The following is a 56442-nucleotide window of genomic DNA, read 5'->3' as shown; positions in this document are numbered from 1 at the left end:
TCAGCTTAACGGTGTTAACGCAGGCGTATCGTCGCATTGCCTGATCGCTGGGCAGTCTGTGGATATCTATTCCCCAACTCATCTCGACCGCAGCATCTGCAAGCCGCATTATGACAACGAGGGTCACGAGCTCGGTCGGGATACTCAGAAAAGGCGACGCGGCGATGTAGGCGAGTGACACCAAGCCGGCCGAAAAGGCGCGCGTAATCAGAAAGTCGCGAGTATCAAACCGCTGGAGCTTCTCCACCACAACAAAAGCAGCAAGCCCAAGCGAAGCGGCAGTAAAGATGACCGCTGCGATGCCCGCGGCGACCACAAACTTGCCCGCTGGTTCCAGACCGACCTGATGCGAGATGATCATCGTCACCAGCACCACCGGCGCTGCCGCCGCAAGCTGACCGGCAACGCCGAACACATGATGCTCAGCCCAACGGATCAGGGAGGTGATCGAGCGTCCGCTCATCTTGGCTTCTCCGCCCTTCTCGCGCGCGTTGCACTTGCCTCCTGCAATTGCCTAACACATTGCACCAACAGACATTGCTCCCTTCGTATCGGCGTACAATGCAACACCTCACCGACACACATGGATTTGACAATATCGATATCGATCAAAGGCAGTTCCGTACCAATGCGTGTTTAGGCGCTTCGACGTTCTCGACTATCGATGGCCTCGATTTTGTCGGCATCAACAACGACCGGAGTTCGCAGATCCACGGCTTCCTTGACACCAAGGAACAATTTTGCCGTGGCACGGCTGTAGTCCAGCGATGTTGCCTTGGACCGGTCACCATCGCGCACAGCGTCATAGCTGTTTATTACGTTTGCTCGGTGGCCATGATCGCGAAAAAAGCTGGAGTATGTCGCTTTCTTTTCAACCCGATCCAGCCGTAATGTCTTGAAATCACTGAGCGTGAGCAAAACATCCCCCCGGTGAGCGTTGAGCGTTTCCCTAACACCTTCGAACGTATGCCCCTTGGCGGAAAAAGTGATGCCGGCGACCGACCCGTCGTCGAACAGAATCGAAATTGCGAAATCCGATTTGGCGTTTGGGGCGGCAATAGCGGTTATTGTGCACGGAAACGCCTTTTCGTGCCCGACCATTTCGAGGGTCAGGTCGGTCCAATGGCATAAATTGCCCAGAATGCGGCCGCCTTCTTCCTCAGAGAAATACCAATGATCGTCGGGAATGCTGTGGCCGGCCAAGAACCAATTCACCATCAGCGGACCGTCCTCTTTGGTCAGCGCGTCGCGAGCACGCTCGAACAATTTGCTGCGCGGCCGGTTGAAGCCCAGAAAGATCATGCATTGCGGATTTCGGCGTTGTGCCTCCGAAAGCCGTTTCAGTTGGTCCTCCGAAATAACCTGCGGTTTTTCGATGTGGACATGCTTGCCCGCGTCGAGACACGCAATAGCATACTCGGCGTGAGAGGCATGGTTCGACGCGATATACACGAGCCGGATCGCCTCGTCCTCAATGAGCCTGCGCGGGTCTTCGGCCGCGTAAGCTCCGCCGAAGAACGCGCAAAGCGACCGTGCCTGGGGCTTTGCGATATCGTGGGTCGCACGCAGGAACCGGCTGTTTTCCTTGCCCAGATAGTAGGCGATATTGGAAAAAGAGAAATTCCCGCAGCCGATGATCCCCACCCAACGATCTGGATGGTCGGGATCCTTGCAGGCCGGATTAACCCATTCCGTACCATCGAAATCGACCTTGCTGGCCATGTGGTATTGGCCGCGTACCTTGATCAAGGTACGGCGCGGACCGTAAAGTCTATTGTAACGCAAGACTTTCTTGATCTTGAAGAAGATCGACTGATTGAGATCGCTGTGCATGGGTTTAAGCTTCCTTGGCAGCGTTTATTCGCTTGATCCGATTTCACCAAATCCGAGGCGAAAACGGCTAACAAGCCGGCAATCTTGCGAAGCCGGGACTAAGAAACGGACGCCGCGACATTTCTCTGTCCGGCCATAGTTCGGATGGAACTCAAACTCAAACATTTCCGTCTCGAATTCAGCGCTGTCGACCATCAAACTTTGGAGCGCGGTGTCCCCGCAAAAACGGATCACACCGCGATCTTCCGATTTTGGAATTATTCCCGGTCCGAAGTGCCAGTTCAGCTCGGTCTCTATGTCACTCGACCAAGTATCACAGACTTCGATTTCTACGCCCTGACCGAGCGTGACAGCACGCACTTGCCGGCGAATTTCGCGGATTTCACCCACCTCACGGATTGCGCCGTTAAAGGAAGGACACTTACCATCCTCTTCGAGGCCAGTGTCATAACAATATGGCGCGCCACGCATCGACAGATAGATCGAACCAGGTCGACCATCATAACGCCTACCGCCGCGCGGCTGAACGAGATTGTGCGCACCGGAAAAAATGAACGATTCCCTCAGCGCGGGGTCAAGTGTGTATGAATGACAACCGCGGTCGACAACAATATCTCGTTCGCGGTACCGGAGCCAAATCGAAAGCGCATCATCGTGGTCGTGCGAGGCACGTCCCTTTAGCCCTTGAGCACCTACCCGCATAACCGCAGTCGCCCCGCCGAGGCCCAAGCGGAGGAAGCCGCTCTTCTCACCGACCAACGGGACATCGTCTGCTTCATCGAGAAATGTTTCACGCCCGGCGATCGCCTGCAACCAGATCAGAAGATCATCCTGACTAGGGACGCCGTCCTGTCCTCCCAGGCTAGCAAGTGCAGAAAAATCACGCGGGGAAGTCCCGAACTCCAACACTTTACCACCATCGCAATCACCGAAAATCGGCAGGATCCAGTCCATTCCGCTCACGAACTCGGCGAAGCGAACCGCGCGCGCGAACACGTCCCGCAATCGGGGCGACAATGTTCCCACGGTTGCAATTTGAACGGCGGCCACTATCGCCACCATATCCAGACATAGTCGGTGATAGACCGGTGCACGTTCCAGATGACTGCCGTCGACCTCGAATTGCCTGTCGGCTTCAAGTGCGAAGTCCTCCACACGCTGCAGAAATTCCGCGCCGGGAGCTAACACAGAAGACAAGACAGCAGTGCCCATCAGATTGGCAAGATAGTGATTGCCATTCACGTCGCTGGTTTCGGGAAAACGCAGAATGAACCGATAATGATCGTCTAGAAGCCGGATAAACCGTCCGCGAAACGCTTCGTCAAGTCGATCATATATAACAGCACCCGCCACCAGAAGATTGACCGCACGGATTGCTACTTCCATTGCCACGGTCCAGTTGACACCCCAGCCAGGCGGATTGGCTTCCGTCCAGTCGTCAACAAGCGTCTCGAACAGACGTACATAAGGATCGGAGTCTTCCGGATCGAGGAGTGCGCCTTCAGCCAACCACAACGTGTACTGGAAACGCGACAGCTCCCAAGGAACCTTGACATCGCTGCGAATTTCGGACGCGACGAAATCCACCTGCGGAAAATAGGATAGCGGCCATTGATGGCCATGGAACCCATCGCGCCACCAGCCCTCACCCGTTGGAATGTCGAGCTCGCCGAAGCCGAGCACACCCCATTTGCGGTTGAGCGCGCTCGTAGCACGCTTTCGCATCCGTTCCTTTAAGGCGGCGTCAGGATCGATACGGCGGCTGAGTTCAGCCCGAAGCGCGGCGCCCATGGATGCCAAAGCGCCATCGTTCAGCCTCCCTGGTCGCGCCCCCGAGCGGGCCAAGACATAGGCCGGAAAGTAAGCGTAGGGCTTGAGCTTGTGCAATATCCGCCGCCCTACGACCGTGGGGCCGGCTTCAAGCGCGCGTCTGAGTATATATCCGGCCCTACTCATTCCAAACTACGCGCGCATCTAAAGCGCGATCTGCTTTTCGACTTCAAAGCTGATGCGCGTGGCAAAAATCTGGTCTTCCAGCGAAATCGGCCAGGCCGCGCCCTTGCGCAGCGTTTCGGCCAGCGCGGCCAGCTCTTCCTGCTGGCCCTTCTGCATGGTGGTGCCCTTCCAGCCGCCGCTGCCGCCGACGACCGTAAGCTGCTTGTAGTCGTCGAGCGTCAGCACCTTGCCGTCGACAAAGATGTCGGCGCGCTCCTTGGCGTAGCTCTTGGAGCCCATCGCGGTATAGGTGAGCGTGCACACCGAGCCGTCGGCATAGCGTACGGTGGCGTTGAAATTGTCGTTGCGCAGCCAGTATTTGGATTCCGGCACGATCGACATGGCGTTGACCTCGACCGGGGTCGAGCCGGTCAGGGCGTTGAACAGATCGTAGATGTGGCAGCCCTCGCCGATATTGCGGCCGCCGCCCTGGGGACCGTGCACCCAATGGTCGGCGGGAATGTAACCGGCGTTCATGCGGTAATTGACGATCATCGGCGAGGTGCGGTTGGCCAGCACCTTCTGCGCCGCCACGACCGCGGGGGAAAAGCGCCGGTTGAAGCCGGTCATCAGCACCGGCCCGTTCGGGTTGTCGCGGTAAAACGCCTCGATCTCGGCCAGTTCGGCCTCGTTCATGGCCAGCGGTTTTTCCACGAACACGTGCTTGCCGGCCCTGAGCGCGTCGAGCGTCATGCCGGCATGCAAATCATGGCGCGTGGCGATCAGCACGAGATCGATGTCGGGATCGTCGAGCACGGTCTTGAAATCGGTGGCGGCGTTGGGCGCGCCGAAGCGCTCGGCGGCCGAACGCGCCGACAGGCCGGTGCGGCTGACGATGGTGCGCAGATCGTAGCTGTCCTTCAGCTTCTGCAGATTGGGCAGGTGCATGCCCTGCGCGAAGCCGCCGGCGCCGACCAGGGCGAGCTTGATGCGCCCGTCGGCGGGCGCGGGCGGCGCGATCTGCAGCGCCGGCCTGGTCGCTTCCGCGCGCTCGGGATAGGTCAGCATGACCAGGAGCGGTTTTTGCCCGGTGCCGCGCAGCGCGGCATAGGCGTCCTCGGCCCGGTCGATCGGAAACGGCTCCTTAAGCATGTTGGCCAGGCTGATGCGGCCGCGCGCCAGGAGGCGCAAAAACTCCTCCATGTTGCGGTTTTCGGTCCAGCGCACATAGGCGATCGGATAGTCCGCGCCCTCCTCTTCGTAGACCGGGTCGTAGCGGCCGGGTCCGTAGGAGGTGGAGATGAAGAAATCGAGTTCCTTGGCGTAGATGTCGGACCGGGCGATGTTGAGCCCGACATCGCCGACCACGACGACACGCGCCTTGCGCCGGCAGGCCTGGAAGGACTGGGCCAGAATCTCGCTGCTGGGCGAGGCGGCGGTGATGATCACGGCATCGGCGCCGTGGCCGTCGGTGAGCTTGACGATGCGCTCGACGATGTCGCCGTCCTTGGGATTGAGACCGACATCCATGCCGTTGGCACGCGCGATCTCGATGCGGTTTTCGTCGATGTCGGTGCCGATCACCCGGCAGCCGCTGGCCGTCAGGAGCTGGGCGGTGAGCTGGCCGAGAATGCCGAGGCCGATCACGACGACGGTCTCGCCCAGCGTCGGGTTGGTGCGGCGCACGCCCTGCATGGCGATGGCGCCGAGCGTCACGGTGGCGGCGGCCTCGTAATCGAGCCCGTCGGGCACGGGCACGGTCAGGTTGACCGGCACGTCGACGACTTCGGCGTGATTGGCGATGCCCGCGCCGGCGCAGGCGACACGATCGCCGACCTTGATGCCGGTGACCTCGCTGCCGACCTCGATCACCTCGCCGGCGGCTGAGTAGCCGGTCGGCAGGCCGGCATCGAGCTTGCCCTTGATCTGCTTGTAGACCCGGGCAAAACCCTGGTCCTTCATCAATTGCAGCGCCTTCTTGACGTGATGCGGCTGTTTCAGCGCACGGCGATAAAGCGGCAGGCCCGACATCTTGATGCCGGCCATCTCGGTGCCGACGGAAATGCAGGACGACTTGACCTGGATCAGGACGTTCTTAGGCCCGACTGTCGGTGCAGGAACCTCCTGCAGAAAAACATTGCCCGAACGCACCAATAATTGCTTCACGACCAGATACCTCGCGTGTCGATCACGGTCCTGCCGGCGAGCTCGTCCCGCGCGATCGTTTGATAAAGACGGTGGTTGACCAGCATCACCACCACGTCGGCTTCGCGCACCGCCTCGTGCATGTCGGCGGTCAGCCGCACGCCGGCGCCGTTGGCCAGCGAGGCCGGCAAGTGCTCGATATGCGGCTCGGAGACGACGACGTCGCAATCGCCACGCGCGGCCACCGCCTCGGCGATCTGCAGGGCCGGGCTTTCGCGCAGATCGTCGACATCCGGCTTGAAGGCCAGGCCCAGAAGACCGACCACCGGCCGCCTTTTGCCGGAAGCCTTGTCGGCGACGGCGGCGGCGATCTTGTCGAGCACGTATTTCGGCTTGCCGTCATTGACTTCGCGCGCGGTGCGGATCAGGCGCGTTTCGTCGGGCGCGGCCTCGACGATGAACCAGGGGTCGACGGCGATACAGTGCCCGCCGACGCCGGGGCCGGGCTGAAGAATGTTGACGCGCGGATGATGGTTGGCGAGCTTGACGAGTTCCCACACATTGATGTCGAGCTTTTCGCAGACGATCGACAATTCGTTGGCAAAGGCGATGTTGACGTCGCGAAAGGCGTTTTCCGTCAGCTTGCACATTTCTGCGGTGCGGGCGTTGGTGCGCAACAATTCTCCGCTGCAGAAAATGCGGTAGAGATCCTCGGCAAGGGCCGCGCAGGCTTGCGTCATGCCGCCCACGACCCGGCTGTTTTCGACCAGCTCGGTCAGAACCCGGCCGGGCAGCACCCGCTCGGGACAATAGGCAACGTGCACGTCGCAGCCCTCGACACCGGGTTGGGCGATCTTGAGGTCGGGCCGCAATTCGGCAAGAAGGGCGGCCATTTTGTCGGTGGTGCCGGGCGGCGAGGTCGATTCCAGGACCACCAGATTGCCCGCGACGAGGCATGGCGCGATCGAGCGCGCGGCCTTCCAGACATAGTCGAGATCGGCCTTGCCGTCGTGAAACGGGGTCGGCACCGCGATCATGTAGGCGTCGGCCGGCTCGGGCGCGGTGCTGGCGCGCAGGTGGCCCTGCTGCACGGCGTGGGCGGTCACCGCGTCCAGGTCGGGCTCAACGATGTGAATTTCGCCCTTGTTGATGCGCGCCACGACCTCCGGCTTGACGTCGACGCCGACCACCTCGACGCCGCGCGAGGCGATCACCGAGGCCGTTGGCAGGCCAATATAACCCAGACCAAGAACACAGACTTTCTTCAGGCGGGATTCGGTCATGCCTGTTCCTCGATGATTTTTCGGATACGTGCCGCGGCCATGCCGTCACCATAGGGGTTCATGGCCTGCGCCATGCGCTTATAGTGGTTGCGATCGCCAAGCAAGCGCCCCGCCTCGCCGGCGATCCTGTCGCGCGCGGTGCCGACCAGGACGACGGTGCCGGCATCCACCGCCTCGGGCCGCTCGGTGGTTTCGCGCATCACCAGGATCGGTTTGCCCAGCGACGGCGCCTCCTCCTGCACCCCGCCGGAATCGGTGATGATGATGTGCGAACGCTCCATCAGATAGACGAACGGCTCGTAGTCGAGCGGGTCGATCAGATGAACCGACGGCGTGTCCTTGAGCCAGCGCTCCACCGGTTCGCGCACGCTCGGATTGGGGTGGACCGGGTAGACGATCTGCACGTCATGCGCGGCGACGATATCGAGGAACGCCTGGCAGATATTGTCGAAGCCGGCGCCGAAATTCTCGCGCCGGTGCCCGGTCACGAGCACGATCGGCCGCTCGGGATCGAGGAAGTCGAACCGTTCGGCCAGCCGGGCCTGCCGCTCGGGCGAGCCCTTGATGCGCTCCACCGTTTCGAAAAGCGCGTCGATCACCGTGTTGCCGGTGACGTGGACATGGGCGTCCGGAACGCCCTCGGCAAGCAGGTTGCGCTTGGATTGCGGCGTGGGGGCGAAATGGAACCGGGTGGCAAGGGTCGCCACGCGCCGGTTCATCTCTTCCGGCCACGGCGCCCACAGCGAGCCCGAGCGCAGGCCGGCCTCGACATGGCCGACAGGCAATTTGCGATAGAAGGCGGCCAGCGACGCGGCCATGGTGGTGGTGGTGTCGCCATGCACGAGCACGATGTCGGGCCGCTCCTCGTCGAAAACCTCGCCGAGGCCGGTCAAGACCCGGGCGGTCACCTGATCGAGGGTCTGGTTGGGCCGCATGACGTCGAGGTCGCGGTGCGGCGCGATCTCGAACAGGTCGAGCACCTGGTCGAGCATCTGCCGGTGCTGGGCGGTGACGCATATGCGCACGTCGAGCAGGCTGCTGCGCGCCAGCTCCTTGGCCACCGGTGCCATCTTGATCGCTTCCGGCCGCGTCCCGAAGACGGCGAGAACTTTTTTCATGCGCTCGGTTTCCCGGTGTCGTCCGATCGCAGCACCCGACGATCAGCTGTTCGCCTCGGAAGGTGCTGCTCGCTTCCGTCCTCTAAGCCTGCAAGCGGTATGAGGTGCTCGATCGCGTGGCGGCGCGCCACGCGCGGCTGTTTAGACAATGGTGCTGTCCTTGTCCACCGTAAACCAGGTCTTACACCTGCGCGTTTCGCGCTGCTTGTCCCCCGACACACAACCAAACGCCCGGCTATACTTGCCGTTTCTGCGTACCGACAGATTTCGCTCCCGGCCTTTGCCACGGCCTAGCCCTTTTCCAGACTCCCCATCAGCAAAATACGGAATCGCTTCAGTGCATCGGCACTGTTGACGAGCCTTTCGTAAGCGATTCCGAAAACATAAGTCGCGGCCATCATCCGCAAATATTCCGGCCGGCCTTCGACCAGCCGGATATCCGGCTTGCCCAGCCCCACCCGCTTGCCGATCGCAGTGACGTCGGCGGGGGTGTTGGCCCGGTAGTGGGTGTGAAACGTGTCTTCCGACGCGCGCCCGCGCATACGATTGTAGAAGCGATGGAACGACAGCGGCGTCAGGCGCGCGATCAACGGCATATAATGGCTGCGATTGGGCGTCTTGAACAGAAAGCGGCCGCCGGGCTTGAGCACTCTGGCCACCTCGGCGAAGACACGGTCGGGGTCGGCGAGATGCTCGAGAACATTGTCGGCAAAAACGAGATCGAAGGAGCCGTCCGGCCAGGGTATCTCCTCCCCCAATCCGACCTTCGCCTCGTCGAGATAGGGATTGGTTTCCACGCGCGGATCGGGATCGAGGCCGCATATTCGGGCCGCCCGGCCGGAGAAATCCATCTCAGGCACGATACCCGCGCCCGCCCCCAGATCCAAGACCGAGAATTCCGGCCTTATGTTCTCCAGAATGAATTCCCGAAAAAGCTTATCGTCCCACGACTTCTCAAATTCCGGATAGTACTTTTTGTCAAAATAGTCCTTCATGGACATATTTTATCCCCTTATTCTATTTTGATCCATGTCCAGACAAAATAACCTTAATCGTCATAAAAAATATCATCACATCGAGCCAGAACGAAAAGTTCTTAATATAATAAAAGTCGTAATGAAGCTTCTTGTGAACATCGTTGACATCGGCGACATGGCCCTGATTGACCTGTGCCCAACCGGTAATTCCAGGCCGAACGATGTGGCGATAGCTGTAAAAAGGCAGCTCGGCATCGTACCAGGCCGACAGCACCGCTGCTTCGGGCCTGGGGCCGATCCAGCTCATTTCGCCTCTGAGGATATTGAGTATCTGCGGCAGTTCGTCGAGCCGGGTGCGGCGCAGGAACCGGCCGACCCGGGTAATGCGGTTGTCTCCGGCCCGGGTGATCGCACGATCGATCTCGGCCTTCTGGACCTGAGAGCCGGTTTCATCCTCTTCGGCGGCTGGGGCCGACGGCGCGGCCATCATCGTGCGGAACTTGAAAATCCGGAACGGCCTTTGCCGATACCCCTGGCGGCTTTGGCGAAACATCACCTCTCCGGGCGAATCCAACTTGATGGCGAGGGCGACCAGCAGGAAAACCGGCAGGAGCAGGATCAGGGAAATCGCCGCCAGCAGCCAGTCGACGATGATCTTGAATTCGAGATAGGCCTCGTTCGGGTTCAAGGAGCCAAGATTGTTTTCCGAAAGATGCTCGATCTCGACCTGGCCGGTCAGCGATTCCTCGATTTCCTTGACGTGAAAAACCGACGTGCCGGCCAGTGTCGCGTCGGCAATGAAGCGGGCCCATCGGTCGGAGAGGTCAATCCTGAGGTCGACGACCACACCATCGCAGCTCAACAGCGGCTGGTCGGGACTTTTCAGATAGGTCCAACTTGCATTGGGAATATCCTTCAACCGCTCGACGCGTCCGCCGGGAACGACCAAGAACTGCAGCATCTTCTTCGGCCGCAGCACGAACACCGAGAACATCATCCACGAAACCAGCAGGAAATAGCTCAGCGCCAGGATCGTGCGCGAATAGTCGAGACGGAAGAAAAACAGCACCAGGATGACGACGAGATAGGACGTCGTGTAGGTGGGCAAGATGAGATAGCCCGGACTGGCGCCCGGGACCGCCAACACACGCCGGTAAAGCAGCAACCCGCCAAACGCGGCGAGCGCGGTCCAGGCCAGCATGTTGAGATAAAACGGGGTCTGCGCCGAGGCGAACCGGAAATCAAGCCGCACAAGGATAGGGAACAGAACGCCGAGCAGGAGCGTGACGAGGATCTGTACGCGAAACGCGTGTACGAGACTTCTGCTGTTCGATCTGGCCATATATGTCTGTCACTCGCGCTAAGCGGCTCGCGGCTTACCCTTGCCGCCGAACCTCTTTGTCGAGATGCGATGTCATGACGAAACGCGACCAACACGCATCACCATGCTGGTCGCCTGTCCCCAGTGCCATCCCCCGACCGGCCACATGCCCCATCAGCCGGCGAGAAAACACCCTCACCCCGTATCGGGCTTTTTCCTAGTCGGTATTCAGCTCCAGTCAAGGTAATTCCGAAGAAGAGTTAAGATAACTTTCGGACGTTTTACCGCCGGCTAAATGACCGAAACGGCACTGTTCAATGTCAGCACCCGCCACTCTCACGGATTGCCACTGAGGCGGGCAACCGGAACCGTCGAGCGCCCCGGTGCCCCGTCGCTGGAAGAATGCGCCTAGCCGCGCCCGCCGCGCAGCCAGTCGGCGGCCATCCACAGCGCCGGCATGGCGCAGGCGGCCAGCGTGAGCTTGATCAGGTCCGGCACGATGAACGGCGCAACGCCGAACATCCAGGATTTTTCGGCGCCGATCAGGCCGGCGAGCCAGGCAAAGCCCATCGCCATCATCACCGTTTCGGCGACCAGCATGGCGCCGAACAGCTTGACCGGCGAGCGGTCCCAGCCGCGATCCGCCGCCCAGCCGACGATCGCGGCCATGGCCACGAAACCGGCGAGATAGCCGCCCGTGCTGCCGAGCATATAGGCGATGCCGATACCCTTTTCGGGCGTGCTTTGGAAAACCGGGAACCCCATCGCCCCTTCGGCCAGATAGACAAGCAGCGTGGCCACGCCGAGGCGCAGGCCGAACGTGGTGCCGATCAGAAGAATGGCCAGGGTCTGCAGCGACATGTCGACCGGTCCCAGAACGACCTTGGTCTTGGCCGACAGGGCCAAAAGCAGCGTTCCGGCAAAAACGATGGCGGCCTGAACGGCCAGCCGGCCGGCTCCCCGGTCGGGGATGGCAAATTCAATCAAGGGGCGCGACGCGATGGCAGCGGACATGAACTTCTCCAGTTTCCCTCGGCCCCGCGGGGCGTTCCGAACGGTTCCCCTATAAATTCATCCGTGATAAGCGGCAACAGTCAAACCGGTCGCCACGGCCCTTGCCCGCGAATTTCCAATGGCCATTGCATTCGATATGGACTTCGACCCGCTCTATGGCCAATCGGTGGCGGTCGCGCCCCTGGTGCGGCGGATCACGGTCAACAATCCCGGCCCGTACACGTTTCACGGCACCAACAGCTATCTGGTCGGCACCGACACGCTCGCCGTGATCGATCCCGGCCCCGACGACGAACGCCATTTCGAGGCGCTGCGTCGCGCGATCGCCGGCCGGCCCGTCAGCCACATCCTGGTCAGCCACACCCATCGCGACCACTCGCCGCTCGCCGCCCGGCTGCAGGCCGAGACCGGCGCGCTCGTGTGCGCGGAAGGCCCGCACAGGCCGGCCCGGGCGATGCGACTGGGCGAGGTCAACCCGCTGGAAGCCAGCGCCGACACCGATTTCAATCCGGACCTGGCGCTCGGCGACGGCGATATCGTCGCCGGGGACGGCTGGAGCCTGCGCACGGTGCTGACGCCCGGCCATGCCGCCAACCATGCCGCATTCGCGCTGGAGGGAACCGGCATCCTGTTTTCGGCCGACCATGTCATGGCCTGGGCAACGTCGGTGGTGGCACCGCCCGACGGCGCCATGGCCGATTATATGCGCTCCCTCGACACGCTGCTTGCGCGCGACGACCGGCTCTACCTGCCGGGCCACGGCGGCCCGGTGGTGGAGCCGGCCGCCTTCGTGCGGGCGCTGAAGGCGCACAGGAAAATGCGCGAGCGCGCGGTGCTCGAACGGCTCAGATCCGGCGACCGGACAATTGCCGAGATGGTGCGCGCCATCTATCGCGACACCGATCCCAGGCTGCACGGCGCGGCGGCGCTCTCGGTTCTGGCGCATCTGGAGGATATCGTCGCGCGCGGCGATGCCGCCGCCGACGGCGAGATCGGCCTGGACGCACGATACGCGCCCGCCTGAGCCTGCGCCCGTCAGCCCGGCGCGGCGGCGGCGACCATGGCGTCGAGATCGGCAAGAAAGCGGATGATGCGCAGGCCGTTGTCGCCCAGATCGTGGGCGCCGAAATGCGAGGCCGAGCGCATGTCGACGAAGGTCGTTTCGCCTTCGTCGGTGACGCGCACGGCGACATCGGCGGGAAGACGCAGCAGATAGGACCCGGCCAGCGCCTCGACCGTGACCTCGCGATCCTGCGGCCAGCGCCCCCGGCGCTCGATGACGGCCCAGCCACGGCGCGCCATCAGCTGCTGGACTATCTCCAGCACGCGGTCCGGCCCAAGCGGGTAGCGCCGCCCGTCGGCCTGGGGATAATGGTCCTCGATCAGCCGTGCCTGGATGGCGTTGATCGGGCCGATCGCGTTGGCGCGCGGATCGCGCAGGATCGCGGCCGCGCGGAAGCGGGGCGGATCGGCCAGATCGGTGGCCACGTCGGCCAGGCGCGGATAGTCGATCATGCGCCACAGCCCGGCCGCGAAGGGGGCAAGCGTGAGCGCGGCCAGGACGATCGCGGAAAAAAGCCGCCCGGCGCCGCTGCCGCCCTGTTCCCACAGGGCAACGAACCCGGCCACGGCAAGGCCGAGGCCGACCAGTGCCAGCAGACCGGCAAGGCCGAGCACCCATAAGAACGCGACCGTTTCCAGCGCCAGGTAACGATGGGCCAGTGCTGCCGTCAGGAACAGGACGAGCGCGAAAGACGCCAGCCTGGCCGACCAGCGCTTGGCCGGTGAATTTTGCTTCTCAAACACGCTGCACCAGAACCCGCGCCTTACGATTGCGCGTGGTCCTTAGAGGGTTTTCGGCGCCAAGGGAATGAGACAGCGCCGCCGTCCGCCAAAGATCGATGGCGTTTGGCGGCGAACGGCGCGCCCATCGGGTCCCCCGGCCGCGCGCTACGCGGTCGGCAGCCGGTAGTCGCGAAACTGCTCGCGCAGCGCCGTCTTCTGGATCTTGCCCGTCGCCGTATGCGGTATCTCGTCGACGAACGCCACATCGTCGGGCAGCCACCATTTGGCGCAGCGACCTTTCATGTAATCGAGGATCGCCTCGCGCGAGGCCTGCTTGCCGGGTTTTTTCACCACCACAAGCAGCGGGCGCTCGTCCCATTTGGGATGCGCGATCCCGATCACCGCCGCCTCGGCCACGTCGGGATGGCCGACAGCGAGGTTCTCCAGATCGATGGTGGAGATCCACTCGCCCCCCGACTTGATGACGTCCTTGGCCCGGTCGGTGATCTGCATGTAACCCTGCGGATCGATATGGGCGACGTCGCCGGTGTCGAACCAGCCGTCCTCGTCGAATTGCTCGGCCCCGTCGCCGCCGTAATAGGAGGCCGCGACCGCGGGACCGCGGACCTTGAGGCGGCCGAATTTCTTGCCGTCCCAGGGCAATTCGCGATTGTCGTCGTCGGTCACCTTCATTTCCACGCCGAAGGGCGCATGGCCCTGCTTTTCCTGCAGGTCGAGCAGCGCATCGCCCTCGAGACCGGCATAGGCCGGCTTGAGCGTGCCGAGCGAGCCCAGCGGCGACATTTCCGTCATGCCCCAGGCATGGATGACCTGGACGCCGTAATTGTCCTGGAATTTCTCGGTCATGGCACGCGGGCAGGCCGAGCCGCCGATGACGACCTTGTCGAGATGCGGCAGCGTCTTGCCGGTCTCTTCCAGATATTGCAGCAGCATCAGCCAGACCGTCGGCACGGCCGCGGTGAAGGTGACCTTTTCGGTATCCAGCAACTCGTAGATCGAGGCCCCGTCCATCTTGCCGCCCGGCATGACCAGCTTGGCGCCGATCATCGGTCCCGACTGGGCCAGTCCCCAGGCATTGGCATGGAACATCGGCACCACGGGCAGGATCGTATCGCGCGAGGAAATGCCCATCGCGTCCGGCAGACAGGCGATCATGGCATGCAAAACGTTGGAACGGTGGCTGTAGACCACGCCCTTGGGGTCGCCGGTCGTGCCCGACGTGTAGCACATACCGGCGGCCGTGTTCTCGTGGAAGTCGCGCCATTGGAAATCGCCGTCGGCCTCGGCCAGCCAGTCCTCGTAGGCAACCACGTCGCCAAGACCGGTTTCGGGCATATGGGCGCCGTCGGTCAGCACGATCACGCGCTTGAGCGAGGCGATCGACGGCGCGATCTTCTCCACCAGCGGCATGAAGGTCAGGTCGGTGAACAGGACCTTGTCCTCGGCATGGTTCATGATCCAGGCGATCTGCTCGGGAAAGAGCCGCGGGTTGAGCGTGTGATAGACCCCGCCCATGCCCATCGCGCCGTACCAGGCCTCCAGATGCCGGGCCGTGTTCCAGCCCAGCGTGGCGATCCGGTCGCCGGGCTTGCAGCCGTCGCGTTCCAGACGCTGCGCCACCTTGAGCGCACGCGCCCTGATCTCGGCATAGCTGGTGCGAACGATCGGCCCCTCGACGGAACGCGACACCACTTCGCGCGCGCCGTGCTGGCGTGCGGCATAGTCGAGAATCTTATGGCACAGCAGCGGCCATTGCTGCATCAATCCGAGCATCGCAGTCCTCCCAAACAACCGCCGTATTGTGACGCGGGCACCTTGCTTGTCCAGAGGGGTTGGGACCGGTGCGCAAAAAATGCGTGCCGGCGCGGCGACCGCGCCCGCCTTATTGCGGCCATCGTGGCCGCGAATGGTGCGGCAGGCGGGCCGGTGCGAGAAGTTGGAGTCTTCGCATGGATGCGCGCGACCTCGCCAGCCGATCCCCAGAGATGCCGCTCGAAGCGGTGGAATTCGAACTGGCGCTGAATTCACAGGATATCGCCGAAAGCGGCTTCGAGACCGCGCTGCGGCGCGCCGCCGAACGCGCGGACGGGTCGGTCCTGTTCCACATGCCGGCACTCGCCCAGCGCGACTGCCAGCGCGTCGCCGCCGTTTCGCTCGGCGCCGGCCACGACACCCACACCGTACTCGTGCTGCTCGGCCGTGACGGCGGGTCGGTGCGGATCGAAAACGCGCGCGACAGCGACAACCCGTTCGCCGGCATCGCGCTGTCCTATCGCGGTCTGCTGGACCTGTTCGGACCGGCCGGGGCGATCAACGGGTGAGCCGGCGCGCATGGCCGCCAACGCGGCTCAATGCTCGCCCTCGCACAGATCATGCTCGCCGAGCGCGCGCAGCACGTAGCACTCGCCGACCGTGTGCGCCTTGCAGGAGGCGATGCGCTCGAGTTCGGCTTCCAGCCGTTTCAGCCGGGCGATTTTTTCGCGGATCGTCGCCAGATGGGCCGAGGCGATGCGGTCGGCCTGGGCGCAGGGGCGCTGCGGATCGCCGGAAAGCGCGATCAGTTCGCGGATCGCCGGCACCGACACGCCCAGGTCGCGGGCGTGCCTGATGAACACCAGCCGGTCGAGCTCGTCGCGGCCGTAGCGGCGCTGATTGCCGTGCGAGCGCCCGGCCTGCTCGAGCAGGCCGATCTGTTCGTAATAACGAATGGTGGCGGCCTTCACGCCGGAGCGCCGCGCCATCTCCCCGATCGAAAACATCGAAAAAACCTCTTGAAGCTCTAGTCGCTCGAGATTGTAGGGTCGCCTTCGACACGCTTCAAGGAGACGATCATGAGCGCGGGCTGCGGCCATTCCCATACTTTCGACGGCATGTCCGACGACTTCAAGCGCCGCCTCTGGGCGGTGATCGCCATCAACGGCGCGATGTTCGCGGTGGAGATGACGGCCGGGCAGATGGCTGGCAGCCAGGCGCTAAAGGCCGACGCGCTCGACTTTTTCGCCGACGCGCTGACCTATGCGATTTCGCTCGCCGTGATCGGCGCCTCGCTGAAGGTGCGGGCCACGGCCGCGCTCGCCAAGGGCCTCAGCCTGTTCGTGATGGGGCTGTGGGTGTTCGCATCGACGGTGTGGCGCGTGCTTTATCTCGGCGTGCCGCAGGCCGAGATCATGGGCGCGATCGGCTTCCTGGCGCTGGCGGCCAATATCGTCAGCGTGGTTTTGCTGGTGCGCTACAAGGATGGCGATGCCAATGTCCGCTCGGTCTGGCTGTGCTCGCGCAACGACGCGATCGGCAATGTCGCGGTGATGGCGGCCGCGCTCGGCGTGTGGGGCACGACCAGCGGCTGGCCGGACGTGATCGTGGCCGGGCTGATGGCGGGCCTGTTCCTGTCGTCGTCCTTCCAGATCCTGCGCCAGGGATGGCGGGAATTCTCGGCCGGCGACACAATGCCGGTCGCTCACGACCACGCATCTCCGTGCGGGCACGGTCCCGGCTGCGACGCCCAAAAGCCCCAGGCCGGGCGCTGACCCCGGGCCGCCCACCGAATACGTGCGATGGGCGCGAGACATCAACCGCGTCACGGTTGAACCCGAAGCCTCGCGCCGCGCAGGCCGCTCAGGCCTTGCCTATCGCGGCCTGCGCGGCCGCGAGGCGGGCGATCGGCACGCGGAAGGGCGAACAGGACACGTAATCCAGCCCGACCTCCTCGCAGAAGCGGATCGAGGCCGGATCGCCGCCGTGCTCGCCGCAAATGCCGAGCTTGATGCCCTCACGTGCCGTGCGGCCCTTGTCGGCGGCCATGCGCACCAGTTCGCCGACGCCTTCGATGTCGAGCGACACGAACGGATCGGTCTCGATCACGCCCTTTTGGCGATAGGTCTCCAGGAACGTTGCGGCGTCGTCGCGCGAAATGCCGAACGTGGTCTGGGTCAGATCGTTGGTGCCGAAGGAAAAGAACTCCGCCACCTGCGCGATGGCGTGCGCGCGGATGGCGGCGCGCGGCAATTCGATCATCGTGCCGGTCAGATAGGCGATGCTGGTGCCGGTCTCGGCCATCACCTCGGCGGCGACCTGGTCGATGCGCGCCTTGACGAACTCGAGCTCCTGCACGATGCCGACCAGCGGCACCATGATTTCCGGCTCGACCGGGCGCCCGGTCTTGGCCGCGGCCTCGGCGGCCGCCTCGAAGATCGCCCGCGCCTGCATTTCGGCGATTTCGGGATAGGAGACCGCCAGCCGGCAGCCGCGATGGCCGAGCATCGGGTTGAACTCGTGCAGGGCCTCGGTGCGCTGGCGCAGCAATTCCGCCTCGACATCCAGGACGGCCGCGACCTCGGCGATCTCCTCCTCGGTCTTGGGCAGGAATTCGTGCAGCGGCGGATCGAGCAGCCGGATGGTGACCGGCAGCCCGGCCATGATCTCGAACAGCTCGGCGAAATCCGAGCGCTGCATCGGCAGAAGCTTGGCCAGCGCGGCGCGGCGCCCGGTCTCGCTGTCGGCGAGAATCATCTCGCGCATGGCCACGATGCGTTCGCCGTCGAAAAACATGTGCTCGGTCCGGCACAGGCCGATGCCCTCGGCGCCGAAGGAGCGCGCCGTACGCGCATCGGCCGGGGTCTCGGCATTGGCGCGCACCCGCATGCGGCGGATCGCGTCGGCCCATTCCATGATCGCGGCGAAATCGCCCGACAGTTCGGGCTGCTGCATCGCGGTCGCACCGGCCAGAACCTGGCCGGAGGCGCCGTCGATGGTGACCACGTCGCCGCGCCCGAAGCTGCGGCCGAGCGCGGTCATGGTCTGGGTCTTGTAGTCGACGCGCAGCGTGCCCGCGCCCGACACGCACGGCTTGCCCATGCCGCGCGCCACGACCGCGGCATGGCTGGTCATGCCGCCGCGCGTCGTCAGAATGCCTTCGGCGGCATGCATGCCGTGAATGTCCTCGGGGCTGGTTTCCACGCGCACCAGGATAACCTTGCGGCCGGCCGCCTTGGCTTCCTCGGCCTCGTCGGAGGAGAACACGATTTCGCCGGTGGCCGCCCCCGGCGAGGCCGGCAGGCCGAGGCCGATCACGTCGCGCTTGGCGGCCGGATCGATGGTGGGATGCAGAAGCTGGTCGAGCGAGGCCGGATCGATGCGCCCCACCGCCTCCTCGCGCGTGATCAGGCCTTCGGCGGCCATCTCGACGGCGATACGCAAGGCGGCCTTGGCCGTGCGCTTGCCGGAACGGGTCTGCAACATCCACAGCTTGCCGCGCTCGATAGTGAATTCGAGATCCTGCATGTCGCGATAATGGCGCTCGAGGGTCTCGGCGGTGCGCGCGAATTCGCCGAACGCCTCCGGCATCAGCTTTTGCAGCGACGGCTTGTCGGAGCCGGCCGCGATGCGGGCCTCCTCGGTGATGTTTTGCGGGGTGCGGATGCCGGCGACCACGTCCTCGCCCTGGGCGTTGACCAGAAACTCGCCGTAAAGCGTGCGCTCGCCGGTGGACGGATCGCGGGTGAAGGCCACGCCGGTGGCGGAACTGTCGCCCATATTGCCGAACACCATCGCCTGGACGTTGACCGCCGTGCCCCAGCCTTCGGGAATATTGTGCAGGCGGCGATAGGTGATCGCGCGATGGTTCATCCAGGACGAGAACACCGCGCCGATCGCGCCCCACAACTGCTCGTGCGGGTCCTGGGGAAAGGGTTGCCCCAGTTCCTCCACCACCTTGGCCTTGTAGCGCTCGACCAGCCCGACCCAGTGGCCGGCGTCGAGCTCGGTGTCGAATTCGACGCCGAGCCCGGCTTTTTCGTCCTCGAGGATCTCCTCGAAAACCTCGTGGTCGAGCCCCATGACGACGTCGGAATACATCTGGATGAAACGGCGATAGCTGTCATAGGCGAAGCGGCGGTCCTGCGCCTCTTCGGCCAACGCCTCGACGGTGGCGTCGTTGAGGCCGAGATTGAGCACGGTGTCCATCATGCCGGGCATCGAGGCGCGCGCGCCGGAGCGCACGGAAACCAAAAGCGGATTGCGCGGATCGCCGAAACGGCGGCCGGTATCGGCGCCGATCCGGGCAAGCGCGTCTTCGACCTGTTGTTTCAGTTCGCCGGGATAGCTTTGTGCGTTGGCGTAATAATGGGTGCAGACCTCGGTGGTGATGGTAAAACCCGGCGGCACCGGCAATCCGAGCCCGGACATCTCGGCCAGATTGGCCCCCTTGCCCCCGAGCAGGTTCTTGTCGCCGACGCGGCCTTCCGCCTTACCGTTGCCGAAGTTATAGACCCATTTCGCCATCGCGATCTCCCTCGCCGTCTGGATAGCACCCGAAGACATATCCGACCGGGCCATCCCGCCCCCGGGGCGCCCGTGAATACCGATCCGTCCGGTCCGAATTACCCGCCTCTTTCGCGGTGCCACAGCCGACATCCGGCCCGCCCGGCAACCTCCCCGGGATAGCGCGCCCTGCCGTCCGCCTGTCATGCGAACCGATTCGCCGGACGCAAGCCGGATCGCCCCGGCCCGGTCCGGCCTTGCTCTAGCGGTTTCGGGGATCGTTGACCACCGCAAATCCTCGCAGCCGCGGCAACGACGGCGACCGCCGACCGGCAGCGCGCGCTTGACGCCAACTAGTCATTGCACTGACGGCGGAGCATCCATATAAGGGCGCCACCCCGTCGCAAGGCAGCGACGATGCTGGGGCGTAGCCAAGTGGTAAGGCAACGGTTTTTGGTACCGTCATTCCCTGGTTCGAATCCAGGCGCCCCAGCCATGTCTCCACGGTCCGTTCCAAACAGACCGGCCCGCACTTTCGTTGCGGACAGACGGGTCCGAGGTGCTGACTGGAAGCTTCCAACGATTGCCGGCAACGACGCCGTCGATTCGGCGCGCTATCGCGCCTGGCCGGCTGCCTGGCGCAGATAATAGCAGCAAAAGCCGAAACCGCCGGCCATCAGCATGTAGCTTTCGCCGACAGCGAGGCGGATGTTGGAATTGCTGAGCATGCTCGCCAGGAAAAAAATCAACGTCAGCAGATAGAAAAAATAGAGTTCGAGCGGAATCAGGCCGCGGCGGACGGCGGCCGTCGCCTGGTAGAGACACCACGCCAGAAGCACGGCATAAAATTCCAGGCCGAACAGGCCGAACCGGATGGCGATCTCCAGATAACCGTTGTGCATCAGCTCATAGCCAATATCGGCGAAACGGGTCTGCTGCCACAGATTTTCCCACCAGATCCCCTGACCGAAAAGCCAGTCAAGGCGCCAGATCGAGAGGGCGTTCCACCAAACGCGGATGCGCGCGTCGAACGTATAGGGCAAGGTTCCCGAATCGATCGCGTCGAGCACCATCTGGCGCGCCGGCATTCCCGAAAGCAGCCGCTGGACCAGGTCCACGGCACTGACGACGACATGGCCGATCGTATGCCACACGATCTGATGAAAAATCAGGATCCCGACGACCGAGGCACACACGAAACCGGCCATGACCACCCATCGCGCCTTGCCCCTGATTTGCGCGAACGTGGCCGCCACGACGGAGGGCGCCGTCACGAGCAGCGCGATCCACACGCCCTTCGACTTGGCGCCGAAAATCCCGAGCACGGCGAGAATGCCGATCAGCAACGCAACCGCCAGCCCCGTCCACACGATCCGGCCCGGCAGATCGGAGCGGGAAAGCAGCCACAAGCCGAAGCAAAAGGCTCCGATCAGAATCAGACCGGCGCCGACGGAGGAATGGATGGTGTTGTTTTGGAAAAGAAACGGAACCAGGCCCGCATCCGGCCGAAAGACCGCCACGATGTCGATGCTGGCGAGCAAGGCGGCAAGGCTGATGGCTATGAAGACCCAGACCAGATGGGCAAGCTTGTCGCGGTAGAGGAAAAGCACATAACCGACCGTCATGTAGAGCGCCGGCATCAGATAGATGCCTTCCGCCGAGCCGCCGGTCGAGTCCGGTCTCGTCAGGACAACCCACACATAACGCAGCGCCACATAGTGCGCCCACACGAGGCAGGCCCAGCCCATCGGGCCCATCGCCGGGCGGAAATCGCGCCGGGAAAAATAGACCCAGAGCCCGAGCGCGATCGGCGGCAGCATCGCCACGCGGTAAAGGTCGGTCTCGATCCACACGGCCGAGATCATGCCGACCAGGCAAAACAGCACCGCGTGTCCGACGAGCTCGGTCCTGTGGAAAGGCGGCCTGTGCGCGGCCGGCTGCGTGGGCGCGTTCATGCCGCCTCCAGCGCGTAGCCCGCGCGCCGCAGGAAGTCGCGCGCCCGGAAGGAGAACGCGCGCCGCCTTTGCAAGGTCGGCAGCTTGGTGTGCGCGTAGCTGGCGGTGATGGTGGAACGGGCGCGATGGGTGCTGAAGGCGACAAGCGGCTCGCGGGTGGTATAGGTCGCCACACCGGTCGCCCAGCCGCGCTCCAGCGCCACGTCCCAGGGCAGCCACATGGTGGCGAGCGTTTCCACCAGGCGTTGGGCGCCGCTGCGGTTGACGGCATAACAGGCTGCCGACCCCAGCGGCCCGAACAGGCAGCGCCCGTACGCGTCGCCGGCCGCCGTCACGCCCTTTTCCAGAAAACCGGTGGTGCGGTGGTTGACGAGCTTGACCAGCCGCGGCTCCTCGACGCCGGCAAACAGCGCCGCCGCCCTTTCGCCGAGCCGGTCGTTGAGCACGATGTCGTCCTCGGCGATGACGGCGACGTCAACGCCCTCGGCGACCACCGTCGCCAGAGCCGCCAGATGCGAGCGGTAGCAGCCATATTCGCCGGGCGTGACGATGCGCCCGTGCCTGGCGCGGAACCGTTCCCGGTCGATGGCGGACCATTCCTCCCGCGCGATCGCGCCGCCGTCGACGCCCTCCACACGGCGCAGATCCAGCCCCGTGGCCGTCTGCCGGATGGCGTCCCAGCGCTCGGGCGAGCGCGCGAGATTTATGACAAGAACTGGCACCATCGATGGTCTGTCACTGCAAAAAAGAACACGCCCCGGCCGCCTACAACGCGCCGGCCGGGGCAGAAATGTTTAGGTCGGCGCGCCTTTATAAGCAACCGCAAGGCCGCGGTTGGCCGCTCTTATTGAAAGTATGGCAAACACGCGTTGCGCCCGATCGGCGCGGCCCAGCGCCGTGGCGCGCGCGGCCGGCCGTTCTACGAACCGGCCCGCCGCATCAGCCCGGCGTCCGCGATCTCGCGTACCGCGGCGATGATCCGGTCCTGATCGGACTCGCCCAGATAGGGATGCATGGGCAAGCACACCACGTTGTTGCTGGCCGCCTCCGACACCGCAAGGCCGTCCGGGGCGCGGCCGTAGGCCGCATAGGCGGCCTGCCGATGCAGCGGCTTTTCGTAATAGATCATCGAGGGAATGCCGAGAGCGCTCAGATGCGCGCGAACGGCGTCGCGACGGTCCGATTCAACGGCGTATTGCGCCCATGCCGAGCGATAGCCCGCGGCCACGGCCGGCACCTTGACCACGTCCGACAGCCCTGCGGTGTAACGGTCGGCTACCGCCTGCCTGGCTTCGGTTTCCGACGGCAAAATGGCCAGTTTCTCGATCAGAATCGCCGCCTGCAGCGTATCCAGGCGCGAATTGAGACCGATGCGGACATTGTCGTACTGGCTGGCACCCATGCCGTGAAAGGCGATCGAGCGCATCGTTTCGGCCAGATCGTCGTCGTTGGTCAGGATCGCGCCGCCGTCTCCATAACAGCCGAGCGGCTTGGCCGGATAGAAACTGGTGCCGGCCGCGGTGCCGAAAGCGCCGCATTTGGTGTTGCCGAAACTGCCGCCGATCGCCTGGGCCGCATCTTCCACGATCGCCAGCGCCCGCTCCTGCGCGAAGCGGCCGAGCGCCCGATAGTCGGCCGACAGGCCGAACAGATCGACGGGGATGATCGCCTTGGGCGTCAGCCGCCCCTCGGCGCGGACCTGCTCGTAGGCGGCTTCCAGGCTGGCGAGCGAGACGTTGTAGCTGTCCGGTTCGATGTCGACGAACACCGGCTCGGCGCCGGCCAGAACCACGACTTCGGCGGTGGCGGCAAAGGTGAAGCTGGGACAGAAAACCGCGTCGCCCGGTCCGATGCCGAGCGCCATTAGCGGGATCAGCAACGCATCCGTGCCGTTGGCGCAGCCCACCACGTGGCGCACGCCGACGAAATCGGCGAGCCGCCTTTCGAACTCGGCGACCTCGGGTCCGTGAATATAGCGGCCATGCGCGAACACCCTGGCCATGGCAGCCTGAAGCTGCGGCTCGATTCGTTCGCGCTGCGTGTGGAGATCGACAAACTGCATGTGCGCCTTTCAAGCGAAGCCTTGCTGTGCGGCCTTCCGGCCTGACCCGCTGATAGAAGGCGCGCGTCAAAGGTGCAAGCACGGCCGGCCGTCAATCTCGTCGCCGTGTCGTTACACAAGGTGAAGAGCCGAGGCCGGGCGGTTCGGAGCCCGGCGAGACGGGGGCGCGGGCAAAGTTTTCTTGAAACAAGGCCCACGCCATGCCACCACGCGCCATCGCCGCGGCGCAGACCGCGTGGGTTCGTTCCGGCCCTCCGGTGGGATGGGTCGCCATTCGTCGGGGTTCACATGAACATCGCCATGATCGGTTCCGGCTATGTCGGATTGGTGAGCGGCGCGTGTCTGGCCGATTTCGGACATCGCGTGACCTGCGTCGACGTCGACGAACAAAAGGTCGCCGCGCTGCAGTCGGCGCGCATCCCGATCTACGAGCCGGGCCTCGACCGGCTGGTTGCCGACAATGTCGCCGCCGACAGGCTGTTCTTCACGACCGAGCTCGCCCCGGCGGTCGCCGAGGCCGACGTCGTGTTCATCGCCGTCGGCACGCCGTCGCGGCGCGGCGACGGCCATGCGGATCTGTCGTTCGTCCACGCGGCCGCACGCTCGATCGCCGGCGCCCTCCGAGGCTTCACCGTGGTGGTGACGAAATCGACCGTGCCGCTCGGCACCGGCGACGATGTGGAGCGCATCATGGGCGAAGCCAATCCGGAGGCGGATTTCGCCGTCGCGTCGAATCCCGAATTCCTGCGCGAAGGCGCGGCGATCGACGATTTCAAACGCCCCGACCGCATCGTCATCGGCACCCAGGACGAGCGCGCCCGCACCGTCATGGCCGAGGTCTACAGACCGCTCTATCTCAACCAGGCGCCGATCCTCTTCACCAGCCGGCGCACGGCCGAAATGATCAAATACGCCGCCAACGCGTTCCTGGCGACCAAGATCACCTTCATCAACGAGGTTGCGGATTTGTGCGAACAGGCGGGCGCGGACGTGCAGGAGGTGGCCCGCGGCATCGGTCTCGACAAGCGCATCGGTCCGAAATTCCTCAATGCCGGGCCGGGCTACGGCGGCTCGTGCTTTCCCAAGGACACGCTCGCCTTCGTCAAGACCGCGCAGGACCTGGGTACGCCGCTGCGCCTGGTGGAAACGACGGTCGCCGTCAACGACCAGCGCAAGCGGGCCATGGCGCGCAAGGTCGTCGCCGCCTGCGGCGGGGCGGTGCGCGGCAAGCGCATCGCGATCTTCGGCCTGACCTTCAAGCCCAATACCGACGACATGCGCGAGGCGCCCTCGATCGCCATCATCCAGGCGCTGCTCGACCAGGGCGCGCACATCACCGCCTACGATCCCGAAGGCATGGACGCCGCGCGCGCCTATTTCGCCCAGATCGACTATGCCCAAAACGCGTATGACGCCGCAGCCGACGCGGACTGCGTCGTGATCGTCACGGAATGGAACGAGTTCCGCTCGCTCGACTTCGAGCGCCTGAAGGCGATCATGGCCACGCCGGTGCTGGTCGACCTGCGCAACATCTACCGCCCGAAGGACGTCGAACGGCTCGGTTTTGCCTATGCGAGCCTCGGGCGTCCGAACGGGATCGACTGAGCGGCATCCTTCGGCGCACGGCGCTGGACATGATGCCGCCCGAATTGGACCGACAGATGACGGTTGGTCCGAAACCAAACGAGAGGCGGCGATGTTGTCGAAATGGAGCCTTGTCGTGGTCGCCGGCGCGCTTGCCGGCTGCACCAGCCTTTCGGGCGGGCTCGACGACGAAATCGTGTCGTCGCTTCATTTCGACCAGATCCCCTGTGATCGACTGGTGGCGGAACGCGACGCGCTCGCCGCCGAGCATGGCGAGCCGGATGCGCTCGACCCGGGCGAAAAACCCGGCGCACGGCCGGCCTTGCTGCCGACCGGTTTCGGCACGCTGGTGCCCGACGCGCGCGGCCGCAACGCCAAACAGCACCGCAAGGCGCTCGGCCGCATCGAGGCGATGGACCGCTCGATCACCCGCCGCAAATGCCGCGGCGCATAGTCCCGCAGGCACAATCGCAAGAAGGGCGCCGGCCCTTGCCCGCAGCACCGATACCGAATAGAACAAATAGAGAACAATCAGCGAGGACACGCGATGAAAAAGACCGGAAAGATCGATTATCTGGAAATGTCGGCTCCCGGCGCGACGCTCGACGCGGTCAAGGCCTTCTACAGCAATGCGTTCGGCTGGACCTTTACCGATTACGGCCCGACCTATTCCGCCTTCGACGAGGGGCTGGAAGGCGGGTTTGAGGCAACCAAGCCGGATGAGGCGGCAAAACCGTTGCCGGTGCTTTATTCGGAAAATCTGGAGGAAACGCTGGCCGCGGTCGAGGACGCCGGCGCGACGATCGTGCGACCGATCTTCTCCTTCCCCGGCGGCCGACGGTTCCATTTCGCCGATCCGGCTGGCAACGAGCTGGCGGTGTGGGGCGACTAGGCTGTTCGGTTCGGCCAAGGCCAGGCAGGCGGTCACGCTTGCCTCAGCTCGCCTCGCGAATCTGTTCGGCGGTCTGTAGATCGACCGAAACGAGCTGGCTGACGCCCTGTTCGGCCATGGTGACGCCGAACAGGCGGTTCATGCGCGCCATGGTGATCGGGTTGTGGGTGATGATGACGAAGCGGGTATGGGTGCTCGCCGCCATCTCGTCCATCAAATTGCAGAAACGCTCGACATTGTGATCGTCGAGCGGCGCGTCGACCTCGTCGAGCACGCAGATCGGCGCCGGGTTGGTCAGGAACACGGCGAAGATCAGCGCCATCGCCGTCAGCGCCTGCTCGCCGCCCGACAGCAAGGTCATGGTCTGCGGTTTCTTGCCCGGCGGGCGGGCGAGGATTTCCAGGCCCGCCTCCAGCGGGTCGTCGGATTCGACCAGTTGCAGCTCGGCCGTGCCGCCGCCGAACAGGTGTGTGAACAGGCGCTGGAACTGGGCGTTGACCCGGTCGAACGCCTCGAGCAGGCGTTCGCGGCCCTCCCGGTTCAGGCTCTGGATCGCCAGACGCAGCTTCTTGATCGCCTCGATCACGTCCTCGCGTTCGGTGACGATGGTCTCCAGACGCCCGGCCAGTTCCCGCTGCTCCTCCTCGGCGCGCAGATTGACCGCGCCGAGCCGTTCGCGGTCGCCCTTCAAGCGGTCGATGCGCCGTTCGACATCGCCCATCTCGGGCAGCGGATCGTCGGGACCGAGCCCGGTGTGGCGAAAGACCAGATGCGGCGCGATCCCCAGCGCCTCCTGGATACGCGCTTCGGCGTCGCGTCGGCGCTCCTCCGCCGCCGTCAGGCGCTCCTCGGCGCGGCCGCGCGCCTCGCGGCTTTCCGACAGCGCCTGCAGGGCGGCATTGGCGGCCTTGTCGAACTCGGTCTGGCGCGTCTCGGCCACGGCGAGCGCGTCGGCGGCCTCGCTGCGGCGGGTCTCGGCGTGGCCCAGTTCCGACAACAGCGCCCGCCGGCGCGCGTCGAGCGCATCGGGCGCATCCTCGATCCCGGCGCGCTCGCGCCCGGCCTCGGCGCGCCGTTCGATCAAGGCGGCCTTCTGGCGGTCGGCATTGTCGGCGCGCGCGATCCAGGCCTGGCGCTCCTGCGCGATCGCCGTCAATCGCCTCTGCCTGGCCTCCGCTTCGCGTTTCAGACCGTCATCGAGGGCGCGCGCGTCCGCAAGGGCGGAACGATCCTCCGCAACCAGGGTCGACTGGCGCTCGAAACGCGACTGGATGTCGCCGGGGTCCGGCGCGCCGTCGAGCGCGGCCTGCGCCTCGGCCAGAAGCCTTGCCTCCTCGGCCGCGCTCTCGTCCAGCCGCGCGATCGCCTCGGCAAGCGTCGCCCTGCGGGTCGACAATTCGCCGGCCGCCTTTTCGGCCCTGGCCAGTTCCTCGCGCGCCTCGCCGGCCGCGCGCTGGGCAAGCCGCCAGGCCTCGCGGGCCTGTTTTTCCATCTCCACGGTTTGACGCACCAGCGCGTCGGCCTCCTGCTGGGCGGTTTCAGCCTGCTTGAGACGCGCGGCGGCGGCGGCAACCTCCTGTTCCAGTTCGGCGAGCCGGTTCTTCTGCGCCAGCCGCTGGGCGGCGGCCGTCGGGGCGTCGGCGCTGGCGGTGAACCCGTCCCATCGCCACAGAGCGCCGTCGCGGCTGACCAGACGCTGGCCGGGCGCGAGCGCCTTTTGCAGCCTGGGTCCGTCGGCCGCCTCGACCAGGCCGATCTGGGCGAGCCGGCGCGCCAACTGGCGCGGCGCGCGCACGATCTCGGCCAGCGGGCGCGCGCCCTCGGGCAGGCCCGGGTCGCCGTCGGCGGGATCCATCTCGCCCCAATGGACCGGTGCGGCGCGGTCGAGCGGCACATCGAGATCCTCGCCCAGCGCCGCGCCGAGCGCGGTCTCGAAACCGCGCTCGACCCTGATCTGCTCGAGGGCGGCGGGAAAAAGCCCGCTGTCGCCGGCATTGAGAACCTTGGCCAGCGTGCGCGCCTCGGTTTCCAGGCGCTGCAGCTCGGCGCGCGTCTCGTCGAGCGGCGCCCGCAACGCGGCCTCGGCCGCGCGCGCGTCGGCAACCTTGGTTTCGGCGGCCGTGGTGGCGGTCTCCGCCGCCGCGACATTGGCCTCGGCCTGTTCGACCTTGCGCTGCTTTTCGGCCGGATCCGGCAATTCGGAAAGCCGGGCGGCCACGGCTTCGGCTTCGCCGCGTTTTTCGGCCAGTTGGCGCTCGAACCTGTCGCGGCGCTCGGCGTGCTCGCGCACGGAGCGCTCGAACTGGGTGCGCTGCGCCAGTGCCTCGGCCCGTTCGGCGGTGATCGCGGCCAGCTTCTCCTCGCTCGCGGCGAGCCGCAACGACGCTTCCTCGAATGTCGCCTTCGCCGCCTGCTCGCGTTCGGCGGAGCCGGCCTGCTCCGCGGTCAGGGTCTTTTCCTCCGCGTCGAGCCGGGCCAGCGTGTCGGCATTGTCGCGCACGAGACGCTCCTCGCGCTCGATATCGGCGTCGAGCTGGGCGATGCGACGGTCGAGCTCGCCCTGGCGCGTCTTCAGGCGCGCGGCCTCCTCGTCGATCTGCGTGCGGGCGATCGACAGGCGCTGCAGCGCGGCGGCGGCGGTGGCCTCGGCGTCGCGCAGTTCGGGCAGGCGCATCGCCGCGACGGCCTGCTCCTTGGCGGCGTTCATCTGCTCCTGGGCGCGCTCGCCGACCAGCGACGTCGCCGCCGCGAGCGCCGATTGCGCCTCGCCCGCCTGCTGCTTGGCCTGCGACCAGCGCAGATGCAGCAGGATCGCCTCGGCCTGGCGGATATCGGCAGACACGCTCTTGAAACGGGCCGCCTGGCGCGCCTGACGCTTGAGGCTCTCGATCTGGCTTTCGAGTTCGCCGACGACATCGTCGAGCCGCTCGAGGTTCTGTTCGGCCGCGCGCAGGCGCAGCTCGGCCTCGTGGCGGCGCGAATGCAGGCCGGAAATACCGGCCGCCTCCTCCAGCAGCGCACGCCGGGCCTGCGGCTTGGCCTGGATCAGCTCGCCGATACGGCCCTGGCCGACCATGGAGGGCGAGCGCGCGCCGGTCGACTGGTCGGCGAACAGGAGTTGCACGTCCTTGGCGCGCACCTCCTTGCCGTTGATGCGATAGACCGACCCGGCCTCGCGCTCGATGCGCCGCGACACCTGGAGCTCGTCGGTGTCGTTATAGGCGGCCGGCGCGGAGCGGTCGGCATTGTCGAGGAAAAGCGTGACTTCGGCCGTGTTGCGGGCCGGACGCGTGCCGGAGCCGGAGAAGATGACGTCGTCCATGCCGGACGCGCGCATGTTCTTGTAGGAATTCTCGCCCATGACCCAGCGCAGGGCCTCGACGAGATTGGACTTGCCGCAGCCGTTCGGCCCGACCACGCCGGTCAGGCCGCTTTCGATGACGAACTCGCTGGGTTCGACGAAGGATTTGAAGCCGAGGACGCGAAGCCGGGAAAAGCGCATCAGGCGCGGCTCCCCCGCCCTGCGGCCGCAGGAAGGCCCCGCCGGGCTGGCTGCCTGGCGTCAGAGCATGCTGTCGATGATTGCCGAGAACTCGTCAATCGACATGGCCCCCGCATATTTTTTGCCGTTGACGAAAAAGGTCGGCGTGGAGTCGACGCCGAATTCCTTCGCTCCGCGGTCCTTGACAGCCCTGACATCCTCCAGAAGCTTCTGGTCCGTCAAGCACGCCTCGAAGGACTCCTGTGAAAAACCGGCCAGACGGGCGATTTTCAGCAATGCTTCTCGGGCGTTTTCCACCGATACCCAGGCATCCTGCTGCTTGAACAGCACATCGGCCATGGCGAAATATTTGTCGTCGGCGCAGCGCGCCAGCATGAAACCGGCTTCCGCGCGCGGATCGAACGGAAATTCCCGCAGGACCAGCCGCGCCTTGCCGGTATCGATATATTTCTCCTTGAGCGCGGGATAGGTGTTGCGGTGGAAATTGCCGCAATGGCCGCAGGTCGTCGACGCGTATTCCACGATCGTGACCGGAGCGTCTTCGTCGCCGACCCATTTTTCGGGCAAGGCGCCCGGTTCCATCAGCTTGTCGACATCGACCGAGCCCTGCGCCTCGGGCACGGCCACTTTCGGCGTCTCGGGCGTTTCAGGCGCGCTCGCGCCGTTGGAATCGCTGCACGCCGCCAGCAAAGCGGTTGCCGGCAGGGTTGCCAGCGAAGCGACGACGTTGCGACGCGAAACGAAACGGGTCATGCGAATCACCTGTCGATATCTGGATTTTGCTACGGTCGGCGATGAAAAAGCGAGAGTTGGCGCTTAATAAGGCATTGCAACCGCCAGTCACAGAGCAAAGTGTCGCGGCGCGTTCACGAAATCGCCAACGTCGCCGACACGCCTTCATTTGCGCGCGGCGACGACGTTGCGGCCGAGCCGTTCCAGCGCCGCGCGCAACCCGGGATCGCTGACGCTGCTGACGCTGTTTTCGACCAGGCCGATTTCGTCCTTGCTCAGGGCGCGCGGGGCAGGACGCCGGCGCACGGCGTCGTTGCCGACCGGCTTTTGCACGATGCGGATGCGGCCGATCGCGGCAAAGCCGAAAAAACTGTTGATACGGCTGACGATTTCGCCGGTTTCGTGCTGGAGGTGCAGCGCGGCCGCGCCCTCGCAGGCGACGATCAGGGTCGCGGGCTCGAACGGGTCGTCCTCATGGCGCCGCCGCGGCCAGGCGATCTTTTCCGGCCGGGTGGACGCGGCCAACCGCGTGCCGGCGAGCTCCGGCCACGACTGGACCAGGCTCACCGACATGCCGGCGCGCTTTTTCATCACCGGGTCGAGAATGCGCGTCGCCAGGTCGCTGACGGCGACCGGCGCACCCCGATATCCCTTTCCTTTCATGCCTGACCTGCCTTATCGGTGGGGCGCGAACCGCCCACCGCCATCATAGCCGAGCCGCCCGCCGATGACAGCCCCCGCCAAGCCCGAACCGAACCGGACGGACTTCGCCGCCCGGCTGATGGCCTGGTACGATCGCCACCATCGCCGGCTGCCCTGGCGGGTGGCGCCCGGCGAGCGCGCAAACGGATTGCGGGCGACGCCCTACCGGGTCTGGCTGTCGGAGATCATGCTGCAGCAAACCACGGTCGCGGCGGTCAAACCCTATTACGAACGGTTCTTGCGCGACTGGCCCGACGTGGAGGCTCTGGCGGCGGCCGAGCGCGAGGCGGTGATGAAGGCCTGGGCGGGGCTTGGCTACTATTCGCGGGCGCGCAACCTCAAAAAATGCGCCGAAGAGGTGGTGGCGCGCCATGACGGCGCCTTTCCCGCCGACGTTGCCGCGCTCCGCGCCCTGCCCGGCATCGGCGCGTATACTTCCGCAGCGGTCGCCGCGATCGCTTTCGACATCCCGGTCGCCGTCGTCGACGGCAATGTCGAGCGGGTCGTTACCCGCCACGCGGCGATCGAGGCGCCGGTCGCCACGGTCAAGAAGGACATCGCCGCGATCGTAGAACGCTGGCTGCCCGCCGAGCGGCCGGGCGACTTCGCCCAGGCGATGATGGATCTCGGCGCCACGATCTGCACGCCGCGCGCGCCGGCCTGCGCGCTATGCCCCGTCAGCGCGGACTGCGCCGCCTTTGCCGCCGGCGAGGCCGAGCGCTATCCGGTCAAGCCGGCAAAGGCGGCCAAGCCGGTGCGCACCGGCGCCGCCTTCGTCGCCGAGCGCGCCGACGGCGCGCTGCTGTTGCGCAAGCGCGGCGAAACCGGCCTGCTGGCCGGCATGAGCGAGGTGCCGACGAGCGCCTGGTCGGCGCGGACGGACGGCGCCGGCGGCCTCGAGGCCGCGCCGTTTGCCGCCGGCTGGCGGACGGCGGGCGAAATCCGCCACGTCTTTACCCATTTCGAACTGCGGCTTTCGGTCTACCACGCCCGTTTCGACGACGACGCCCCGGCCGGCCATTGGTGGTCGCCGCGGCATCTTGTCCACGGCGAAGCACTGCCGACTGTCATGAAAAAGGCAATCGAGGCTGCGATACCGGGCGCGACCAGGAAACCTCCCGCCCCCGGAGCGAGCCCATGAGCGACATCCGCCACATCGTGTTCGATATCGGCAAGGTGCTGATCCACTACGATCCCGAAATCCCCTACACGCGCCTGATCCCGGACGCGCGGGAGCGGCAGCGCTTCTTCGACACGGTGTGCACGCCGGCCTGGAATGTCGAACAGGACCGCGGGCGAAGCTGGGAAGAGGCGGAGGCGCTGTTGATCGACGATCATCCGCATGAGGAAGACAATATCCGCGCCTTTCGCCGCCACTGGCACGAGATGGTGCCGCACGCCTATGACGACAGCGTCGCGCTGATGCTGGAACTGATCGAGCGCGGCCACGACGTCACCATGCTGACCAATTTCGCCGCCGACACCTTTGTCGAGGCGCGCCGAAGGTTTCCGTTTCTCGATCGTCCGCGCGGCGTCACGGTGTCGGGCGAGGTCGGCATGATCAAGCCCGACCGCCGCATCTACGAGCTTCACGCGGCAACCTTCGGCCTCGACCCCGCCGGCGCGATCTTCATCGACGACAGCGAACCAAACGTCGAGGGCGCACGCGAGGCCGGATGGCGGGCGATCCACTTCACCGCGCCGGCCATGCTGGAAGACGCGCTGGCAAGCCACGGCATCGTCGTCTAGGCGCCGGAGGCGCGGCCGGCGGTCAGGCCGCGGCGACGGCCATGCGCTGGCGCATATCCTGGCGAAGGGCGTCGAGCGGCGTCGGCGCGCCCTTTCTGTCGAAATGCCAGAAGGTCCAGCCGTTGCAGGCGTCGAGCCCCTGCACGCGCGCGCCCATCTTGTGGATGGAGCCGGCCTCGTTGCCGACGGCGACGGTGCCGTCGGCGCGCACCCGCGCGGTCCAACGGCGCTTGGCGTCGCTGAGTTCCAGGCCGGGCGCGACCAGGCCCGCCTCGATCAGGCTGACGAAGGCTATGCGCGGCTCGGCGCGCTTGCCCGTCAGGATGGCGAGTTCGGGATTGTCGAGCGGCTCGACCGCGTCGATGCGCGCCGTGGCGGCGTCGATATAAGCCTGCTCGCGCTCGATGCCGACAAAATGCCGGCCGAGCCTCTTGGCGACCGCGCCGGTGGTGCCGGAGCCGAAGAACGGATCGAGCACCACGTCGCCGGGCCGTGTCGAGGCCATCAGCACGCGCGCCAAAAGGGCTTCGGGCTTTTGTGTCGGATGCGCCTTCGTGCCGTCGGCGCCCTTCAGCCGCTCGGCGCCGGTGCAGATCGGAAACAGCCAGTCGGTGCGCATCTGCACGTCGTCGTTCGAAGCCTTGAGCGCCTCGTAGTTGAAGGTGTAGCCCTTGGCCTTCTGGTCGCGCGAGGCCCAGATCATGGTTTCATGCGCGTTCTGAAAGCGCCGGCCGCGGAAATTCGGCATCGGATTGGTCTTGCGCCACACCACGTCGTTGAGGATCCAGTAGCCGAGATCCTGCAACTTGGCGCCGACGCGGAAAATGTTGTGATAGGAGCCGATGACCCAGATGGTGCCGGTCGGCTTGAGCACGCGGCGCGCGGCCAGCAGCCAGGCGCGGGTGAAGGCGTCGTAGGCCTGGAAACTGTCGAACTGGTCCCACGCATCGTCGACGGCGTCGACCTTGGACTGGTCGGGCCGGTGCAGATCGCCGCCGAGCTGCAGATTGTAGGGCGGGTCGGCGAAAATCGCGTCGACCGAATGGTCCGGCAGGCGCTCGAGCGCAGCGACGCAATCGCCTTTCAGGATCGTGTCGCACCAATCGGTTCGGGAGGCGGTCAGGTCGGCGACGGAACGCACGGCTGGCATGGCGATACTCACAACACTTGGACTGTTTACGCCTCGTTATGGTTACCGCGTTGCGTAAATTTTTAGTGTATCGCCCGGCCGATTTGCGCCGGCGCGGCACATACGATATCTGGCCGGCATTCCCCTCCCTCCAAACACAGGCCGATCCATGCAGCCCGAGCTGGTAATTTTCGATTGCGACGGGGTTCTCGTCGATTCCGAGATCATCGCCGCGCGGGTGGAGGCGCAGTTGATCACCGAGGCGGGCTTTCCCATCACCGCGGCCGAGCTGGGCGAACGCTATGCCGGCCTCACCTTCCGCGACATCCTGCTGCGCATCGAGGAGGAGGCGCGCATTCCGTTGCAGGCAAGCCTGCTGGAACGCGCCGAGAAGGCCGTCGACCGGGCACTCGCGCGCCAGGTGGAAGCGGTCGACGGGGCACTGGAAGCGGTGTTGAGGACCACCGCGCCGCGCTGCATCTGCTCCAATTCCTCGCCGCAGCGCCTGGAGATGATGCTGACCAGGACCGGGCTGAAGCCGGCCTTCGCCGATGCGGTTTTCTCGGCCGAGCAGACGCCCGAGCGGCGCCCCAAGCCGGCGCCGGACGTGTTCCTCTTCGCCGCCGAACGCCTGCGCGCCGAACCGGCCAACACGTTCGTGATCGAGGATTCAGCGCATGGGATCGCCGGCGCGAAGGCGGCCGGCATGCGGGTGATCGGCTTCACCGGCGGGCGCCACAGCTATCCCGGCCATGCCGACGTGCTGACGGAGGCCGGCGCGGAGACCGTGATCGGCCGCTGGTCCGATTTCCAGCCGACCCTGGCCGCCTTGTCGCAGTGGTCGGAAGCACCCTGACCCCCGCACCGGGCCGCTGTGGATCGCGGCGCGTAAACGCCGGCGCGGCCTCGCTCGGCCTGTCGGTATCAGGCTGCTAGCGGGCGCGGCCGCGTGCCTCAGCGCGTCTTGGGCGGGCCCTCGTCGTAGCCGACGAAGACCTGGATGTTCTGCGCGCTCGGCGTGGGGAAGGTCACGTTGGGATCGTTGAAGACGAACTGGGTCGCGGGCTGATTCGCGGTCAGCGCGACATCGTATCTGTGCAGTTCGGAATAAAGCACCTGGTCGCCCTGCACCACCGCCACGCGGATCGGCATCGACACCTGGCCGTCCTTGGCCACAGGCCCCGGCACAACCCTGCCGGCGGCGGCGACGTTCATGGTCAGCATGCCCGAGCCGTAGCTGCAGCTTCGCGTCACGTCGGTGATCGCGGCCTGGTAGACCACCTTGTCGGGATCGTTCTCGGCACCCTTCTGGTAGGTGTTGTAATAGGCCGTACCGGCGCGCAGGATCACCCGCGGGCAATAGGCGCGCAACTCGTCGGCCGAAATCTTCTCGTTCTCGTTGGTGGCGGCATTGTTGCCGACGCCACCGAGGCCGAGGTCCAGCCCGCCGCCCGACTGACACCCCGCGACGGCGAGCAGCAGCCCGAGGGCGGCCGCACGCTTTACAAAACCCGGCTTGTTCACCAACAACACCATCAACCGCTCTTTCCTGTGACAACGGCGCCGTTCTATATCAACGCCGCGCCGAAAATGCGACCGATGGATTGTGGTTTTTCGACGACGCCGCGGCCCCGACAGCCGGCCGCGGCCCGCAGATGAGGAACGGACGGGTAAAATGCGCTATGTCTCAACCCGGGGAACGGCCCCGACCCTCGGTTTTTCCGACGTGCTCCTGACAGGGCTCGCGCGCGATGGCGGGCTCTACCTGCCCGAGAGCTGGCCGCAGCTCTCGCCGGCCGACATGCGCGCCCTGCGCGGACGGCCCTATGACGAAGTCGCAAGCCGGATCATGGCGCCGTTCATCGACGGCGAGATCGCCCAGGACACGGTGTCGGCGATCGCGCGCGAGGCCTATGCCACGTTCCACCACACGGCCGTGTGCCCGCTCGTGCAGAGCGCGCCGGGCGAATTCGTGCTGGAACTGTTCCACGGACCGACGCTGGCCTTCAAGGACGTCGCCATGCAGATGCTGGCGCGGCTGATGGATCACGTTCTGGCCGAGCGCGGCGAGCGCGCCACGATCGTCGGCGCGACCTCGGGCGACACCGGCGGCGCAGCGATCGAGGCGTTCGCCGGCCGCGACCGGACCGACATCTTTATCCTGTTTCCGCACAACAAGGTCTCGCCGGTGCAACAGCGCCAGATGACCACCTCGCGGGCGGCCAATGTCCACGCCCTGGCGATCGAAGGCAATTTCGACGACTGCCAGGCGATCGTCAAAGCCATGTTCAATCATCACGGTTTTCGCGAAAAAACCCGACTTTCGGGCGTCAATTCGATCAATTGGGGCCGGATCATGGCCCAAATCGTGTATTATTTCACGTCCGCCGTCGCGCTCGGCGCGCCGGAGCGGGCGGTGTCGTTTACGGTGCCGACCGGCAATTTCGGCGATATTTTCGCCGGCTACGCCGCCAAGAAGATGGGTCTGCCGATCGAAAGGCTGGCGATCGCCACCAACGACAACGACATCCTCGCGCGCGCGCTCGCGTCGGGACGTTACGAGACGCAGGGCGTGGTGGCGACAACCTCGCCGTCGATGGACATCCAGGTCTCGTCCAATTTCGAACGCGCGCTTTTCGAAGCCTGCGGGCGCGACGCGCCGGCGACGGTCGCGGCGATGGAGGGGCTCAGGCAGTCCGGCGCCTTCACCATCGCGCCGGCGGCGCTTAAGACGTTGCGAGCCGATTTTTCGGCGGGACGCTCGACCATGGCCGAAACCGCCGACACCATGCGTACGGTGCTTGACGACAGCGGTTATCTGCTCGATCCGCACTCGGCGACCGCGATGCGGGTGGCGCGCCAAATCGACGATGGACAAAGCCCGATGATCGTGCTCGCCACCGCCCACCCGGCGAAGTTTCCCGATGCGGTCAAGGAAGCGACCGCAGTGCACCCGACCTTGCCATCGCGCCTTGCGGGCCTTATGGATCATGAGGAAAACTACGAAATCCTGGCGTCGGAAACCGAGGCGGTCGAGGATTATGTCGGCAGGCATACGCGCGCGGCCGGCTGAGGGAGTACAAGGAGTAGGCCATTTATGGCAGTTGAGGTAAGCCGTCTGTCGAACGGTTTGACGGTCGTCACCGAAACCCATCCCCATATCGACAGCGTCGCGCTCGGCGTGTGGGTCAGGTCCGGGTCGCGCGACGAGCATGAGAACGAACACGGCATCGCCCATCTGCTCGAGCACATGGCTTTCAAGGGCACCGGCTCGCGTTCGGCATGGGACATCGCCTCCCAGATCGAGAATGTGGGCGGCGAGATCAACGCGGCCACGAGCGTGGAAACGACATCGTTTTTCGCCCGCGTGCTGCGCGACGACCTGCCGCTCGCGATCGATCTCCTGGCCGACATCCTGACCGATTCCCGGTTCGATCCGGAGGAATTGCGCCGCGAGCAGCATGTCATCCTGCAGGAGATCGGCGCCGCCCACGACACGCCCGACGACGTGGTTTTCGACCATTTTTCCGAAACCGCCTTTCGCCACCAGACGCTTGGACGCACCATTCTCGGCACGCCCGAAACGGTGCAGTCGTTCACGCCCAAGCAGATCCACGATTTCATGGCGCGCCAATATGGCGCCGACCGCATGGTGGTGGTGGCCACCGGCGCCGTGCGCCACGACGAATTCGCCCGCGAGGTCGAAAAGCGGCTCGGCCTCCTGCAGCCCAAGGCGCCGGCCGGCACGCCGCCGACGGCGCATTATGTCGGCGGCGACTTTCGCGAACACCGCGACCTGATGGACGCCCAGATCGTGCTCGGCTTCGAGGGCCGCGCCTACCACGTGCGGGACTTTTATGCCTCCCAGCTGCTTTCCATGATCCTGGGCGGCGGCATGTCGTCGCGCCTGTTCCAGGAGGTGCGCGAGCGTCGCGGGCTTTGCTATTCGGTCTATGCCTTCCACTGGGGCTTTTCGGACACCGGCGTGTTCGGCATCCACGCCGCCACCGGCAAGGAGGATATGGCGACGCTGGTTCCCGTGCTCGTGAACGAATTGAGCAAGGCCGGCGAACGCATCAAACAGGAAGAGCTCGACCGGGCGCGGGCGCAATACCGGGCCGGGTTGAAGATGTCGAGCGAAAGCGCGGCCAGCCGCGCCTCGCAGATCGCGCGCCAGATGCTGCTTTTCGGCCGCCCGGTCTCCATGGACGAGTTGATGGAGCGGCTTTCGCTGATCACGGTGGAGCGGCTGGCCGACCTGTCGGCGCGGCTTTTCTCCACCCGCCCGACCGTGGCAGCGGTCGGCCCCGTCGGCTCGCTGGCCGCCTTCGAGGACATTGTCGGCCTGCTGCCCGACCGGCAATCGGCCATGCGTGTCGTCGCCGGCTAGCCGGCAATGGCCGGCCTGCCGTTCTTCAGCCGGGCCTACCCGTCCGCCAGAGGGGAAAGGATCACGCTCAAATTTCCCACCGGGCAGGAATATGCCGAGTGGGCGGAACTGCGCGGCACCAGCCGCCAATTCCTGGAACGATGGGAACCGAAATGGGCCAGCGACGAGCTCGGCCGGCCGGCCTGGCGCACACGGATCAGGCGCTATCGCGAAGAGCACGACCGCGGCACCGGCACCGCCTTCCTGATCTATCTCAACGACACCGGCAAGATGGCCGGCGGCATCTCGATCGGCAATATCAGGCGCGGCGTGGCCCAGTCCGCGCAGATCGGCTACTGGATGGGCGAGCGCCACGCCGGACGCGGCATCATGCTGGAGGCGCTACGCCTGGCCAGCGGTTACGGCTTCGAGACACTCGGCCTGCACAGGATCGAGGCGGCTTGCATTCCCGGCAACACGCGGTCCATGCGTGTACTTGAAAAAGCCGGATTCACGCGGGAAGGACTGTTGCGGTCCTATCTGAAGATCAACGGAACGTGGCAGGACCACTATCTTTACGCCCTGATCGTGGACGACTATCGGGCACAGCAAATACGGGGCAAGACCGGTGGCACCTGATTCGACCGACCGCCACATACGCTATTTCCTGCTGGGGCTCGTCGCGGTGGTTGTGGCCGCGCTGTGGGCGCCGGTGCCGGCCGGCGCGATCGAACCGATCAGAATATCGCGCGACGACATCGCGCTCGACCTGTCCGGCGCGCTGGAATTCCACCGCAACAAGGGCGCCAGTTTCCAGGTGTCCACCGCGCCCGGCATCGACGGCATCGTGCGGCGCATCGAGGTCGAAGCCAAGGAGAGCAATTCGTCCGGCGACTGGGCCGTGTTCGCGCTCGCCAACACGACCGACCAGCAGCTCGACCGGCTGATCGTGGCCCCGCATTTCCGTCTGGTCGGTTCCGGCCTGTTCTGGCCCGATCTCGGCGCGAGCCGGATCGGCGCGATCACGCCGAGCGAGGGCTTCGCGCTCGACCGGCAGGCAAGCCCCGACGCCGATGTCTTCCTGGTGACCCTCAATCCCGGCTCGGTGATCACCTTCATCGCCGAGCTGGCCTCGCCCGAGGTGCCGCAGGTCTATCTGTGGGATCCCGAAGCCTACAAGGACACGGTCAATTCCTACACGCTGTTTCGCGGCATCGTGATCGGCATCGCCGGGCTCCTGGCGCTGTTTTTGACCATCCTGTTCGTCGTTAAGGGCACGACCATGTTTCCGGCGACGGCTGCTCTCGCCTGGGCGGCGCTTGCCTATATCTGCGTGGATTTCGGGTTCTTGAGCAAGGTCATCGAAATATCGCCGGGCAGCGAGCAATTGTGGCGTTCGGTGACCGAAATCGCGCTGGCGGGAAGCTCGATCGTGTTCCTGTTCGCCTATCTCAACCTCAACCGCTGGCACGGCCATTTCAGCTATGTCGCGCTCGCCTGGATATCCGGGCTCGGCCTGATCGCCGGCATCGCGGTGTTCTTCGATCCGGCCGTGGCCGCCGGCATCGCGCGGCTCTCGTTCGCCGCAACCGCCGTCATCGGCCTGCTTCTGGTCGTCTATCTGGGCCTGCGCGGCTATGACCGCGCGATCATGCTGGTGCCGAGCTGGCTGATGGTGCTGGTGTGGATGGCCGGCTCGTGGCTGGCCATCACCGGCCTGCTCGACAACGACATCGTCCAGCCGGCGCTGGGCGGCGGCCTGATCCTGATCGTGCTTCTGATCGGCTTCACCGTGATGCAGCACGCCTTTTCCGGCGGCGCGCTGCAGCAAGGCCTGTTCAGCGACATGGAGCGCCAGGCGCTGGCCATCACCGGCTCCGGCGACACGGTGGTCGACTGGGACGTCTTGCGCGACCGCGTCGTGACCCGGCCCGACATCAGCGAGCAGCTCGGCCTGAGCGGCGGCAGCCTGCACGGCCCGGCCCGCAACTGGCTGCCGGTGCTGCATCCCGACGACCGCGACCATTTCCGCACCACGCTCGACATGGTGCTGGAACACCGGCGCGGCCGCATCGGCCAGAGTTTTCGGCTGCGGGCGGCCGACGGGCATTATCACTGGTTTTTGATGCGGGCGCGGCCGGTGGTCGGCTCGGACGGCGAGGTGATTCGCTGCGTCGGCACGCTGATCGACGTCACCAAGCAGAAAAAGGCCGAGGAGCGGCTGTTGCACGACGCCGTGCACGACAATCTGACCGGCCTGCCAAACCGCGAATTGTTCCTCAACCGGCTCGACGCGGTCGTCAGCATCGCGCGCGCGGAGGAAAAGGTCCGGCCGACGGTTTTCGTCATCGACATCGACCGGTTCAAGCACGTCAATGACGGGCTCGGCATGTCGGCCGGCGACACCATGCTCCTGACGCTGGCACGCCGGCTGCACCGGCTGATCAAGCCGCAGGACGCGCTGTCGCGGTTCACCGGCGACCAGTTTGCGCTGATGCTGCTTTCCGAACAGGACCCGGCGCGGATCGCGGCCTTCGCCGACGCGTTGCGCCAGGCGATCCGGGCGCCGATCAGCTTTGCCAAACGCGAGATCGTGCTGACCGGATCGATCGGCCTGATTTCATGGACGTCGCCCTCCGCCACCGCCGAGGACATGGTCAAGGACGCCGAACTCGCCATGCAGCAGGCCAAACGCTTCGGCGGCGACCGGATCGAGCCCTTCCGCCCCGCCTTCCGCTCCTACGGCGCCGATCGCCTGCAGATCGAATCGGATCTGCGCCGGGCGCTCGATCGCGGCGAGCTCAGCCTCGTCTACCAGCCTATCGTTAGGCTGGAGGACAATTCGGTCGCCGGCTTCGAGGCGCTGATGCGCTGGGATCATCCGCGCCGGGGCATGATCCTGCCGGGCGAATTCATCCCGGTCGCGGAGAACTGCAATCTGATCGTGCAGCTCGGCCTTTTCGCCATGCAGCGCGCGGCCGAAGATCTGGCGTCGTGGCAAAAACAGATCGGCAACTCGCCGCTGTCGGTGTCGGTCAACCTGTCGAGCCGGCAGCTCATCCGGCAGGATCTCGTCACCGACGTGCGCTCGGTGCTGGCCAGGGCCAATCTCAAACCGATCTATTTCCGTCTCGAACTGACCGAATCGCTGATCATGGACAATCCCGAGCAGAGCACGCACGTGCTCGACAAGCTGCGCAAGCTGGGCATCGGCCTGTCTCTGGACGATTTCGGCACCGGCTACTCGTCGCTGTCCTATCTGACCCGCCTGCCCTTCGACACCATCAAGATCGACAAGAGCTTCGTCGACGACACCAGTCCGAAAAAGGCGGTGCTGTTGAGCTCCATGGTCGACATGGCGCACGAGCTCGGCCTGTCGGTCGTGGCCGAGGGCGTTTCCAGCGAGGCCGACGCGCTGCAGCTCAGGCAGATGGGATGCGAATTCGTTCAAAGCTTCCTGTTCGGCGCGCCGCTGACGGCCGACGCGGCGCTGAAGCTTTTGAAGGAGCAGTTCCCGCTTACTCAGGCGTGACCGGAAACTCAGGCGTGACCGGAAAAATTGCTCAAATGGGCGACGTCGATACCGAGCGAGGCCAGGACGCGGTCATATTTGCGCTCGATGTCGCCATCGAACAGAAGCTCTATGTCCACCGGACAGGTCAACCAGCCATTGTCGACGATCTCCTGCTCGAGCTGGCCGGCCCCCCATCCCGCATAACCGAGCGCCATGATGGCGTGGCGCGGGCCTTCGCCTTCGGAGATGGCGCGCAGGATATCGACGGTGGCGGTCAGGCAGACCTCGTCGGACACCGGGAGCGAGGATTCGACCACGTAGTCGTCGGAGTGGAGAACGAAACCGCGACTGCGATCGACCGGACCGCCATTGCGCACCAAAAGGTCGCGCGCGGAGGGAGCGAGGCGGATCGCCTGCTTTTCGTCGACGATGCCGAGCTGAACGAGCAGGTCCGCGAAGCGCAGCGACTGGGACTGGTTGATAATCAGCCCCATCGCGCCTTCTTCGCTGTGGGCGCAGACATAGATGACGGCGCGCGCGAAACGGTCATCCACCATGCCCGGCATGGCGATCAGGAAATGATCGTCGAGAAAACCGCCCGCCCCGCCGGCATTGCCGGGCGGCGTGCTCGATTTTCCCTTCTGGCGCAACACATCCATAATCAAAGCCTATCGCGTTTCCGCAATTCTTGAAAGACGGTTTGAAATCCGGCGCCATCGCCCGCCTTCACGCAGAAATGACGGCAGATGATCGTCGTGCGGATTGAAGTCCGGGCCGATTGGCGACACTGATGGGACGATGGGAGGAACCGCTTGAAACCGATCATGTCCGCCGCGCTGTTGCTCGTCCTGGCCGTCCCGGTCGCCGATCGCGCGCGGGCCGCGTCGAGCGAGACGTTTCGAACCGACGGCGCCACGATCCGCCTGCTGACGACCGGGCTCGCCGACGACGACGGCATGTTGCGCGGGGCGCTTGAAGTCGATCTCGAACCGGGCTGGAAAACCTATTGGCGCGACCCCGGCGCCTCGGGCGTGCCGCCGCAGATCACCCTTGACGGCAGCCTCAACGTGGAGAGCGCGCGGCTCGGCTATCCGGCGCCGCAATGGCACGAGGACAGCTACGGCGCCTGGGCCGGCTACGACGTCCCGGTCCGGTTTCCTGTGGTTTTCACGGTCGGGGCGCCCGACCGCTATGCGCTGATCGAGGCCGACATCTTTCTCGGCGTGTGCCGGGATGTCTGCATTCCCGTTCAGGCCAGGCTCAGCGTCGAACCGGGCAGCGCGCCCGACGCGCCCGCCGACAAGGCCGCCGTCGAGGCGGCGTTCGCGGCCCTGCCCGCCCCCGCCGGCGACGGTTTCGGCGTCACGGCCGCCCGCCTGGACGACGCGGTGCTGATCGTGGAGGCGACCACCCCGCTCGACAGCGGCGAGGCCGCTTTGTTCGTCGCCGGCGCACAGGGCTACCTGTTCGGCGCGCCCCGGATCGACAGGGCCGAGACGGGCGCGCCCGCACCTGGCCGCACAGTGTTCCGCGTGCCGGTCCTCCAGGGTCCGCAGACCGGCGCGGCACCGCTGACCGCCGCCTATACGCTGGTGACGCGGATCGGCGCGGTCGCGGGCGAAATCAACCTGCCCTGATCAATTCGGCGCTGGACATGACCGCCACGCGCATTATGTGATCTCGGCAGACGTCACTTCACAGACACTTTCCGGAGGGATTTTCATGACAATATCGGTCGGCGACAAGCTGCCTGACGCCACGCTCAAGGCGATCGGCGCCGATGGCGCCAAAGACACCAGCGTGGCGGAGCTTTTCGAGGGCAAGACGGTGGTGCTGTTCGGCGTGCCCGGCGCGTTCACGCCGACCTGCTCCAACAACCACCTGCCCGGCTATCTGGAAAATTACGACGCCATCCTGGCGCGCGGCGTCGACACGATCGCCGTCGTCTCCGTCAACGACCAGCATGTGATGACGGCCTGGGCGCGGTTTTCCGGCGGCGAAGGCAAGCTGGTCTATTTGGCCGACGGCAATGGCGATTTCACGCGCGCGCTCGGGCTCGACATCGACCTGTCGATCGCCGGGCTCGGCGTCCGTTCCAAGCGCTATTCGATGATCGTGGACGACCGCACGCTGCGCACGCTCAACATCGAGACCAGCCCGGCCGAGGCCGTGGAATCGGGCGCGGCGAGAATTCTCGAACAGCTTTGAAACGGCCGGCCGGCCGCGGTCATCGTTTACCCGCGCGCCGGCGCGGCACGCCGTGCCGGCCTGACCTTGACGAGCGCGGCGCGGGCGAGTTCGTCGGCGCGCTCGTTCTCGGCGTGGCCGGCATGGCCCTTCACCCAGCGCCATTCGACCGTGTGGCGGCGGCGCGCCTCGTCCAGCGCCTGCCACAGCTCAACATTCTTGACCGGCTTCTTGGCCGCCGTCTTCCAGCCATTGCGCTTCCAGCCGTCGATCCAGCCGGAAATACCGTCGCGCACATAGACGCTGTCGGTGGTGAGCACGACCTGGCAGGGCTGCTTGAGCGCGTTCAGCGCCTCGATCGCCGCCATCAGCTCCATCCGGTTGTTGGTGGTGTGGGCCTCGCCGCCCGACAGCTCCTTTTCGGTGCCGTTGAAGCGCAGGATCGCGCCCCAGCCGCCCGGCCCGGGATTGCCCGAACAGGCGCCGTCGGTGAAGATCTCTACCTTTTTCATGACGATTCGAGCCCGTATTCGGAGGTCGCGCGGATGTGGCGATGGAAGCGCAGCCGGCGGATGAATTCGCTCGGGTCGCGCTTCTGCACCAGCGCGCCGTCGGGAATCGTCAGCCAGTCGTAAAGTCGGGTCAGCATGAAACGCAGCGCCGAGCCGCGCGCCAGCAACGGCAGCGCCTCGCGTTCGGCCGGCTCGAGCCGGCGGACGCTCTGGTAGCCGGCGAGGAAGGCCCGGCCCTTGGTCAGATTGAAGGCGTTGTCGGTTTCGAAACACCACGCATTGAGGCAGGTCGCCACGTCGTAGGCAAACATGTCGTTGCAGGCGAAATAGAAATCGATCAGGCCGGACAGCCGGTCGCCGAGGAAAAACACGTTGTCGGGGAAAAGGTCGGCATGGATGATGCCCGACGGCAGGTCCGACGGCCAGTCGCGCTCGAAGGCGGCGAACTCGGCGTCGATCTCCTCCACCAAGCCGGCCTGGAAGGAATCGGCGCGCGGCCTGGCCTGCAGCCAGAGCCGTTTCCAACCGTCGACCGACAGCGCGTTCTTGCGGCCGAGCTTGAAATCGGCGCCGGCGAGATGCAGGGCGGCGAGCGCGGCGCCGACGGCGCGGCAATGGGCGGGCGTCGGCCGACGAACCCAGATGCCTTCCAGGAAGGTGATGATGGCGGCCGGACGGCCGGCCAACTCGCCGATCAACCCGCCGTCCCGGCGCTCGACCGGCAGCGGGCAGGAAATGCCCTTTTGGGCCAGATGCTGCATAAGGCCGAGGAAGAACGGCAGATCGGCAACCTCGACCCGACGCTCATAAAGGGTCAGAATATAGGTTCCGACCGTGGTATGCAGGTAGAAATTGGAGTTCTCGGAGCCTTCGGCGATGCCCTTGTAGGACATCATCTCGCCAAGCCGGTATTCCTGCAAAAAGGCGGCGAGCTCGACCTCGTTGATGTCGGTGTAGACGGCCATCTGGCAGGGCTCAGCCGTTGACGAAGGCCATGTCGGCCCGGGTCAGTTCAACATCGCGCAAGGCGCGCATGACGGGGAAATCCTCCGTCTCGGTGGCGGTGACGGCAAGCTCCACGGTCACGTCGAAGCGGTCGCGAAAGGCTTCCACGATCTCGTTGACGATGATTTCGGGCGCCGAGGCGCCGGCCGACAGGCCGAGCGTGCGGATCGGGCCGATCTCGTCCCAGGCGATGTCGGCGGCGCGCTGCACAAGAAGCGCGCGCTTGGCGCCCGAGCGCTCGGCAACCTCGACGAGCCGGCGTGAATTGGACGAATTCGGCGCGCCGACGATCAGGAACAGGTCGGCACCGGGCGCGGTCTCCTTGACCGCCTCCTGGCGGTTGGTGGTGGCGTAGCAGATCGATTCGGCGGCCGGGGCCTGGATGGCGGGAAAGCGCCGCTGCAACGCGCCGACAATGCCGGCCGTGTCGTCGACCGACAGCGTCGTCTGGGTGACGAACCCGAGCGCGGCCGGATCGGCCGGCGCGAAGCGCGCCACATCCTCCTCGGTCTCGATCAGGCTGACGGCACCGTCGGGCAACTGGCCCATCGTACCGATGACCTCGGGATGGCCGGCATGGCCGACCAGCACGACATGGCGGCCGAGCCGATGGTGACGAATCGCCTGTTTGTGGACCTTGGACACCAGCGGACAGGTGGCGTCGAGATAAAACAGCGCCCGCTCGGCGGCATCGCGCGGCACCGATTTCGGCACGCCATGGGCGGAAAACACCACCGGACAGTCGCGATGCTCGTCCGGTATCTCGTCGATCTCCTCGATGAACACCGCGCCCAGATTCTGCAGGCCCTCGACCACGTAGCGATTGTGGACGATCTCGTGGCGCACATAGACAGGGGCGCCGTATTTCTTCAGCGCCAGAACGACGATCTGGATGGCGCGGTCGACGCCGGCGCAAAAACCGCGCGGCTGGCACAGCCGGATGGTCAGCGGATGCTTGTTGGATTCGGGCATGGGTCGATCACCTTCCTGCCGCGGACATGATGCGCCGCACCGGTGCCTGTCAAGGGCGGCGGGCTCGATCCTCGCGCCTTATGCGAACCAGCCAGACGCCGACGACACCGGCGAGCGCCGCCGCCAGGCCGAACCAGGTCACAGCGTATTGCAAGTGGTTGTTGGGCATGCTGATCAGCGTCACGCCGCCCACCGGCAGCCCGCCCGGATTGGGATTGTCGTCGGCGTCGACGAAAAACGGCACGATCTCGGTTCCCTCCGGCAGGCCGGCGGTGGCCGCCATCGCTTCGATATCCTTCCAGTAGAAGATGTTTTTGGCGGGTTCGTTGTCGGGCAGGATCGAGGACGGTTTTTGCGCCAGCCGGTCGCGCGCCAGTCCGGTGACGGTGAGCGCGCCCGTCACCTGCCCCTCGCCGCGCGTGGCGGCCGGCTTGCGGTCGAAGGGGACGAAGCCGCGATTGACGAAGACGGCCGAACCGTCGGCGCGCAGCAGCGGCGTATAGACGAAATAACCCGACGCGCCTTTCCAGGTGGCGAAGAAATGGCGCTCGCCGGAATGCAGGAAGCGACCGCTGACGCTGACCGGCAGATATTCGATATCCTGGCCCGCCTCATGCGCGGCCAAAACCTCGCCGAAGGCTGCGGGCGGCCGGTGGATGCGCGCCTCGATGGTGGCGAGCAGGCCTTCCTTCCAGGCCAGGCGCTGAACCTGCCAGACGCCGAGCGCGCACAGGATGGCGAACAGGACGAGTGCCGCCAGCACGACCTTCCACGCCGAAGGCGCCGCCCGCGCGGGAACCGGCGTATCAGTCCTCGCCATGGTCGAGCCGCCCTTCCCGGGCCTTGTTGGCATATTGCAGATTGATCAGAACGCCCTTGAACAGGCGCAGCGGCACCAGCGAGCCGACGACGGCAAGCGGGATCCACAGCCAAAAATGCAGCCATAGCGGGGGCCCGAACGACACTTCCGCCCACAGGGCGAGGCCAACCACCAAAAAGCCGACGATCAGGATGACGAATACCGCCGGGCCGTCGCCGGCATCGGCGAAATCGAACCCCAGACCGCAATTGCCACAGTTCTCGTTCACGTTGAGATATCCGGAAAAGAGCCGTCCCTCGCCGCAGCGCGGGCAGCGCCCCTTGAGGCCGGCGCCGATCGGCTCGACGGGCGGATAATGCGCCTTGTCCTGGCTCATAGCCTGGTCTCGCTCGAGGTGGCGTTGTCTGGCATGGTCCGGATTTCATCCATCTGCGCATCGGCTCCGGCGCCGAAAGTCCGGTCCAGCTCCGCCGGGACCGGGTCCGGCATTCCGAACCGTCCGGCCGCCATCTATCACGATCGGGCCGCCGGGGTCGACGCCCGCCATTGTCGCAGCCTCGCGGAGCGGCGCCGGGATATGGCGGAGCGTTCCCCCGTCCGGCGCGCGCAAAAGGAAGCGACAAAAAGGAACGGCCGCCCGAAGGCGGCCGCTTCACATTCTGGCCGGCGCGCGTCAGTGCGCGGCGATCGTCGCGCCGGACGATGCCCACACATAGATGCAGGCGAACAGGAACAGCCACACCACGTCGACGAAATGCCAGTACCAGGCGGCCGCCTCGAAGCCGAAATGCTGCTTGGAGGTGAAGTCGCCGCGCATGGCGCGCAACAGGCACACCAGCAGGAAGATCGTGCCGACGAAGACGTGGAAACCGTGAAAACCGGTCGCCATGTAGAAGGTGGCGCCATAGATGGAATCGCTGAAGGCGAACGGCGCGTGCATATATTCGTAGACCTGGACGAAGGAAAACAGCACGCCGAGCGCGACCGTCAGGGCCAGGCCCCAGACCAGGCCCTTGCGGTCGTCGTGCAGCAGCGCATGGTGCGCCCAGGTGACCGTCGTGCCCGACAGAAGCAGGATGATGGTGTTGTAGAGCGGCAGGTGGAAGGGATCGAGCACCTCGATGCCTTCGGGCGGCCACACGCCGCCGGTATATTCGGCGCGCGCGACCTGGGCGGCCTCGTTGGGAAACAGGCTGGCGTCGAAGAACGCCCAGAACCAGGCGACGAAGAACATCACCTCCGAGGCGATGAACATGATCATGCCGTAGCGCAAATGCAACGACACCACGCGGGTATGGTGCCCCTCATGCGCTTCCTTGATCGTGTCCGACCACCAGGCGATCATCGTGTAGAGGACGAGCGCGAGACCGATCGCGAAGATCCAGTACTTGGCGCCGGCAAGGTCCATGCCGAAAAAGGGCAGCGTGCCGCTGCGCATGCTCTGCATCCAGGCGACGCCGCCAATCGCCATGATCAGCGCGCCCACAGAGCCGATGAACGGCCAGGGGCTCGGGTCGATAATGTGGTAATCGTGTTGCGGTTTGGCGTGTGCGTCAGCCATGTCAGCCCCCGAGCTTGGTCGTCTCGTTCGTCGTTGCGTCTGTCGCTTCGCCCACGGGCGAAGCAGCGACGGGTTCGTCCCCGTCAATGGAGAAGAAAGTGTAGGACAGCGTGATGGTCTCGGTGTTCTTCAGTTCCGGAACGTTGACGATTTCCGGATCGATAAAGAAAACCACCGGCATGTCCATGGTCTCGCCCGGTTTCAGCTCGGTGTCGGTGAAGCAGAAACACTCGACCTTGTTGAAATAGGCACCCGCCGTCGGCGGCGAGACGTTGAAGGTCGCGCGCCCGCGCGCCGGCGCCTTGAACATGTTGCGGGCGGTGTAGGAAATCTGCGCCGTCTCGCCGATGCGGATCTTCACGTCGCGCTGAACCGGCTTGAAGTCCCAGGGCAGATCGCTGGCGACGTTGGCGTCGAAACGGATCGTGATCTCGCGATCCAGAATGGTATCGGAATATTGCTCGACGCGCTGGGTCGTGCCGCCATAGCCGGTGACCTGGCAAAACAGCTGATAAAGCGGCACGGCGGCGTAGGCCATGCCGATCATGCCGACGAAAAACGCCAGACAGGCCGTGGCGATGACGCGGTTGGAGCGTTCGGTTTTGTCGCCGATCGGTTTTTTCTCGCTCACGGTCGTCATAGCGCACGCTCGAAGATGGCCGGGCCGAACTTGGCGATCGTGGCGAAGTAGAAGATGGCGACCAGCGCCGCCAACGCCAGGCCGATGGCGATGGAACGCGCACGACGTGCCTTGGCCTGGGCCGGACTGAGGACGAGACCCTTTTTGTCGCTCATGTCAGCCTCCGAATCCGGCGATGCGACCGGCGACGGTGTCGATCAGGAACGCGGCGAAGATCGCGAACAGATAGACGATCGAATAGGCAAACAGCGCCTTGGCCGGCTTCATGGCACGGTCGTCGTCGGCCATCGCGAACACGCGCCAGGCATGCCAGGCAAAACCGGCGCCGAGCGCGACGGCCAGCACGCCATAGGCCGCGCTGGCGAAACCCAAGGCCCACGGCGCGGCGCCGACCGGCGCGATCAGCAGCGAATAGGCTAGGATCTGGCGGCGGGTGGCGGCCGCGCCGGCGACATTGGGCAGCATTGGAACGCCGGCCCGCTCGTAGTCGCCGGACTTGAACAGGGCGAGCGCCCAGAAATGCGGCGGCGTCCACAAAAAGATGATCAGGAACAGGATGACGCTTTCCAGGCTGACGGAGCCCGTCGCCGCGGCCCAGCCGATCATCGGCGGGAACGCACCGGCCGCGCCGCCGATGACGATGTTTTGCGGCGTCCAGCGCTTCAGCCACATCGTGTAGACGACGGCGTAAAAGAAGATGGTGAAGGCGAGCAGGCCGGCGGCGACCCAATTGACGATCACGCCCAGGGTCATGACCGAGAACGCCGACAGGACGAGACCGAAAACCAGCGCCTCGCCGGCAGCAATGCGCCCCGAGGGCACCGGCCGGTCGGCGGTGCGCGACATCACCAAGTCGATGTCGGCGTCGTACCACATATTGAGCGCGCCTGACGCGCCGGCGCCGACCGCGATCGCCAGGATCGCGACCAGGGCGATGAACGGGTTCAGCGTTCCCGGCGCGGCGACCAGACCGACCATCGCCGTGAAGATGACAAGCGACATCACCCGCGGCTTCAAAAGCGCGAAATAATCGCCCGGCGTCGCCTCCGAGAGGCGCACGCCCGCTTCCGAGGCGGAAATATGGTTGTCGACGATAGCCATGAAAACGCTGTACCGCTTTGTCCCTTTGAGCGAAGCCGCCGGCGAACCGACGGCTTCGTTTTCTGCCTGTGCCTACTTGATCCTCGGCAGCTCTTCCCACTGGTGGAAGGGCGGCGGCGACGGCAGCTGCCATTCCAGGGTGGTGGCGCCCTCGCCCCACGGATTGGCGCCGGCGACGCGCTTCTTGCGGAAGGCTTCGAACACGCCGTAGAGGAAGATCACCACGCCGATCGCGGCGATATAGGAACCGTAGGAGGAGACCAGGTTCCAGCCCGCGAAGGCGTCGGGATAGTCGATATACCGACGCGGCATGCCGGCCAGGCCGAGGAAGTGCTGCGGGAAGAAGATCAGGTTCACGCCGATGAAGGTGACCCAGAAATGGGTACGCGCGATCAGCGGCGAGTACATGTAACCCGTCATCTTGGGGAACCAGTAATACCAGGCCGCGAAGATCGCGAACACGGCACCCAGCGACAGCACGTAGTGGAAGTGAGCCACGACGTAATAGGTGTCGTGGAAGGAGCGGTCGAGGCCGGCATTGGCGAGCTGAACGCCCGTGACGCCGCCGACGGTGAATAGGAAGATGAAGCCGATCGACCACAGCATCGGGGTGCGCATGGAGATCGAGCCGCCCCACATCGTGGCGATCCACGAGAAGATCTTCACGCCCGTCGGCACCGCGATCACCATGGTGGCGAACACGAAGTAACGCTGCGTGTCGAGCGACAGGCCGGTGGTGTACATGTGGTGCGCCCACACGATGAAGCCGACCACGCCGATGGCGACCATGGCGTAGGCCATGCCGAGATAACCGAAGATCGGCTTGCGCGAGAAGGTCGACACGATGTGGCTGACGATGCCGAAGCCCGGCAGGATCAGGATGTAGACCTCGGGGTGACCGAAGAACCAGAACAGGTGCTGGAACAGGATCGGGTCGCCGCCGCCCTCGGGTGCGAAGAAGGCGGTGCCGAAGTTGCGATCGGTCAACAGCATGGTGATGCCGCCGGCCAGAACCGGAAGCGACAGCAACAGCAGGAACGCCGTGATCAGCACCGACCAGGCAAAAAGCGGCATCTTGTGCAGCGTCATGCCCGGCGCGCGCATGTTGAAGATGGTGGTGATGAAGTTGATCGCACCGAGGATCGACGACGCGCCGGCGATGTGCAGCGACAGGATGACGAGATCCATCGCCGGGCCGGGCTGACCCGACGTCGACAGAGGCGGATAGACCGTCCAGCCGCCACCGGCGCCGAGAGCGCCGGCAGGTCCGGGCACGAACATCGACATCAGCAACAGAATGAAAGCGGGCGGCAGCAGCCAGAACGAGATGTTGTTCATGCGCGGGAAAGCCATGTCCGGCGCGCCGATCATGATCGGCACCATCCAGTTGGCGAAACCGCCGATCAGCGCCGGCATGACCATGAAGAAGATCATGATCAGGCCGTGGCCGGTCGTGAACACGTTGTACATGTGCTTGCCGGCATCGAGGGCGGCGTCGCCCTCCACGCCGTAGACCATGGCGGCGAGCCCGTGGAAGATCTGGATGCCCGGCTCGGCGAGCTCCCAGCGCATCATCACCGACAGGAAGCCGCCGATGATGCCGGCACAGATCGCGAAGATCAGATAGAGCGTGCCGATGTCCTTGTGATTGGTGGAATAGACCCACCGCGTCCAGCCATAGGGCTTGTGGTCGTGGTCCGCATCGTGAGCTGCAGCGCCTGCCATGTTACGCTCCGTTTCCCTTATTCTGACCGTTCGCGGCGTTATTCGCCGGCGGCCGCAACCTTGGTCTGCGCATCCGTCGCCGCCATCAGCGCCTTGTTGGCGCCGGCGAGATCCGAGCGCGCGGCGGCGAGCCAGGTGTCGTACTGATCGGCCGAGACCACCCGGATGGCGATCGGCATGAAGGCGTGATCCTTGCCGCAAAGCTCGGAGCACTGACCGTAATAGATGCCTTCCTTCTTGGCCTTGAACCAGATTTCGTTGATCCGGCCGGGAACCGCATCGGTCTTGACGCCGAAGGCCGGCACGGCGAAGGCGTGAATGACGTCGCTGGCCGTCACCAGAATGCGGACCGTGGTGTCGACGGGCACAACCACCTCGTTGTCGACGGCCAACAGGCGCGGATAGGTCTCACGATCCTCCTTGCCGAGCGCGGCGCGACCGTCCTCGGCCAGCATCAGCGAGGAAAAGGAAAGCGGCTCCTCCTCGGTCTGATACTCATAATCCCAATACCACTGAACGCCGGTCGCCTTGATGGTGATGGCGGGGTCCTCAGGCGGAGAATACTGCGCCGACAGGAGCTGGAAGGACGGCACCGCCAAGAACAGCAGCACCACGACCGGACCGACCGTCCAGATGACCTCGATCAGCGTGTTGTGGCTGGTACGCGACGGGTTCGGATTGGCGCTCGCCCGGTATTTTACGATCACCCAGCCAAGCAGCAGCATGACCAGCACGGTGATCGGCAAAATGAACCACAGCGTATAGATCTCGAACCAGGTGGTCTGCTCCATGATGGAGGTGGCCGCCGGCTGAAAACGCGTCTGCCAGGGGGTCGGCTGCGCGGCAAGAGCGGGGGCGGCTGCCATACAGGCCGCCAAGCCGGACAGGATCGCCAGGGGCTTTCTTATCACGCTCATCTTCTCCTCGATCGGAATGCGCAGCCTGTGTTCCGGTGCGCGCAGGTCTGCCGGGTCAGGGACCCAGCCATGATGTCGGCCGTTAAAACCATACTCTCCCGACATCTGCAAGGAAGCCCGCCCCGCGATCCATGCGGCATTTTTGCGCGAGCGGCAAATTGGCGCCGCGCCGGCCTGACGGGGCGGCACGGACGGCGCCAGACCGGCGGTGAAACGGTCCGGCGTCGCATTTCCGGCGGATTTCACGGGCACTTGGCCAGGCGAATCATCGGTTCGCTGCCGAAAAGCCCTGCTTTGAATGGCACCGGGCGCACGATAGATTCAGGTGATTCGCCATGGAGCCCTCATGCTGACCTTGTCCGTACGCCTTTTCGCCATCGCCGCGGTCTCGGCCGCCAGCATGATCTTCCTGCCGCAAGGCCACGCCCAGCAAGGCGGCACGGTGCGCTCGACCCACGGCGCGTGGTCGATCATTTGCGACGTGCCGGCCGGGGCGACCGGCGAGCAATGCGTTTTGATGCAGAATGTCGTCGCCGAGGACCGACCGGAAGTCGGGCTTTCGGTGGTTGTGCTGAAGACGGCCGACAACAAGGCCGAGATCCTGCGCGTGCTCGCCCCGCTCGGCGTGCTGCTGCCCAACGGGCTCGGGCTGAATGTCGACGGCGAAGATATCGGCCGGGCCTATTTCGTGCGCTGCTTCCAGGACGGCTGCTACGCCGAGGTGATTCTGGAGGATCAGCTGCTCGACACGTTCAAATCCGGCACCGCGGCCACCTTCATCGTCTTTCAGACGCCGGAAGAGGGCATCGGCATTCCGGTCGACCTGACCGGCTTTTCGGAAGGGTTCGAGGCCCTGCCCTGACCCCTCGCGGTCGCGCAGGACCGACGCCGTGCCGGGACCGGTCCGGCGATGCGCCGTTCAGCGGCGCAGGCCGACATGAATGCCGAGACCGCCGGCCATGCCGAGCCCCGCGCCGGCCAGCGCGTAGTCGCTTCCGAACGGCAGCCCGGTCGCCAGCCCCGCCAGGGCGCCAACGACAACCCAGAAGAGCAGATTTTTTACGCGTCCGGCTTTGTGCCTTTTCGTCATCCTTGCCCTCCCTCGCGGGCTCGTGGGTGAAAGCCTTGCCCGCGCCCTCTATATAAGCGAGGAAGCCGAAACAAACCCACCCGAGGGAGCCTGCGCGTGTCCGCCCCATTGCTGGAAAAATTCGACATCCCCGAAACGGCCGTGAAGCGGCTGGTCGCGAACGCCATCCAGGGCGCCGATGACGGCGAGCTGTTCGTGGAATATTCAGAAAACGAGGCGCTGGTCTTCGACAATGGCCGGCTGAAGACGGCCAATTTCAACCAGGACCAGGGCTTCGGCCTGCGCGCGGTGGCCGGCGAGGCGACCGGCTACGCCCATTCGAGCGAATTTTCCGAACACGCGCTGGCGCGCGCCGCCGACGCGGTCTCGGCGGTCAAGGCCGGCTATTCGGGCCGGCTCGCCACACCGCCGGCGGGCACCAACAGGCGGCTTTACGGCGACGAGAACCCGATCGCGGCGCCAGACTTCGCCGAGAAGGCAAGGCTGCTGCAGGAGATCGACGCGTGGCTGCGTGCCAAGGACCCGCGTGTGCGCCAGGTCACAGCCTCGCTCGCCGCCTCGTGGCAGACCGTGGAAATCCTGCGCGCCGACGGGCATTTGGTGCGCGATGTCCGGCCGCTGGTGCGGCTGAACGTGGCCGTGGTGGTGGGCGACGGCGACCGCCAGGAAAGCGGCTCGCACGGCATGGGCGGGCGCAAGGGGTTCGGCGCGTTCGTGGCCGAGACGTCGTGGAAACACGCCGCCGACGAGGCGTTGCGCCAGGCGCTGGTCAATCTCGAGGCCAAGCCGGCACCGGCCGGCACGTTCGACATCGTGCTGGGCGCGGGCTGGCCGGGCGTCATGCTGCACGAGGCGGTCGGCCACGGGCTGGAAGGCGACTTCAACCGCAAGAAGACCTCCGCTTTCGCCGGCCTGATGGGCCAGCAGGTGGCCGCCCGGGGCGTGACCGTGGTCGACGACGGCACGATCGCGGAACGGCGCGGCTCGCTGACCATCGACGACGAGGGCACGCCGAGCGGCCGCAACGTGCTGATCGAGGACGGCAAGCTGGTCGGCTATATGCAGGATCGGCAGAACGCCCGGCTGATGGGGGTTGCGGCAACCGGCAACGGCCGGCGCGAATCCTACGCGCACGAGCCGATGCCGCGCATGACCAACACGTTCATGCTCGGCGGCGATGCGGAGCCGGCCGAGATCATCGCCTCGGTCAAGGACGGCGTCTACGCCGTGTCCTTCGGCGGCGGCCAGGTCGACATTACCTCCGGCAAATTCGTCTTCGCCTGTACGGAAGCCTACCGGATCGAAAACGGCAAGGTGACCCACCCGATCAAGGGGGCGATGCTGATCGGCAACGGCCCCGACGCCATGCACCGGGTGACAATGATCGGCAACGACATGAAACTCGATACCGGCATCGGCATGTGCGGCAAGGCCGGCCAGGGCGTGCCGGTCGGCGTCGGCCAGCCGCATTTGAGAATGAACCAGATGACGGTCGGCGGCACGCAGACGTGATCGGCCGGACGCGGGACCGGCGCGTGCCTTCACTCCCGTACCAATTCGAGTAGAGGTTCGAACGAATAGAGCGTCGGCCGCCGGCCCGATGCCGGTTCTGCGCGCTAAAGTCCGCTTTTCTCTCACGTTCAGACGGCGCGGTTTCTTGTCTATCCGGAATGGATAATGTTGATCGACAAATGCTGCTGTGCCTCATCCTTGAGACACAAGCCGGTTTTTCTCTCGATGAAAGCCCAAAATGATAGACAAAATCGCGCCGCCTCCAGCCATCGTCATCCTCACCGGGGCCGGGATTTCGGCCGAATCGGGCATCGACACGTTCCGCGACGAGGGCGGGATCTGGTCGAGGGTCGACTACCGCGACGTCGCCACGCCGCAGGGGTTCGCGCGCGATCCCGAACTGGTCCAGGATTTTTACAATCAGCGCCGGCGCGGTCTTTCCGCGGTCGAGCCGAATGCGGCTCATTTCGCGCTGGCCGAACTGGAACGGGGATTTTGCGACGACTTCCTGCTTGTGACC

General features: G+C 65.3%; 52 protein-coding genes and 1 tRNA gene (2 of these 53 running past the window's edge). 19 read left to right on the top strand and 34 right to left on the bottom strand.

Translation table 11 applies throughout. The features are described 5' to 3' along the window. From EP380_RS03230 to EP380_RS03190, 9 genes are all read right to left on the bottom strand, one after another. On the bottom strand, window positions 1-463 hold the start of the coding sequence (locus EP380_RS03230; RefSeq protein WP_127596516.1) for a polysaccharide biosynthesis protein. Its footprint begins 782 nt before the window's first position; only the first 463 of its 1245 coding nucleotides appear in the window; the start codon lies at window positions 461-463; its stop codon lies off the left edge, out of view. 173 nt (window positions 464-636) lie between these two features. Continuing rightward, window positions 637-1833, bottom strand: coding sequence for a Gfo/Idh/MocA family protein (locus EP380_RS03225; protein ID WP_127596512.1), 1197 nt, complete (start codon window positions 1831-1833; stop codon window positions 637-639). A 24-nt stretch (window positions 1834-1857) separates the two neighbouring features. Further along, window positions 1858-3720 (bottom strand): heparinase II/III domain-containing protein, encoded by a 1863-nt coding sequence (locus EP380_RS03220; RefSeq protein ID WP_164749734.1) that lies wholly within the window; start codon window positions 3718-3720, stop codon window positions 1858-1860. An 87-nt stretch (window positions 3721-3807) separates the two neighbouring features. Continuing rightward, window positions 3808-5934, bottom strand: coding sequence for a bi-domain-containing oxidoreductase (locus EP380_RS03215; RefSeq protein ID WP_127596506.1), 2127 nt, complete (start codon window positions 5932-5934; stop codon window positions 3808-3810). Next, on the bottom strand, window positions 5931-7196 hold the full coding sequence (gene wecC / locus EP380_RS03210; RefSeq protein ID WP_127596503.1) for a UDP-N-acetyl-D-mannosamine dehydrogenase: 1266 nt from the start codon (window positions 7194-7196) through the stop codon (window positions 5931-5933). The genes EP380_RS03215 and wecC overlap by 4 nt, the downstream gene beginning before the upstream one ends. Next, window positions 7193-8314, bottom strand: coding sequence for a non-hydrolyzing UDP-N-acetylglucosamine 2-epimerase (gene wecB / locus EP380_RS03205; RefSeq protein ID WP_106571201.1), 1122 nt, complete (start codon window positions 8312-8314; stop codon window positions 7193-7195). The genes wecC and wecB overlap by 4 nt, the downstream gene beginning before the upstream one ends. Window positions 8315-8604: 290 nt before the next feature. Continuing rightward, window positions 8605-9315, bottom strand: a complete 711-nt coding sequence (locus EP380_RS03200; protein WP_106571202.1) for a class I SAM-dependent methyltransferase — start codon at window positions 9313-9315, stop codon at window positions 8605-8607. Between the two features lie 16 nt (window positions 9316-9331). Then, window positions 9332-10633 carry a sugar transferase gene (locus tag EP380_RS03195; protein ID WP_127596500.1) on the bottom strand — a complete coding sequence of 434 codons (1302 nt, stop codon included), beginning with the start codon at window positions 10631-10633 and terminating at the stop codon, window positions 9332-9334. Between the two features lie 387 nt (window positions 10634-11020). Further along, complete coding sequence (locus tag EP380_RS03190) at window positions 11021-11626, bottom strand: biotin transporter BioY (protein ID WP_127596497.1); 606 nt, start codon at window positions 11624-11626, stop codon at window positions 11021-11023. Between the two features lie 118 nt (window positions 11627-11744). On the opposite strand from EP380_RS03190, the gene EP380_RS03185 reads away from it, so the two are divergent. Then, window positions 11745-12650: an MBL fold metallo-hydrolase gene (locus tag EP380_RS03185; protein ID WP_106571205.1), complete on the top strand. Its 906-nt coding sequence runs from the start codon at window positions 11745-11747 to the stop codon at window positions 12648-12650. A gap of 11 nt (window positions 12651-12661) precedes the next feature. Here the strand turns inward: EP380_RS03185 and EP380_RS03180 are convergent, their stop codons facing one another. Together EP380_RS03180 and EP380_RS03175 are read right to left on the bottom strand one after the other, a co-directional pair. Next, window positions 12662-13432, bottom strand: coding sequence for a DUF1499 domain-containing protein (locus EP380_RS03180; protein WP_127596494.1), 771 nt, complete (start codon window positions 13430-13432; stop codon window positions 12662-12664). A 144-nt stretch (window positions 13433-13576) separates the two neighbouring features. Then, window positions 13577-15205, bottom strand: coding sequence for a 3-(methylthio)propionyl-CoA ligase (locus EP380_RS03175; RefSeq protein WP_127596491.1), 1629 nt, complete (start codon window positions 15203-15205; stop codon window positions 13577-13579). A 176-nt stretch (window positions 15206-15381) separates the two neighbouring features. Here EP380_RS03175 and EP380_RS03170 point away from each other — a divergent pair, with 176 nt between their 5' ends. Next, entirely contained in the window at window positions 15382-15753 is a 372-nt protein-coding gene (locus tag EP380_RS03170) for a hypothetical protein (protein ID WP_127596488.1), read from the top strand. 27 nt (window positions 15754-15780) lie between these two features. On the opposite strand, the gene EP380_RS03165 is transcribed toward EP380_RS03170, so the two are convergent. Next, window positions 15781-16191 (bottom strand): MerR family transcriptional regulator, encoded by a 411-nt coding sequence (locus EP380_RS03165; RefSeq protein ID WP_127596485.1) that lies wholly within the window; start codon window positions 16189-16191, stop codon window positions 15781-15783. A gap of 72 nt (window positions 16192-16263) precedes the next feature. Here EP380_RS03165 and EP380_RS03160 point away from each other — a divergent pair, with 72 nt between their 5' ends. Then, on the top strand, window positions 16264-16959 hold the full coding sequence (locus tag EP380_RS03160; protein ID WP_127596482.1) for a cation efflux transmembrane domain-containing protein: 696 nt from the start codon (window positions 16264-16266) through the stop codon (window positions 16957-16959). An 88-nt stretch (window positions 16960-17047) separates the two neighbouring features. Here EP380_RS03160 and ppdK read toward each other — a convergent pair whose 3' ends face one another. Beyond that, a complete protein-coding gene (gene ppdK, locus EP380_RS03155; protein ID WP_127596479.1) occupies window positions 17048-19711 on the bottom strand; it encodes a pyruvate, phosphate dikinase in 2664 nt (887 codons plus the stop codon). Window positions 19712-20111: 400 nt separating this feature from the next. Between ppdK and EP380_RS03150 the strand changes: the two genes are divergently transcribed. Beyond that, window positions 20112-20186: transfer RNA gene (locus EP380_RS03150), tRNA-Gln, on the top strand. Between the two features lie 118 nt (window positions 20187-20304). On the opposite strand, the gene EP380_RS03145 is transcribed toward EP380_RS03150, so the two are convergent. The 3 genes from EP380_RS03145 to EP380_RS03135 all read right to left on the bottom strand — a co-directional run bounded on the left by EP380_RS03145 (window position 20305) and on the right by EP380_RS03135 (window position 23707). Next, window positions 20305-21645, bottom strand: a complete 1341-nt coding sequence (locus EP380_RS03145; protein ID WP_106571216.1) for an O-antigen ligase family protein — start codon at window positions 21643-21645, stop codon at window positions 20305-20307. Beyond that, a complete protein-coding gene (locus EP380_RS03140; RefSeq protein WP_127596475.1) occupies window positions 21642-22370 on the bottom strand; it encodes a glycosyltransferase family 25 protein in 729 nt (242 codons plus the stop codon). The genes EP380_RS03145 and EP380_RS03140 overlap by 4 nt, the downstream gene beginning before the upstream one ends. A gap of 194 nt (window positions 22371-22564) precedes the next feature. Next, window positions 22565-23707 carry a DegT/DnrJ/EryC1/StrS family aminotransferase gene (locus EP380_RS03135; RefSeq protein ID WP_127596472.1) on the bottom strand — a complete coding sequence of 381 codons (1143 nt, stop codon included), beginning with the start codon at window positions 23705-23707 and terminating at the stop codon, window positions 22565-22567. A 288-nt stretch (window positions 23708-23995) separates the two neighbouring features. On the opposite strand from EP380_RS03135, the gene EP380_RS03130 reads away from it, so the two are divergent. The 3 genes from EP380_RS03130 (at window position 23996) to EP380_RS03120 (ending at window position 26183) form a co-directional block, all read left to right on the top strand. After that, on the top strand, window positions 23996-25312 hold the full coding sequence (locus EP380_RS03130; RefSeq protein WP_106571219.1) for a UDP-glucose dehydrogenase family protein: 1317 nt from the start codon (window positions 23996-23998) through the stop codon (window positions 25310-25312). 91 nt (window positions 25313-25403) lie between these two features. Next, complete coding sequence (locus EP380_RS03125) at window positions 25404-25745, top strand: hypothetical protein (RefSeq protein ID WP_127596467.1); 342 nt, start codon at window positions 25404-25406, stop codon at window positions 25743-25745. A 93-nt stretch (window positions 25746-25838) separates the two neighbouring features. After that, a complete protein-coding gene (locus tag EP380_RS03120; protein ID WP_106571221.1) occupies window positions 25839-26183 on the top strand; it encodes a VOC family protein in 345 nt (114 codons plus the stop codon). A gap of 43 nt (window positions 26184-26226) precedes the next feature. Here the strand turns inward: EP380_RS03120 and EP380_RS03115 are convergent, their stop codons facing one another. The 3 genes from EP380_RS03115 to EP380_RS03105 form a co-directional block, all read right to left on the bottom strand. Next, window positions 26227-29685 carry a chromosome segregation SMC family protein gene (locus EP380_RS03115; protein ID WP_127596464.1) on the bottom strand — a complete coding sequence of 1153 codons (3459 nt, stop codon included), beginning with the start codon at window positions 29683-29685 and terminating at the stop codon, window positions 26227-26229. A gap of 60 nt (window positions 29686-29745) precedes the next feature. Further along, entirely contained in the window at window positions 29746-30438 is a 693-nt protein-coding gene (locus EP380_RS03110) for a DsbA family protein (protein WP_127596461.1), read from the bottom strand. Between the two features lie 144 nt (window positions 30439-30582). Continuing rightward, window positions 30583-31080 carry a DUF721 domain-containing protein gene (locus EP380_RS03105; protein WP_106571224.1) on the bottom strand — a complete coding sequence of 166 codons (498 nt, stop codon included), beginning with the start codon at window positions 31078-31080 and terminating at the stop codon, window positions 30583-30585. Between the two features lie 64 nt (window positions 31081-31144). Between EP380_RS03105 and mutY the strand changes: the two genes are divergently transcribed. Together mutY and EP380_RS03095 are read left to right on the top strand one after the other, a co-directional pair. Next, a complete protein-coding gene (gene mutY, locus EP380_RS03100) occupies window positions 31145-32260 on the top strand; it encodes an A/G-specific adenine glycosylase (RefSeq protein ID WP_127596458.1) in 1116 nt (371 codons plus the stop codon). Further along, a complete protein-coding gene (locus tag EP380_RS03095; protein ID WP_127596455.1) occupies window positions 32257-32868 on the top strand; it encodes an HAD family hydrolase in 612 nt (203 codons plus the stop codon). Before mutY ends, EP380_RS03095 begins: the two co-directional genes overlap by 4 nt. A 22-nt stretch (window positions 32869-32890) precedes the next feature. Here the strand turns inward: EP380_RS03095 and EP380_RS03090 are convergent, their stop codons facing one another. Continuing rightward, window positions 32891-34018 (bottom strand): site-specific DNA-methyltransferase, encoded by a 1128-nt coding sequence (locus tag EP380_RS03090; RefSeq protein WP_127596452.1) that lies wholly within the window; start codon window positions 34016-34018, stop codon window positions 32891-32893. Window positions 34019-34166: 148 nt separating this feature from the next. On the opposite strand from EP380_RS03090, the gene EP380_RS03085 reads away from it, so the two are divergent. Continuing rightward, window positions 34167-34853, top strand: a complete 687-nt coding sequence (locus EP380_RS03085) for an HAD family hydrolase (protein ID WP_106571228.1) — start codon at window positions 34167-34169, stop codon at window positions 34851-34853. A 98-nt stretch (window positions 34854-34951) separates the two neighbouring features. On the opposite strand, the gene EP380_RS03080 is transcribed toward EP380_RS03085, so the two are convergent. Further along, entirely contained in the window at window positions 34952-35533 is a 582-nt protein-coding gene (locus EP380_RS03080) for a hypothetical protein (protein WP_106571229.1), read from the bottom strand. Between the two features lie 139 nt (window positions 35534-35672). Between EP380_RS03080 and thrC the strand changes: the two genes are divergently transcribed. The 4 genes from thrC to EP380_RS03060 are packed head-to-tail and all read left to right on the top strand — an operon-like array spanning window position 35673 to window position 41898. Continuing rightward, on the top strand, window positions 35673-37070 hold the full coding sequence (thrC, locus tag EP380_RS03075) for a threonine synthase (protein ID WP_127596450.1): 1398 nt from the start codon (window positions 35673-35675) through the stop codon (window positions 37068-37070). 24 nt (window positions 37071-37094) lie between these two features. Continuing rightward, complete coding sequence (locus EP380_RS03070) at window positions 37095-38387, top strand: M16 family metallopeptidase (RefSeq protein ID WP_127596446.1); 1293 nt, start codon at window positions 37095-37097, stop codon at window positions 38385-38387. Window positions 38388-38393: 6 nt separating this feature from the next. Beyond that, window positions 38394-39005 carry a GNAT family N-acetyltransferase gene (locus tag EP380_RS03065; protein ID WP_106571232.1) on the top strand — a complete coding sequence of 204 codons (612 nt, stop codon included), beginning with the start codon at window positions 38394-38396 and terminating at the stop codon, window positions 39003-39005. 28 nt (window positions 39006-39033) lie between these two features. Beyond that, complete coding sequence (locus EP380_RS03060; protein ID WP_238719705.1) at window positions 39034-41898, top strand: EAL domain-containing protein; 2865 nt, start codon at window positions 39034-39036, stop codon at window positions 41896-41898. 8 nt (window positions 41899-41906) lie between these two features. Here EP380_RS03060 and EP380_RS03055 read toward each other — a convergent pair whose 3' ends face one another. Continuing rightward, entirely contained in the window at window positions 41907-42539 is a 633-nt protein-coding gene (locus tag EP380_RS03055) for a YqgE/AlgH family protein (RefSeq protein WP_127596443.1), read from the bottom strand. Between the two features lie 153 nt (window positions 42540-42692). Between EP380_RS03055 and EP380_RS03050 the strand changes: the two genes are divergently transcribed. Together EP380_RS03050 and EP380_RS03045 are read left to right on the top strand one after the other, a co-directional pair. After that, the gene (locus EP380_RS03050) at window positions 42693-43517 is read left to right on the top strand and encodes a protein-disulfide reductase DsbD domain-containing protein (RefSeq protein ID WP_238719688.1); all 825 of its coding nucleotides are present in this window, start codon (window positions 42693-42695) and stop codon (window positions 43515-43517) included. An 85-nt stretch (window positions 43518-43602) separates the two neighbouring features. After that, the gene (locus tag EP380_RS03045) at window positions 43603-44088 is read left to right on the top strand and encodes a peroxiredoxin (RefSeq protein ID WP_106571234.1); all 486 of its coding nucleotides are present in this window, start codon (window positions 43603-43605) and stop codon (window positions 44086-44088) included. A 26-nt stretch (window positions 44089-44114) separates the two neighbouring features. On the opposite strand, the gene rnhA is transcribed toward EP380_RS03045, so the two are convergent. The 11 genes from rnhA to coxB all read right to left on the bottom strand — a co-directional run bounded on the left by rnhA (window position 44115) and on the right by coxB (window position 53314). Next, window positions 44115-44579: a ribonuclease HI gene (rnhA, locus tag EP380_RS03040; RefSeq protein WP_106571235.1), complete on the bottom strand. Its 465-nt coding sequence runs from the start codon at window positions 44577-44579 to the stop codon at window positions 44115-44117. Further along, a complete protein-coding gene (locus EP380_RS03035; RefSeq protein ID WP_127596440.1) occupies window positions 44576-45544 on the bottom strand; it encodes a homoserine kinase in 969 nt (322 codons plus the stop codon). Before EP380_RS03035 ends, rnhA begins: the two co-directional genes overlap by 4 nt. A gap of 10 nt (window positions 45545-45554) precedes the next feature. Then, complete coding sequence (gene ispH / locus EP380_RS03030) at window positions 45555-46556, bottom strand: 4-hydroxy-3-methylbut-2-enyl diphosphate reductase (protein ID WP_127596437.1); 1002 nt, start codon at window positions 46554-46556, stop codon at window positions 45555-45557. A gap of 49 nt (window positions 46557-46605) precedes the next feature. Continuing rightward, a complete protein-coding gene (locus tag EP380_RS03025; protein WP_127596433.1) occupies window positions 46606-47376 on the bottom strand; it encodes an SURF1 family protein in 771 nt (256 codons plus the stop codon). Then, the gene (locus EP380_RS03020) at window positions 47363-47752 is read right to left on the bottom strand and encodes a DUF983 domain-containing protein (protein WP_127596430.1); all 390 of its coding nucleotides are present in this window, start codon (window positions 47750-47752) and stop codon (window positions 47363-47365) included. Before EP380_RS03020 ends, EP380_RS03025 begins: the two co-directional genes overlap by 14 nt. A gap of 297 nt (window positions 47753-48049) precedes the next feature. Next, complete coding sequence (locus EP380_RS03015; RefSeq protein WP_106571240.1) at window positions 48050-48937, bottom strand: cytochrome c oxidase subunit 3; 888 nt, start codon at window positions 48935-48937, stop codon at window positions 48050-48052. Window position 48938: 1 nt separating this feature from the next. Next, window positions 48939-49577, bottom strand: a complete 639-nt coding sequence (locus tag EP380_RS03010) for a cytochrome c oxidase assembly protein (protein ID WP_106571241.1) — start codon at window positions 49575-49577, stop codon at window positions 48939-48941. After that, the gene (locus EP380_RS23485) at window positions 49574-49732 is read right to left on the bottom strand and encodes a hypothetical protein (RefSeq protein ID WP_164749733.1); all 159 of its coding nucleotides are present in this window, start codon (window positions 49730-49732) and stop codon (window positions 49574-49576) included. Before EP380_RS23485 ends, EP380_RS03010 begins: the two co-directional genes overlap by 4 nt. Before the next feature lies 1 nt (window position 49733). After that, a complete protein-coding gene (locus EP380_RS03005; RefSeq protein ID WP_106571242.1) occupies window positions 49734-50678 on the bottom strand; it encodes a heme o synthase in 945 nt (314 codons plus the stop codon). Between the two features lie 72 nt (window positions 50679-50750). Further along, window positions 50751-52403 (bottom strand): cytochrome c oxidase subunit I, encoded by a 1653-nt coding sequence (ctaD, locus tag EP380_RS03000; RefSeq protein WP_106571243.1) that lies wholly within the window; start codon window positions 52401-52403, stop codon window positions 50751-50753. A 38-nt stretch (window positions 52404-52441) separates the two neighbouring features. Continuing rightward, window positions 52442-53314: a cytochrome c oxidase subunit II gene (gene coxB / locus EP380_RS02995; RefSeq protein ID WP_420845832.1), complete on the bottom strand. Its 873-nt coding sequence runs from the start codon at window positions 53312-53314 to the stop codon at window positions 52442-52444. Window positions 53315-53720: 406 nt separating this feature from the next. On the opposite strand from coxB, the gene EP380_RS02990 reads away from it, so the two are divergent. Next, window positions 53721-54182 carry an invasion associated locus B family protein gene (locus EP380_RS02990; RefSeq protein WP_238719703.1) on the top strand — a complete coding sequence of 154 codons (462 nt, stop codon included), beginning with the start codon at window positions 53721-53723 and terminating at the stop codon, window positions 54180-54182. A 57-nt stretch (window positions 54183-54239) separates the two neighbouring features. Here EP380_RS02990 and EP380_RS23480 read toward each other — a convergent pair whose 3' ends face one another. After that, a complete protein-coding gene (locus EP380_RS23480; protein ID WP_164749732.1) occupies window positions 54240-54410 on the bottom strand; it encodes a hypothetical protein in 171 nt (56 codons plus the stop codon). Window positions 54411-54518: 108 nt separating this feature from the next. Between EP380_RS23480 and tldD the strand changes: the two genes are divergently transcribed. Next, entirely contained in the window at window positions 54519-55922 is a 1404-nt protein-coding gene (gene tldD / locus EP380_RS02985; RefSeq protein WP_127596786.1) for a metalloprotease TldD, read from the top strand. Between the two features lie 238 nt (window positions 55923-56160). Beyond that, a protein-coding gene (gene cobB / locus EP380_RS02980; RefSeq protein ID WP_106571247.1) for a Sir2 family NAD+-dependent deacetylase crosses the window boundary here: on the top strand, window positions 56161-56442 show its 5' end (the start). Its footprint extends 438 nt past the window's final position; 282 of the gene's 720 nt are visible here — the first part of the coding sequence; it begins with the start codon at window positions 56161-56163; its stop codon lies off the right edge, out of view.

It is taken from the genome of Nitratireductor alexandrii, assembly GCF_004000215.1.
Taxonomy (GTDB): Bacteria; Pseudomonadota; Alphaproteobacteria; order Rhizobiales; family Rhizobiaceae; genus Mangrovimarina; species Mangrovimarina alexandrii.
This window is presented reverse-complemented; position numbering and strand designations above follow the sequence as displayed.

Excerpts from the sequence above, each read along its gene's own strand:
- wecB (WP_106571201.1), bottom strand. The coding sequence starts at position 8,314 with ATGAAAAAAGTTCTCGCCGTCTTCGGGACGCGGCCGGAAGCGATCAAG.
- ppdK (WP_127596479.1), bottom strand. The coding sequence starts at position 19,711 with ATGGCGAAATGGGTCTATAACTTCGGCAACGGTAAGGCGGAAGGCCGC.
- EP380_RS03145 (WP_106571216.1), bottom strand. The coding sequence starts at position 21,645 with ATGAACGCGCCCACGCAGCCGGCCGCGCACAGGCCGCCTTTCCACAGG.
- EP380_RS03010 (WP_106571241.1), bottom strand. The coding sequence starts at position 49,577 with ATGACGACCGTGAGCGAGAAAAAACCGATCGGCGACAAAACCGAACGC.
- EP380_RS03085 (WP_106571228.1), top strand. The coding sequence starts at position 34,167 with ATGCAGCCCGAGCTGGTAATTTTCGATTGCGACGGGGTTCTCGTCGAT.
- EP380_RS03190 (WP_127596497.1), bottom strand. The coding sequence starts at position 11,626 with ATGTCCGCTGCCATCGCGTCGCGCCCCTTGATTGAATTTGCCATCCCC.
- EP380_RS03035 (WP_127596440.1), bottom strand. The coding sequence starts at position 45,544 with ATGGCCGTCTACACCGACATCAACGAGGTCGAGCTCGCCGCCTTTTTG.
- EP380_RS03095 (WP_127596455.1), top strand. The coding sequence starts at position 32,257 with ATGAGCGACATCCGCCACATCGTGTTCGATATCGGCAAGGTGCTGATC.
- ispH (WP_127596437.1), bottom strand. The coding sequence starts at position 46,556 with ATGCCCGAATCCAACAAGCATCCGCTGACCATCCGGCTGTGCCAGCCG.
- EP380_RS03170 (WP_127596488.1), top strand. The coding sequence starts at position 15,382 with ATGGATGCGCGCGACCTCGCCAGCCGATCCCCAGAGATGCCGCTCGAA.
- EP380_RS03140 (WP_127596475.1), bottom strand. The coding sequence starts at position 22,370 with ATGGTGCCAGTTCTTGTCATAAATCTCGCGCGCTCGCCCGAGCGCTGG.
- EP380_RS03005 (WP_106571242.1), bottom strand. The coding sequence starts at position 50,678 with ATGGCTATCGTCGACAACCATATTTCCGCCTCGGAAGCGGGCGTGCGC.
- thrC (WP_127596450.1), top strand. The coding sequence starts at position 35,673 with ATGCGCTATGTCTCAACCCGGGGAACGGCCCCGACCCTCGGTTTTTCC.
- EP380_RS03175 (WP_127596491.1), bottom strand. The coding sequence starts at position 15,205 with ATGCTCGGATTGATGCAGCAATGGCCGCTGCTGTGCCATAAGATTCTC.
- EP380_RS03070 (WP_127596446.1), top strand. The coding sequence starts at position 37,095 with ATGGCAGTTGAGGTAAGCCGTCTGTCGAACGGTTTGACGGTCGTCACC.
- EP380_RS03165 (WP_127596485.1), bottom strand. The coding sequence starts at position 16,191 with ATGTTTTCGATCGGGGAGATGGCGCGGCGCTCCGGCGTGAAGGCCGCC.
- EP380_RS03130 (WP_106571219.1), top strand. The coding sequence starts at position 23,996 with ATGAACATCGCCATGATCGGTTCCGGCTATGTCGGATTGGTGAGCGGC.
- EP380_RS03120 (WP_106571221.1), top strand. The coding sequence starts at position 25,839 with ATGAAAAAGACCGGAAAGATCGATTATCTGGAAATGTCGGCTCCCGGC.
- EP380_RS03065 (WP_106571232.1), top strand. The coding sequence starts at position 38,394 with ATGGCCGGCCTGCCGTTCTTCAGCCGGGCCTACCCGTCCGCCAGAGGG.
- EP380_RS03195 (WP_127596500.1), bottom strand. The coding sequence starts at position 10,633 with ATGGCCAGATCGAACAGCAGAAGTCTCGTACACGCGTTTCGCGTACAG.
- EP380_RS23485 (WP_164749733.1), bottom strand. The coding sequence starts at position 49,732 with ATGAGCGACAAAAAGGGTCTCGTCCTCAGTCCGGCCCAGGCCAAGGCA.
- EP380_RS03125 (WP_127596467.1), top strand. The coding sequence starts at position 25,404 with ATGTTGTCGAAATGGAGCCTTGTCGTGGTCGCCGGCGCGCTTGCCGGC.
- rnhA (WP_106571235.1), bottom strand. The coding sequence starts at position 44,579 with ATGAAAAAGGTAGAGATCTTCACCGACGGCGCCTGTTCGGGCAATCCC.
- EP380_RS03080 (WP_106571229.1), bottom strand. The coding sequence starts at position 35,533 with ATGGTGTTGTTGGTGAACAAGCCGGGTTTTGTAAAGCGTGCGGCCGCC.
- EP380_RS03020 (WP_127596430.1), bottom strand. The coding sequence starts at position 47,752 with ATGAGCCAGGACAAGGCGCATTATCCGCCCGTCGAGCCGATCGGCGCC.
- EP380_RS02990 (WP_238719703.1), top strand. The coding sequence starts at position 53,721 with ATGATCTTCCTGCCGCAAGGCCACGCCCAGCAAGGCGGCACGGTGCGC.
- EP380_RS03225 (WP_127596512.1), bottom strand. The coding sequence starts at position 1,833 with ATGCACAGCGATCTCAATCAGTCGATCTTCTTCAAGATCAAGAAAGTC.
- wecC (WP_127596503.1), bottom strand. The coding sequence starts at position 7,196 with ATGACCGAATCCCGCCTGAAGAAAGTCTGTGTTCTTGGTCTGGGTTAT.
- ctaD (WP_106571243.1), bottom strand. The coding sequence starts at position 52,403 with ATGGCAGGCGCTGCAGCTCACGATGCGGACCACGACCACAAGCCCTAT.
- EP380_RS03110 (WP_127596461.1), bottom strand. The coding sequence starts at position 30,438 with ATGACCCGTTTCGTTTCGCGTCGCAACGTCGTCGCTTCGCTGGCAACC.
- EP380_RS03115 (WP_127596464.1), bottom strand. The coding sequence starts at position 29,685 with ATGCGCTTTTCCCGGCTTCGCGTCCTCGGCTTCAAATCCTTCGTCGAA.
- EP380_RS03185 (WP_106571205.1), top strand. The coding sequence starts at position 11,745 with ATGGCCATTGCATTCGATATGGACTTCGACCCGCTCTATGGCCAATCG.
- EP380_RS03160 (WP_127596482.1), top strand. The coding sequence starts at position 16,264 with ATGAGCGCGGGCTGCGGCCATTCCCATACTTTCGACGGCATGTCCGAC.
- EP380_RS03025 (WP_127596433.1), bottom strand. The coding sequence starts at position 47,376 with ATGGCGAGGACTGATACGCCGGTTCCCGCGCGGGCGGCGCCTTCGGCG.
- EP380_RS03015 (WP_106571240.1), bottom strand. The coding sequence starts at position 48,937 with ATGGCTGACGCACACGCCAAACCGCAACACGATTACCACATTATCGAC.
- mutY (WP_127596458.1), top strand. The coding sequence starts at position 31,145 with ATGACAGCCCCCGCCAAGCCCGAACCGAACCGGACGGACTTCGCCGCC.
- EP380_RS03055 (WP_127596443.1), bottom strand. The coding sequence starts at position 42,539 with ATGGATGTGTTGCGCCAGAAGGGAAAATCGAGCACGCCGCCCGGCAAT.
- EP380_RS03090 (WP_127596452.1), bottom strand. The coding sequence starts at position 34,018 with ATGCCAGCCGTGCGTTCCGTCGCCGACCTGACCGCCTCCCGAACCGAT.
- EP380_RS03045 (WP_106571234.1), top strand. The coding sequence starts at position 43,603 with ATGACAATATCGGTCGGCGACAAGCTGCCTGACGCCACGCTCAAGGCG.
- EP380_RS03135 (WP_127596472.1), bottom strand. The coding sequence starts at position 23,707 with ATGCAGTTTGTCGATCTCCACACGCAGCGCGAACGAATCGAGCCGCAG.
- EP380_RS03200 (WP_106571202.1), bottom strand. The coding sequence starts at position 9,315 with ATGTCCATGAAGGACTATTTTGACAAAAAGTACTATCCGGAATTTGAG.
- EP380_RS03105 (WP_106571224.1), bottom strand. The coding sequence starts at position 31,080 with ATGAAAGGAAAGGGATATCGGGGTGCGCCGGTCGCCGTCAGCGACCTG.
- EP380_RS23480 (WP_164749732.1), bottom strand. The coding sequence starts at position 54,410 with ATGACGAAAAGGCACAAAGCCGGACGCGTAAAAAATCTGCTCTTCTGG.